Origin of the sequence: Pseudonocardia aurantiaca, from assembly GCF_039526725.1 — a bacterium.
GTDB classification, from domain to species: Bacteria; Actinomycetota; Actinomycetes; order Mycobacteriales; family Pseudonocardiaceae; genus Pseudonocardia; species Pseudonocardia aurantiaca.
Map to the genome: position 1 here is coordinate 209,105 of NZ_BAAAJG010000016.1, position 55,827 is coordinate 264,931.

Here is a 55,827-nt window from a genome sequence, read left to right on the forward strand (position 1 = left end):
CCCGAGTACGCCCGGTACGAGGGTGCGGGGGCGCCTTGCGAGGCGCCGTTCTGATCCCGCGATCACCCCGGCAACGTTCGTGGCCACCGCACCAGCGTGGCGGCGAGCAGGCTCGCCCCGACGGCGGCGGCGCCGGCGTCCGTCACGGGGAAGGCCGAGCGCAGGGTGGCCTGCGGGCCGGTGCGCTCCCACCTCGCGAGCTCGGCGGGCCGCCCGCCGAGGGCGGACCAGACTCCCGGCAGCAGCTCCGGCACACCCGCAGCGTGCCACTACCGTTGAGGAGGTGCGACTGACGTACTTCCGGGAGCTGATGGACGGCGAGTTCGGCCCGGCCAGGGCGGCCGCTGTGGCCCGCGACCACGTTTTCTCCGAGCTGGGCGGGCGCACCGTCGAGGAGGCGCTGGAGGCGGGGATCGACCCGCGCGATGTGTGGCGCGCGGTCTGCGAGGTCTACGACGTGCCGCCCAAGCGCAGGTAGGACGCAGGCCGAACGAGGCCTCTACCACGCGGGCGTGTCGCCTGCGCGCTCGAACAGGTGTTCGCTAGGCTCTTGTCCACACCGCGGGTCGGCCATCCACAGATCCGGCCGCCGCCCACGGACTGTCGGTGGTTCCCTCTACCGTCGACGGTGATCGAGAACATCCCGAGCACGAGGTGGAGAACCCGGCGATGACCGCACCCGACCGCGAGAAGGCGTTGCAGCTCGCCCTCGCCCAGATCGAGAAGAACCATGGCAAGGGCTCGGTGATGCGTCTCGGCGACGACACCCGCCCGCCCATCGGGGTGATTCCCACCGGGTCCATCGCGCTCGACGTCGCGCTCGGCGTCGGTGGCCTGCCCCGCGGCCGGGTCGTGGAGATCTACGGCCCGGAGTCCAGCGGTAAGACCACCGTTGCGCTCCACTCGGTGGCCAGCGCGCAGGCGGCCGGGGGTATCGCGGCGTTCATCGACGCGGAGCACGCGCTCGACCCGGAGTACGCCAAGGCGCTCGGCGTCGACACCGACGCGCTCCTGGTCTCCCAGCCCGACACCGGAGAGCAGGCGCTCGAGATCGCCGACATGCTCATCCGCTCCGGCGCCCTCGACATCATCGTCATCGACTCCGTGGCGGCTCTCGTGCCGCGCGCGGAGATCGAGGGCGAGATGGGCGACAGCCACGTCGGCCTCCAGGCCCGGCTGATGAGCCAGGCGCTGCGCAAGATCACCGGTGCGCTCAGCAACTCCGGCACCACCGCGGTCTTCATCAACCAGCTGCGCGAGAAGATCGGGGTGATGTTCGGATCCCCCGAGACCACCACGGGTGGCCGGGCGCTCAAGTTCTACTCGTCCGTCCGCCTCGACGTCCGCCGCATCGAGACGCTCAAGGACGGTTCCGACATGGTCGGCAACCGCACCCGCGTCAAGGTCGTCAAGAACAAGGTGGCACCGCCGTTCAAGCAGGCGGAGTTCGACATCATCTACGGCCACGGCATCAGCCGCGAGGGTTCGCTGGTCGACGTGGGCGTCGAGCAGGGCATCGTCCGCAAGTCCGGGGCCTGGTACACCTACGAGGGCGACCAGCTCGGGCAGGGCAAGGAGAACGCCCGGAAGTTCCTCCGCGAGAACCCCGACGTCGCCAACGAGATCGAGAAGCGGATCAAGGAGAAGCTCGGCATCGGTGCCCAGGTCGACGCCGAGGTCGCGCCGCTGCCCGCCCCGGTCGACTTCTGAGCGAGGTGAAGCGCCGGGAGGCCGCCGAGGCCCCGGCCGAGGCCGAGGTTGCGGTAGCGCGGCTCGACGGGCTCGATGGGCTCGGCGGCGAACGGACCGAGGCCCCCGTGGCCCGGTTCGGCGCCGCACTCCCCGACGCGCCGGCCCACACCTCCGCCGACCTCACCAACCTCGCCGGGGCCGAGCCGGAGGCCGGGCCGGCGCAGGTCGCCACGTTCGATACGGCTCCGGCCGGCGGCTCCGCTCCGGAGGCGGCGGTCGCGCTGTTCGACGCCGAGCAGCTCACAGCGCTCCGCCAAGACATCGGGGACCAGGACGTCCGGGTGGCCCAGCTGGAAGGCGGTGCGCGCCGCCGCGGCTCCCGCCGGGAGGCGGGGCAGCGAAGCGCTGCCGGCCCGGATAGCGAGGAGGCGCGGCGCGGCGCACGGACCCGGCGCCGCGGCGCTGTTGGGCGCGCCGCCGGCTCCCGCGCCGCTGAGCGGTCCGACGGCTCCCGCGCCGCTGAGCGGTCCGACGGCTCCCCTGCAGTCGAGCGGTCCGACGGCCACTCCGGCCCGGATGCCACCACGGTGGCGGCGGCGGCGGAGGAGGAGGGGCGCTCGCCCCGCGGGCGGTCCCGCCGGGGCCCGCAGGAGCTCGACCCCGACGCCGACCCGGTCGCCCTGGCCAAGGAGATCACCCTGCGGCTGCTCACCGACCGGGCCCGCACTCGCCAGGAGCTGGGGCAGGCGCTTCGCCGCAAGGGGATACCGGACGAGGCGGCGGGGGTGGTGCTGGAGAGGTTCGACGAGGTTGGGCTCATCGACGACGCCGCGTTCGCCGGCCAGTGGGTCCGTTCCCGCCACGCCTACCGGGGGTTGGCGCGGCGGGCCATCGCGATGGAGCTGCGGCGCAAGGGCGTGAGCGACGAGGACGCCGGGGAGGCGCTCGCGGAGGTCGACGCGGAGTCCGAGGAGCGGCGGGCGCGCGAGCTCGTCGACCGCAAGCTCCGCTCGCTCACGGTCGCCACCGCCGACCAGCGCACGGCCGCGGCGCGGCGGCTCGTGGGGATGCTCGCCCGCAAGGGCTATGGCGCGGGCGTGGCGTACCGGGTGGTGAAGGAGGCCCTCGCCGAGCACGGCGCCGAGGCCGACGAGTTCGGCGCGGAGCCCGTGGAGGACTGACGACGTCCGCGACGCCTGGCGGCTACTTCTTCAGCCTCCGGCTGCCGCCGTGCCAGTCCTCCATCGCGCCGCATGGTCCACCACTCGACGGTAACTCGCGCCCGCCGTCCCGGCCGTGCGTCTCAGCCGGCCGTCGGGCGAATCACCTGCACGTCGCCGGTGAACCCGTCGCCCGCCGACAGCACCCCCAGGAACGACAGCAGCGTGTCGGTGAAGGCGCGCATGGCGTGGGTCGGGGCCAGGTCGGCGCGCCGCGCGAGCGCCACCGTCCGGTACAGCGGTGGGGTGAGCACTGTGCGGCGCAGCCGCGGGCGCCCCGCGAACACGAGGTCCGGCACCACCGCCAACCCGGTGCCGGCCTCCACCAGCCGCAGCACCGCGTCCATCTCGCCGCCCTCCACGGCGAAGCGGGGCGTGACGCCGGCCTCGGTGAGCGCGCGCAGCGTGGTCTCGCGCACGTCGTAGCCCTTGCGCGGCATCACGAGGTGTCGTCTGCCCAGCTCGTGCAGGTTGAGCGACCCGCGCGACGGCGCCCGCTCCGACGTCGGTGACGCCACCGAGAGCCGTTCCCGCAGCAGGGGAGTGGCGTGCAGGGCCGGGTCGATGCCGCCCGGCGGCACGATCACGAGCGCGAGGTCCAGCTCCCCGCGCACGAGCGAGCGCACCAGCGGCTGCGAGCCGCTCTCCGACAGCTCCAGCGCGATGTCGGGGTACTGGTCGTGAAACACGCGCAGCGCGTCGGCCAGCACGCCGATGCACAGCGACGGGGTGGCGCCCACCCGGACTCGCCCGCTGCGCAGCCCGACGATCTCGGCCACGGCTGTGCGCGCGGTGTCGGCGTCGGCGAGCATCCGGCGGGCGAGCGGGAGCAGTGCCGCGCCCGCCGGGGTGAGCACGGGCCCGTCCCGGCCGCCGCGGTCGACGAGCGCCGCGCCCAGCTCCCGCTCCAGAGCCATCAGCTGACGAGACAAGGTGGGCTGGGCCACGCCGCAGGACTCCGCCGCACGAGTGAAGCTGCGCACGTCGGCCACGGCGACGAAGTACGCGAGCTGCTGGAACGTCACGGTTATAGCTTACGTACATCGCGTCCCCGGCCTCGATGCATTGGACGGCGAGCGGTTGCGCTAACAACGCTTGCGGCCATGGTGACCGTCGCGGAGCGGCCGGTGGCGCGGGCAAGGCCTGTGCGCAGCACGTCCATCAAGCTCAAAATCGTCATGGCCGTGTCCGGCGCGATCATGCTGCTCTACCTGGTAGCGCACATGATCGGGAACTTGAAGATCTTCCTCGGGGCCGACGCCATCGACACCTACGCCGCGTGGCTGCGCACGGTCGGGGAGCCCGCCCTGCCGGCGGAGACACTGCTCTGGATCGTGCGGCTGGGGCTGACGGTCTCGGTGGTCGCGCACATCGTGTCGGCCGCGATCCTCGCCCGCCGCGCGCGCCGGGCCCGGCCCGTGCGCTACGCGTACCGACCGCCCGTGCAGGCCAGCTACGCCGCCCGCACGATGCGCTGGGGCGGGGTGATCATCCTGCTGTTCGTGATCTACCACCTGCTCGACCTCACCACCGGCACGCTCAACCCCAACGGCGTGCCCGGCGCGGTCTACGGGAACGTCGTCGCGGACTTCGCGCCGCAGCGCTGGTACGTCACCGTCTTCTACGCGCTCGCGGTGATCGCCATGGGCTTCCACGTCCGGCACGGGCTGTGGAGCGGTCTTCAGACCCTCGGCCGGTCCAGCGCCGCCACCCAGAACGTCCTCAAGGGCGTCGCCATGGGTGTCGCGATCGTGCTGGTCGCCGGCTTCCTGTCCGTCCCGTTCGCCGTCATGACCGGATTGGTGGGCTGACGATGAGCCTGTCCGAGACCTACTCCGACTTCACCATCGGCACCCCGGTGGTGGACACCGCGGCGCCCGACGGGCCGATCGAGACCCGCTGGGAGCGGCGCCGCTTCGGCGTCAAACTGGTCAACCCGGCCAACAAGCGCCGGATGAAGGTCATCGTCGTCGGCACCGGCCTCGCGGGCGGCTCCGCGGCGGCGTCGCTGGCCGAGCTGGGCTACCAGGTCAGCTCCTTCTGCTACCAGGACAGCCCTCGTCGGGCGCACTCGATCGCCGCGCAGGGTGGCATCAACGCCGCCAAGAACTACCGCAACGACGGCGACAGCGTGCACCGGTTGTTCTACGACACCGTCAAGGGCGGCGACTTCCGCTCGCGTGAGTCGAAACGTGCACCGCCTCGCGGAGATCAGCCTGCAGATCATCGACCAGTGTGTGGCGCAGGGCGTGCCGTTCGCTCGCGAGTACGGCGGGCTGCTCGACACCCGCTCGTTCGGCGGCGCCCAGGTCTCCCGCACGTTCTACGCGCGCGGGCAGACCGGCCAGCAGTTGCTGCTCGGCGCGTACCAGGCGCTGGAGCGCCAGGTCGATGCCGGCGGCGTCACGATGTACCCGCGCCACGAGATGCTCGAGCTGATCGTGGTCGACGGGCGCGCCCGCGGCATCGTCGCGCGTGACCTCGTCACCGGGGAGACGCGCAGCCACCTCGCCGACGCCGTGGTCCTCGCGTCCGGCGGCTACAGCAACGTCTTCTACCTCTCGACCAACGCCAAGGGTTGCAACGTCACGGCGAGCTGGCGGGCGCACCGCAAGGGCGCGCTGTTCGCCAACCCCTGCTACACGCAGATCCACCCGACGTGCATCCCCGTGAGCGGCGACCACCAGTCGAAGCTCACGCTCATGAGCGAGTCGCTGCGCAACGACGGCCGCGTCTGGGTGCCGAATCGCAAAGGCGACGACCGCGCGCCGGGCGCGATCCCCGAGGACGAGCGGGACTACTACCTGGAGCGGAAGTACCCGGCGTTCGGCAACCTCGTGCCGCGCGACATCGCCTCCCGGGCCGCGAAGGACGTCTGTGACGAGGGCCGCGGCGTCGGGCCGACGGGCCTGGGTGTGTACCTCGACTTCGCCGACGCCATCTCCCGGCTGGGCCGGGCGGCCGTCGCGGCCAAGTACGGGAACCTCTTCGAGATGTACCAGCGCATCACCGGTGAGGACCCCTACACCGTGCCGATGCGGATCTTCCCGGCCGTGCACTACACGATGGGCGGGCTGTGGGTCGACTACGACCTGCAGAGCAGCATCCCCGGGCTCTTCGTGATCGGCGAGGCCAACTTCTCCGACCACGGCGCCAACCGGCTCGGCGCGTCCGCGCTGATGCAGGGCCTCGCCGACGGCTACTTCGTGCTGCCCACGACCATCGGCGACTACCTGGCCCGCGGCGGGGTCGAACCGGTGGCCGCTGACGCCCCCGAGGTGCTCGACGCCGAGCGCATCGTCGCCGACCGCGTCGAGACGCTGCTCTCGATCGACGGTGACCGCACGGTCGACTCGTTCCACCGCGAGCTGGGCCACATCATGTGGGACCAGTGCGGGATGGAGCGCTCCGACGAGGGCCTGCGCAAGGCGCTCGACCGCATCCCCGAGCTGCGCCGCGAGTTCTGGAGCAGCGTCAAGGTGCCGGGCTCTGCCGCCACGCTCAACCAGTCGCTGGAGAAGGCCGGCCGGGTGGCCGACTTCCTGGAGCTGGGCGAGCTGATGTGCCTCGACGCGCTCCACCGCACGGAGAGCGCCGGTGGGCACTTCCGCGCCGAGAGCCAGACCGAGGACGGCGAGGCCGCCCGCAACGACCAGGACTTCGCCTACGTCGCGGCCTGGGAGTTCACCGGCCAGGGCCGCGCCCCGGTCCTCCACAAGGAGGACCTGACCTTCGACTACGTCACCCCCAGCCAGCGGAGCTACAAGTGAAGTTGAACCTGCGCGTCTGGTGCCAGGACGGGCCCGCCGACAAGGGTCGGCTGGTCGCGTACCTGGTCGAGGACGCCGACGAGGACATGTCGTTCCTCGAGCTGATGGACGTGCTCAACGAGAAGCTGATCCTCGACGGCGCTGAGCCGGTCGCGTTCGACCACGACTGCCGCGAGGGCATCTGCGGTGCCTGCAGCATGGTCATCAACGGCCAGCCGCACGGCCCTCAGAAGGCCACCACCACCTGCCAGCTGCACCTGCGCCACTTCCGCGACGGCGAGACGATCACCGTCGAGCCGTTCCGCGCGGCGGCGTTCCCGGTGGTGAAGGACCTCGTGGTGGACCGCGGGGCGTTCGACCGCATCATCGCCTCCGGTGGGTACATCTCCGCGCCGACCGGGTCCGCCCCCGAGGCGCACGCCACGCCCGTCCCGAAGCCGAACGCCGAGCGCGCCTTTACGGCGGCCGCGTGCATCGGTTGCGGAGCGTGTGTGGCGGCGTGCCCGAACGGGAGCGCGTCGCTGTTCCTCGGGGCCAAGATCACGCACCTCGGGGAGCTGCCGCAGGGCCAGCCGGAGCGCGCCGACCGCGTCGTCCGGATGGTGGAGCGCCACGACGCCGAGGGCTTCGGCGGCTGCACCAACACCGGCGAGTGCGCGGTCGCCTGCCCCAAGGAGATCCCGCTCGACGTCATCTCACAGCTCAACCGCGACTACCTCACCGCGACGACAGGAGGGCGGCACTCGTCCTGACAGCCCCTCGGCGCGGGTTGCGCCGAGGACCGTGGAACCACGCTCCCGCCCCGCACGGCAGGAGCGTGGTTTCCGCATGTCCGCAGCTCAGAGGCCATGCGTGAATCACATCACGATCGGGAACAGACTGGGATGGTCGGCCGCGCGAGGCGCGCGGGGCGTCGTAGGCTCCCGCCGATCAGATGTCCCGACGCCGCGGCTTCTGCGGGCGGCGTCGGCACCGCAGAAGATGATGGGAACCTCTGACGTGTCATCCACCACAGACGCGTCCGCCGGCCGGGCGCAGATCCCGGCGCGGACGCTCCGAACGGACCGGTGGTGGTTGCCACCCCTGGCCACCTTCGCCGGGCTCGCCGCGTGGGTCGCCTACGCGACCGTGCGGGCCTTCATGCAGGAGTGGTACTTCGTTGAGCCGTACAACTACCTGACGCCGTTCTACTCACCGTGCGTATCGCTTGGGTGCGTCCCTGAGGCCGCACACTTCGGCCGTTTCCTGCCGGACGTCTGGTGGCTGCCCTACGCGGCGCTGACTCTGCCGTTCCTGCTGCTGTTCCGGCTCACCTGCTACTACTACCGCAAGGCCTACTATCGGGCCTTCTGGCTGTCGCCGCCCGCGTGCGCGGTGGCCGAGCCGCACCGGAAGTACACGGGTGAGACCCGCTTCCCGCTGCTGGGCCAGAACCTGCACCGGTACTTCTTCTACGCCGCGGCGATCATCTCGGTCATCAACACCTACGACGCGATCCTCGCGTTCCGCACGGCGGACGGCGAGTTCGGCCTGGGCCTGGGCAACCTGATCCTGCTCGGCAACGTGATCGCCCTCTGGGCGTACACGATCTCCTGCCACTCCTGCCGCAGCATCATCGGCGGCAGGCTGAACCACTTCTCGAAGCACCCGCTTCGCTACAAGCTCTGGCTGCAGGTCTCGAAGCTCAACGGCAAGCACATGCAACTGGCGTGGCTCACACTGGCCACGTTGGCGGTCACCGACTTCTACATCATGGCTGTGTCGGCGGGCTGGATCCCCGACCTGCGGATCATCAACTGAGGCGATGGCAATGACTGAAATCGAACGGCACGAGTACGACGTGGTCGTGATCGGCGCCGGGGGCGCCGGACTCAGGGCCGCGATCGAGGCCCGCTCCCAGGGCAAGCGCACGGCCATCATCTCGAAGTCGCTTTTCGGCAAGGCGCACACGGTGATGGCGGAGGGCGGCTGCGCCGCGTCGATGGGGAACGTCAACCCGAACGACAACTGGATGGTCCATTACCGCGACACCATGCGCGGCGGGAAGTTCCTCAACAACTGGCGCATGGCCGAGCTGCACGCCAAGGAGGCCCCGGACCGGGTCTGGGAGCTGGAGACCTACGGCGCGCTCTTCGACCGCACCGCCGACGGCAAGATCAGCCAGCGCAACTTCGGCGGCCACACCTACCCGCGCCTCGCGCACGTCGGCGACCGCACCGGGCTGGAGATGATCCGCACCCTCCAGCAGAAGGTCGTGTCGCTGCAGCAGGAGGACTACGCCGCCACCGGCGACTACGAGGCGAACATCCGGGTCTTCCACGAGACCACGATCACCGACCTCCTCAAGACTGGTGACAACGAAGCGCAGGTAGGCCGCATCGCCGGCTGCTTCGGCTACTACCGCAGCACCGGCAGCTTCGTCCGGTTCGACGCCCCCGCGATCGTGCTGGCCACGGGCGGGGTCGGGAAGAGCTACCAGGTGACGTCGAACTCCTGGGAGTACACCGGCGACGGGCACGCGCTCGCGCTGCGCGCGGGCGCGACGCTGATCAACATGGAGTTCCTGCAGTTCCACCCGACGGGCATGGTCTGGCCGCCGTCGGTGAAGGGGATCCTGGTCACGGAGTCGGTGCGCGGCGACGGCGGTGTGCTGCGCAACTCCGATGGCGAGCGGTTCATGTTCAACTACATCCCGGACGTCTTCAAGGACCAGTACGCCACGTCCGAGGAAGAGGCGGACCGCTGGTACACCGACGCCGACAACAACCGGCGTCCCCCGGAGCTGCTGCCCCGTGACGAGGTCGCGCGGGCGATCAACTCCGAGGTCAAGGCCGGGCGGGGCAGCCCCCACGGCGGCGTGTTCCTCGACATCGCCTCGCGGCTGTCGCCGGAGGAGATCAAGCGGCGGCTCCCGTCGATGCACCACCAGTTCAAGGAGCTGGCCGACGTCGACATCACGAAGGAGCCGATGGAGGTCGGACCCACCTGCCACTACGTGATGGGCGGCGTGGAGGTCGAGCCGGACACCACGATGTCGAAGGTGCCGGGCCTCTTCGCGGCGGGCGAGGTTGCGGGCGGCATGCACGGCTCCAACCGGCTCGGCGGCAACTCGCTGTCGGACCTGCTGGTGTTCGGCCGTCGGGCCGGGCGCGGCGCGGCCGAGTACATCGACGGGCTCGGCAGCGAGCGGCCCGCGGTGCGCGCCGCCGACGTCGAGGCCGCCGAGGAGCGCGCGCTGCTGCCGTTCTCGTCGGCCACGGAGGGCGGGGAGAACCCGTTCGTCGTGCAGCTCGAGCTGCAGAAGACGATGCACGAGCTCGTCGGCATCATCCGCAAGGCCGACGAGATGGAGACGGCGCTCAAGAAGCTCCAGGAGATCGCCACGCGCACGCGCACGGTGGGCGTCGTGGGGCACCGCGAGTTCAACCCGGGCTGGCACCTGGCGCTGGACCTGCGCAACATGCTGCTGGTCTCGCTGTGCGTCGCGAAGGCGGCGCTGGAGCGGCAGGAGAGCCGCGGCGGGCACACCCGCGACGACTACCCGGTGATGGACTCCGACTGGCGGCACGTGCTGCTGGTGCTGTCGGCGCTGGGCGAGGACAACGTCGAGCTGGTTCGCCAGGAGCAGGTGTCGATGCGGCCGGAGCTGCTGGACCTGTTCGAGCTGGACGAGCTGAAGAAGTACTACACCGGCGAAGAGCTGGGCGGACACCGCGCGGACTCCGCTGCAGACTCTGGGGGAGAGAAGGCATGACCTACGACGCGCACTTCCGCGTCTGGCGGGGCGATTCCGAGAAGGGTGAGCTCGTCGACTACCCGGTGGAGGTGAACGAGGGCGAGGTCGTCCTCGACATCATCCACCGGCTGCAACAGACCGAGGCCCAGGACCTCGCCGTCCGCTGGAACTGCAAGGCCGGCAAGTGCGGCTCGTGCAGCGTGGAGATCAACGGCAGGCCGCGGTTGGCGTGCATGACCCGGATGTCCACGTTCGAGGAGACCGAGGTCATCACCGTCACGCCGCTGCGGACGTTCCCGGTGATCCGCGACCTCGTCACCGACGTGTCCTTCAACTACACGAAGGCGCGCGAGGTGCCGAGCTTCGCGCCGCCGCCCGACCTGGAGCCGGGCGAGTACCGGATGCAGCAGGTCGACGTCGAGCGGAGCCAGGAGTTCCGCAAGTGCATCGAGTGCTACCTGTGCCAGAACACCTGCCACGTGGTGCGTGACCACGAGGAGAACAAGGAGAACTTCGCCGGCCCGCGCTACCTGATGCGGATCGCGGAGCTCGACATGCACCCCCTCGACGTTGCCGACCGCAAGGAGGCGGCGCAGGAGGAGCACGGCCTGGGCTACTGCAACATCACCAAGTGCTGCACCGAGGTCTGCCCGGAACACATCAAGATCACCGACAACGCCCTCATCCCGCTGAAGGAGCGCGTGGTCGACCGCAGGTACGACCCGGTGGTCTGGCTGGGCAAGAAGATCTTCAAGCGCGCCGGCGCCTGACCCGAACCCGCGTCAGTTGCCCATGCTGCGGCGGATCTCATCCAGCTTCGCCTTCGCTTTCGCGGCCCGCTCGGCCTCCTGCTCCTCCACCGAGCGGGCCGCCGCGGTGCCCTCGGCCAGCTCCGCCGCGCCGATCGAGGTGGCGTAGCGGCCCTCGATCTTGTCGCGGACGTAGTCCAGACTCGGTACGCCGCGCTCGTCGTACCCGGTCGCGGGTGGGGCCGGGGCCGGCGTGGGGTCGGGCACGATCTCGGCGTCGACCGGTTCCGGGGTTCGGGGCCCTGTCGGCTCGGGCATCTGAGCTCCTCTCACGCGGACGGTCGTCGACGGCCACGCTACGCGGGCCGGGTCACCCCCGCCGCAGCCTCGCTGCCCGCACCACGGCGGCGCCGAGGCGCTGGTTCTCCGGGCCGGGGAAGCCCATCCGCCGCCGCACGTACCCGTACCCGACGCCCACCTCGGGATCGGCCCAGCCCAGCGAACCTGCCGCGCCCGCGTGTCCGAACGCGCGCGCGGACAGGAACGGGTAGTCATGCGCCACCGTCTCGAAGCCGATGCCGAAATGGTCGGTCTCCCCGGTCACCATGTCCGGGCCGAGCGAGTAGGGCGTGGCGAAGGTGGTGATCGTCGCGGGGTCGAGCGTCCGCAGGGCCTCCGCGTACAGCTGTGCCACGCCGCGGGCGTTGCCGATCCCGCCCGCCGACGCCTGCCCGAGCGCGCGCACGTTGCGGTCGTTCGCGAAGTCCACCAGGTCGACCGACGTGTTGAACGCGACCGCCATCAGCGACGCCGGGTCCCGCAGCGGCTCCGCGTCCGTCGCGGGCAGCACCGGGCGAAAGCGCGGCTCTTCGTCCTCCGGCAGACCGAGGAACAGGTCCCGGCCGCCCAGCCGCTTGGCGAACAGCTTCTGCACCGACAGGCCGGTTACCTGCCGTAACTCCGCGCCGACGAGCGCGCCGATCACCAGCGCGTGGTACCCGTACGCGGACCGGGGTGTCCAGAACGGGCGCTGCGCGCGCAACCGCTCCGCGAGCATCTCGTCGTCGGCCAGTTCGGCGAGTGTGAACCCGCCGTCCACGCCGATCAGGCCGGACCGGTGCCCGAGCAGCTCGCGCAGCGTCAGCGGGAACGGCAGCGTCGCAACGGGCGCGTCCAGCTCCAGCACCCCTTCCTGCACGAGCTGCGCCACCACGATGTGGGTTGCGCCCTTCGTGACCGAGAAGATCCCCGTCAGCGTGTCGGCGGTGATGTCGTCGCCCCCGTACAGGTCGACGACCCGCCGGCCGTCCACGTACGCCACGAGCTGCGACCCGGGATCGTCGGGCTCCTCGGCGAGACACGCGGCGAACTCCTCCCGCACGTCCTCGAAGCCGTCATCCACCCGTCCCCGTACCTCGATCATTCCGATCGCCCCTTCCCGCGCGCCGCGTCCGCGCCGCATCGCGGACAACGCCGGGTCGTCCGGGGTATCTGCCCTCGAGCCACCTCGTTGTGCGGGAGCACACGCGATGGGGGGATGGATGTCGTGAACCGGGGCACACCGGACAGTCCCCCGGACGGCCGCGACGACCACGCTCCGCAGTCACCAGATCACTCGTTCGCATAGTTCCCGCTGCCCACCCGGGCTCGTTGACCCGCAGGGATGCCGCCCGGCGACCCGATACGCAGGTGGAGGACGAAGATGACGGCTGCCGCCGTGACGGCAGGCCCAGCGCAGGCACCCGGATGGGCGGCGGTGACGCGGATCGCTCCCACCGGGCACCCGGTCGAGCTCACCCTCCCGGCCGCGTTCGGCGAGCACCACTGGTACGCGACCACCCGCTTCACCGGGCCCCGGCTGGCCCGGCAGTTCTTCTTCGCGCCCGCCGGCGAACACCGGGCCGTGCCGACTCACGTGCTCCCGGACGCGCGGCGGCGGCGGGTGCCGGTGCGCGGGTTCGACGCCCTCGTCTTCGAGGCTCCCGACCGCAGCGACTCTGCGCTCGTGCTCGCGGGCCCGCACCACGAGGCCACGACCTGGTTCGCCGGTCCGGCCCCGGACGCCGGGCTCGCCGAACTGCTGTCGGCGTTCCGGTTCACCGATTCGCCGGCAGGCGCCGCCCTCGTCCCGGTTTCGGACCTGCTGGTGGCGCAGTCCGACGTCACCGTGATCGGCCGCAGCCCACGGTCGACACTGCTCGTGCGCCGGGTGGCCGAGGCGCTCCCGTCCCTGCCGGACTGGGCCGGGATGAGCCTCCCGGGTGGGGAGCTCTGGCGGGCCGAGCGGCTCCTCGCGCCCCGCGAGGCCGCGCTCGTCGCCGGCACCGCGCACGAGTGGCGCTACCTGCTCGCAGGCGACAGCGTCGCGATGGACGTGGTGCTGCACGGCCCCGAGTCCGGGCAGCCGCCGCTGGACCTTCCCGCCGACGGCCTCGTCGACGCGCTGTCCGGGCTCACCGGCCGCTGGGTGGGGTGAGCCGTGTCCATCGCTGTCTCGGTTGCCCTGCTGGCGCTGCTCGTCGCCCTGTTCGCGCTCGTGGCACTCGTCGCGGTGTATGCGCGGGTGCGGGCGCTGGAGGCCGGTCGCGCCGCCGGGCTCTCCGGGTACGCCGCACTCGTGGGCCGTCCGGCGCCCGCTGTCGTCAGGCCCGGGCCCGGGCAGCGCCGCACCCTCGTGGCGGTCCTCGACGCCGACTGCGGGCTGTGCCACGAGGTGGTCGCGGCGCTCGCCGACGTGGCCGACACAGCCGTGCGGGTGGTCGCGCTCGTCGACCGCGCCGACGGTTTCGCGCCGGCCGGCGGGGTCGTGCTGCTCGTCGACCCGGCTGCCCGCGCCGACCTCTACGAGGGCTACGCGCCGACCGTGCTCGCCGTCGACCCGGCCGGCGCCGTGCGCGACCGGAGCTTCGTCTACCCCGACACCGACCTGCCGGCGCTCGCCGGCGCCCTGGCACGCGAGACCGAGGGGGCCAGGGCGTGACCCGCTTCGACGACATCCCGAGCGCCGCCACCCCACCGCCGGGGGCCCGGCCGAGCCCCGCGGTGGCACGGATCCGGGCGCTGCGGCCGTCGCGACGGACGGTGCTGCGCGCGCTGGTGATCGGCGCGGCCGCGGCGGCGCTGGTGCCGCTCGACTGGTACCTGAGCCGCGGCGCCTCGGCCGCACCGGACCGCAACCCCGAGGACAGCAGCGAGCACAGGCAGTGCACCCCGCGTCACTACGACGAGGAGGCCAACAACTGGCCCGCCACCGGGCCCGCGGTCTGCTACGGGGGCTGGCGCCGCGGCAACAACCCGTGCGAGAACGGCTACCACATCGAGGGCCGCTACCAGCTGGACGACGAGGACGTGGAGTCCACGCGCCTGACCACCAACTGCCACGGCAAGAACGCCTGGCGCTGGAACGGCTACCGCTGCTCCGACGCGATCACCGACGTCACGTTCTCCGACGGGACGACCTACCACGGCCTGACGATCGCCGCGTGCCGCCTGCCCGCGGACGAGGGCATGGGCGACCGCGGGCGCGGCCTGCTCCGACGCTGACCTGCGATGACGCCATCGCCATCGCCATCGCCATCGGCCCGCTTCCGCTGGGTCCTGCACCCGGCCGCACCGGCCTTCGCGCTGGTGCTCGCCGGCGCGCAGGCGTGGTGGGCGGGCTCCGTCCTGCTGCTCGTGGCGGTGGCCGGCGCGGCGGCGGGCTTCGCCAACTCGGGCAGCACTTGAAGCCACAACTCGGCGTTCCTGCTGAGCGCGTCGGTCTGGCGCGACGAGCCCGTGGTGCGGTTCTTCGGCACCGGTCTGCTGTTCGGGGCGGTCCTCGTGGCCTCCGTCGCGGGTGTGGCCGGGGCGCTGCCGCAGGTGCTGGTGCCGGCCCCGGCCCGCGAGATCCTGTTCGGCCTGCTGGCCGTGCCCGTGCTGCTGCGGGAGTGCGGGCTCCTGCGGTTCCGGGTGCCGGAGAACGGCCGGCTCGTGCCCGAGGACGTGCGGCACCTGCGCCGGTGGGGCGCGCTGCAGTTCGGGTTCGAGATGGGCACGGGGATGCGCACCTTTTCGCCGTCGGCGCTGCCGCACCTCGCGCTGGCCGCTGCCGTGCTCGTGATCCCGTTACCGGCGGTGTTCATGCTGGCCGCGGGGTTCGCGGCGGGCCGGCTCGCAATGCCGCTGCTGTCGAACGCGTGGAGCGACGACGGCTCCTGGACGCGCGTGTGGGCGCGCGCCGAGCCGCTCGTGCGCCCCGTCCTCGCCCTCACCTGCACGGCGGCACTGGTCGCTGGCATGCTCGCGGCGTGAGGACCACCGCGGTTGTCGTCGTCTACGACGTCGGCTGCCCCAAGTGCTCGCGGATCGCGCGCGAGCTGCCCGATCTCCTGCGCGTGCCGGTCACCGTGCGGTCGTGCCGGGACCCGCGGCTCGGCCTGGTGTACCCGACGCTCACGGCCGCCGTTCGGGCCTGCGCCACCCCCGCGCTCGGCACGGCCGGCGGCGACGGGTCGATCCGCTGGTGGCCGGGGCTGACCGGAGCGCTGGCCGTGCTGCCCGTCGTCCGGATGCGGGCGCTCGGCGAGGCCGTCGCACTGCTCTGGACGGCGCTGCGCCCGCGGCGCTGACGGTCATCGGGCGGCCCGCGCCGCCCGCCGGTACCAGCCGTTACCCGCCTTCGTGCTGCGGAACACCCGCCTGCGGGTCTCGCGCTCGTCCGGGGTCTCCGGTCCGATCGACGCCGGCAGCTCGGTACTCGCCCGGCGGAACAGGATCACCTGCGCGAGCGGTCGCCCCTTCGGCAGGACGTGCAGGCCGTCCGGGCCGGTGGCGACGAACGGCAGGTGCACCGGCGCGGTGTAGGTGTCGGTGTCGACGACGCCGCTGAAGATCTCCACGATGTCGTCCGGCCGGTTCAGCGGCGGTACGAACAGGCAGCTCCAGCCCGGCGGCGTGCGGATCGTCCAGTGGTTGTGGAACTTCATCGGCGGCCGCGGCTCGTAGGGGTTGCCGGCGACCTGGAACGGCGCGTGGGTGCTCACCATCTCGCGGTCGAAGTCCCAGCCCGCGTTCACCGTTCGGCCCCCGTCGGTGATCTCCAGCCGCACTGTGGCGGCCAGCGGGAGGATCCAGCCGGTGCTCAGCGCGTCGAGGAAGGGCATGCAGCGCTTGACCGTGATGGCGTCGTTGGTGGGGCTCACGCGTTCGGTGTCGACGCCGGGGAGGCGGCGCAGCCACGCGGGCAGCACGGTTCGCGCCGGCTGCGGCTCCGCGATCACCCCGTGGTCCTCGGCCCGGCAGCGGAACACGATCGTCTCCTCGCGGCGCTTCACCCGCACTCCTTCCGGACGGCCCGCGGCGGCCCCCGTCGCCGGATGGCCGCCGCAGGAGGTCGTCAGCTCGAGTTGGAGCTGGAGTTGCTGGACGAGTTCGAGCTGGAGTTCGAGCTCGCTACCGGCACCACCTCCGCCGACGCCGGAGCGGCGGTGGCGGCGGCGGATGGTCCGGCACCGACCACCGCGGCGGCGATCCCGGCGGCACCGATGCCTGCGGCGGTGGCCTTCCACGTCCAGGGCTTGGGTCTGGGCACGGTCTGCTCCGTTGGTCGGGTCCCGCGGCTCGGGACGACGCAACCCAGACTCGGCGGCGGTCGTGAAGGTCCGATGAGACTGCCATGACAGCGATCTCATCCCGTGACGCTCTGCTCACGTGCAGCGGGACTAGCGTGGAGCCGTGACGTTCGCGGAGCAGCCTCACGGATCTTGGCCCACGCCCATCACGTCCGAGGTTGTCGTCGCTGCCGCGGTGCGGCTCGCCGAGCTGTGCGTCGACGGTGCCGACGTCGTGTGGAGCGAGGGGCGGCCCGCGGAGGGCGGGCGCACGCAGCTCGTGCGCCGCGCGCCCGACGGCACGACCGTCGAGCTGCTCCCCGAGGACCGGAACTGCCGCACCGCCGTCCACGAGTACGGCGGCGCGGGGTGGTGGGTGCGCGACGGCGTCACCTGGTTCGCCGACTGGGCCGACCAGCGCCTCTACCGTCTCGCGCCCGGGGGCGAGCCCGAGCCGATCACACCGGAGCCCGCGACGCCGCGCGCGGACCGCTACGCCGACGGCGACGTCGCCCCGGACGGCGCGACGATCGTCTGCGTCCGGGAGCGGCACACCGGCTCGGCCAGCACGGATGTGCAGAACGAGATCGTCCGGCTCGCCGCGCACGCACCCTCCGAGCCCGAGGTGCTCGTCAGCGGCCCGGACTTCGTCGCGGCACCCCGGCTGAGCCCGGACGGCGGCACGCTCGCGTGGCTGCAGTGGAACCACCCGTCGATGCCGTGGGACGCGACGCAGCTGGTGGTCCGCGACCTCACCACCGGCGAGGAGACCGTGGTGGCGGGCGGGCCGGGGGAGTCGGTGCTGGAGCCGCGCTGGGAGGCAGACGGTTCGCTGCTCTTCCTCAGCGACCGCACTGACTGGTGGAACGTCTACCGCTTCACTCCCGGCGCCGACATCGAATCCGTCGTCCGCATCAATGCCGAGATCGGCGTGCCGTCGTGGGTGTTCGGCACCTCCCGCTACGCGGTGCTCGGCGAGGGACAGGTGGTGTTCGCCCGCTCCCGCGCGGGGTACGACGCGCTGGTCGTGCGCGGGCTCGACGGCTCGTTGACCGAGCTCGACCTGCCGTTCTCGGCGATCCGCACGGTGCGTGCCGCCGGACCGGGCACCGTCGCCGTGGTGGCCGGGAGCCCCACGTCCGAGCCGGGTGTCTACACGGTCGACGTCGTCACCTCGGAGTACGAGACGTTGCGTGCCCCGCGCGACCTCGGCATCGACCCGGCGTTCCTGTCGGTGCCCGAGCCGATCACGTTCCCCTCCGTGGACGCGTCAGGCGCGCGCAGGCAGGCGCACGCGCTGTTCTACCCACCGACCCACCCGGAGCGGCGCGGACCGCAGGGTGAGCTGCCGCCGATGCTCGTCGAGATCCACGGCGGCCCGACCTCAGCGGCCTCCACCGTGCTGAGCCTCGACGTCCAGTACTGGACGAGCCGCGGGTTCGCCGTCGTGGACGTCGACTACGGCGGCTCCACGGGCTACGGGCGCGCCTACCGCGAGGAGCTGCTGGGGGAGTGGGGCGTGATCGACGTGGCCGACTGCCTCGCCGCCGCCGCGTACCTCGCCGCCGCCGGTCGCGTGGACGGCGCCCGGATGTGCATCCGCGGCGGCTCCGCGGGCGGATACACCACGCTGGCGGCGCTGGCCCGGGAGGACACCCCGTTCGCGGCGGGCGCCGACCTCTACGGCGTGGCCGACCTCGAGGCCCTCGCCGCCGACACCCACAAGTTCGAGAGCCGCTACCTCGACCGGCTCGTCGGGCCGTACCCCGAGGCTCGCGAGGTGTACGTGGACCGCTCGCCGATCCACCACGTCGACCTGCTCAGCAGCCCGCTGATCGTGCTGCAGGGCGCGGAGGACGCGATCGTCCCGCCGAGCCAGAGCGAGAAGATCGTCGACGCCCTCCGCTCCCGCCGCGTGCCGGTGGCGTACCTGCTGTTCGAGGGTGAGCAGCACGGCTTCCGGCGCTCGGAGAACATCCGCCGCGCGCTGGACGCCGAGCTGAGCTTCTACGGGCAGGTGCTCGGGTTCGAGCTGCCGGCGGAGGAGGGGATCGAGCCGGTGGTGGTGGAGAACCTGTAGATGAGTCCTACTGGTCAGCTTTGACTCGTGATGCGGACTCACGCCCCGCCCGCGGCTCCACCGGCCCCTGCGCCTGCAGTGGCCAGCTCGGGGGGAGCCGCGGAGCGCCGGGCCCGGCCCAGGCGCCGCTCCGTGTATTCGGCGAGTTTGCCCAGTCCGTAGTTGACGAGGATGAACACGAGGGCGACCGCGATGTACATCTGCAGCGTGAGGTTGATGCCCAACTGCCCGATGAAGAACTGGATCACGGTGTTCGCGGCGCGCACGAACTCGGAGAAGCCGAAGATCACGAAGCCGAGCGAGGTGTCCTTGACGATCACCACGAGCTGGCTGATCAGGGCCGGGAGCATGATCCGGAACGCCTGCGGGAGCAGGATCAGCCGCAGCACCTGGGATCGGGTGAGGCCGACGGCGTAGGCGGCCTCCGACTGGCCGCGGGGAAGCGCCGCGACGCCTGCCCGGATGATCTCGGCGATGATCACGCAGTTGTAGGCGGTGAGGCCGATGACCAGGTACCACAGCGGCGGGAGCGCGATCCCGACCTCCGGCAGCACGCGCGCGGCGAAGTAGATCGTGATGACGACGGGCAGCCCGCGCAACAGCTCGATCACACCGACCACCAGCCAGCGGTACGCGCGAGTGCTGCTGATCCGCGCCATCGCCAGCAGAGTGCCGATGGTCAGGGCGAAGACGAGCGTCAGGACAGCGCCGAGGACGGTGTTGACGAGGCCGTCGGCCAGCGCCCCCCAGGTCGCGACGAAGTACCGGTTCGCCGGGTTGAACAGCGGTCCCCACTTCTCGGGGTCCAACTGGTCGTTGGCAGCGAGCTGGATGACCGCGAGCACGACGAGGCCGAGCAGGACCACCAGCGCGACCGCCGTGCCGACCGCGGTGTTGCGCCGGGTGCGGGGGCCGGGCGCGTCGTAGAGGACGGAAGTCACCGCTTCACCTCGATCTTGCGTTCGAGCATCCCGAGCGCGATACCGGCCGGGATGGTGATCACCAGGTAGCAGATCGCCACGCCGGTGAGGATGGAGAGTGCCGAGTACCTGCTGGTCGCCTGGAGCGCGGAGTCCACGGAGAACAGGTCGCCTGCCACGCCGAACGCTCCGACGATCGCCGAGTTCTTGATCATCGCGATGATCACGCTGCCGAGCGGCGGCACAACGGAGCGAAGAGCCTGCGGCAGAACGATGGTGCCCAGCGTCTGCTGGAACGTCAGGCCGACTGCGCGTGCGGCCTCGGCCTGGCCGGGAGGCACCGAGTTGATGCCCGCGCGAACGGCTTCGCAGACGAACGCCGCGGTGTAGGCGGTGAGACCCGCAACGCCCGGCCAGAAGAACGCGTTGCCCGCGAACGTGGGGAACCGCACACCCACCAGCGGGAGTGCGAACGCGCACAGGAACAGCACGACGACGAGCGGCGAGTTGCGGAACACGGTGACCCACGCCAGGCCCACGAATCGCAGCGGCGGTAGCGGCGAGACCCGGAACGCGGCGAGGATCGTGCCGAGAACCAGCGAACCCACGGCGGCGAACAGGCAGAGCCGCAGCGTTCCGACGAAGCCTGCGGCGAACAGCGGGAACTCCGCTATCAGGGCATCCAACTCATATCTCCTGCTGGTCGTCAGAACGCCACGGGCCGACCGGACGGGGTGCTAAAGCCCGCCCGGTCGGCCCGTCGCGGTGGGTCAGCTGCAGGCGTCGGCCGGCGGCAGGGTCGGAGCCTCGGGCTGGACCTTGCCGGCAGTGGCCGCCCAGGCCGCCTGGTAGCTGCCGTCGGCGGCCGCCTCCTGGAGCGTCTGGTTGATGAACTGGCAGAAGGCCACGTCGCCCTTGGCGATGCCGACGCCGTAGGGCTCCTCGGTGAACTGCTGCCCGACGAGCTTGAACGCGCCCTGGCTCGAGTCCACCAGGCCGAGCAGGATCACGTTGTCGGTGGTGACCGCCTCGACCTGCCCGTTGCGCAGCGCATCGGCGCACTTCGAGTACACGTCGAACAGCACGATGTTGGCGGGGTCGACGTACTTCTCGATGTTCTTCGCGGGCGTGGAGCCGCTCACCGAGCACACGCGGGCGTTTGCCGCACGCAGCGAGTCCGGCCCGGTGATCGTCGTGTTGCCCGACGCCACCATCAGGTCCTGGCCCGCCACGTAGTACGGCCCTGCGAAGGAGACGCGCTCCTTCCGGGCGGCGTTGATCGTGTAGGTGGCCACGACCACGTCCACCTGGTTGTTCGCGATGGTGTCCTCGCGGATGCGGGTGGGCGTCTCTGTGTAGGTGACGCCGTCGGCCGGGATGCCCAGCTTGCCGGCGATGATCTTGGCGATCTCGACGTCGAAGCCGACGGGGTTGCCGTCGAGCCCGCGGAGGCCGAACAGCGGCTGGTCGAACTTCGTGCCGACCCGCAGGGTGCCTGCCTCGTTGAGTCGGGCCATGGTGGTGCCGGCGGGGAACGAGACGCCCTGGGCGACCGACGGAGCCGGGGCCGCCGAGGACCCCAGGTTGGCTTGCTCGCCGCACGCGGTGGCGGTGAGCACCATGGCCGCCGCGACTGCGGCGATCCTGGCGATGTGGGACAGGCGCATGGTGGTGCTGGTCCTTCCGTAGGGGAACGGCCGTCAGTGCGTCAGGATCTTGCCGAGAAAGTCCTTGGCGCGGTCGGATGTCGGCTTGGAGAAAAATGTGTCGGGCGCGGCGTCCTCGACGATCTCGCCGTCGGACATGAACACCACCCGGTTGGCGGCGCGCCGGGCGAAGCCCATCTCGTGGGTCACCACGAGCATCGTCATGCCCTCGCCGGCCAGCGTGGTCATCACGTCGAGCACCTCCTGCACCATCTCGGGGTCGAGGGCGGAGGTGGGCTCGTCGAAGAGCATGACCTTGGGCTTCATCGCGAGAGCGCGGGCGATGGCGGCGCGCTGCTGCTGCCCGCCGGAGAGCTGGGCGGGGTACTTGTCCTTCTGGTTCGCGATTCCCACCCGTTCCAGGAGCGCGAGCCCGTGCTTCTCGGCTTCGGCCTTGCCCATCTTGCGGACCTTGATGGGCGCGAGGGTGACGTTCTCGAGGATCGTCTTGTGCGCGAACAGGTTGAAGCTCTGGAACACCATGCCGACGTCGGCGCGCAGCCCGGCGAGCGCCTTGCCCTCTTCGGGGAGCTTCTTTCCGTCGACCTCGATCACACCGCTGTCGATGGGTTCGAGGCGGTTGATCGTGCGGCACAGGGTGGACTTGCCCGAGCCGGAAGGGCCGAGTACGACGACGACCTGCCCGCTGTCGACCTCGAGGTTGATGTCTCGGAGGACGTGCAGGTCGCCGAAGTGCTTGTCGACGGACGTCATCCGGATCATGGGGGTCGTGGTCATCGTGAGCCTCCGAGCATGGCGAGACGCTAGGGCGATCCGGACACCCCAGTCCAGCACCTTGAGCAACCCATAGGGTTTCGCTCCGATAACGCAATCCGGGGGAGAGGCTGGGGAATCGTGCACATCCTGCTGGTCGAGGACGACGATCGCATCGCGGCAGCGCTGCGCCCCGCCCTGCACCGGCACGGCATCACCACCACCCGGCTGTCGGAGGGCCGGGGCGTCGTCGACAACCTGGGCGGGGTCGACGTCGTGCTGCTCGACCTCGGCCTCCCCGACATCGACGGCGTCGACGTCTGCCGGGCAATCCGGCAGGTGAGCGACGTGCCGGTGATCGTGGTGTCGGCCCGCGGTGAGGTCGACGACCGGATCCTCGGCCTGCACTCCGGCGCCGACGACTACCTGGTGAAGCCCTACGTCATCGGTGAGTTGCTGGCCAGGGTGCACGCGGTGCACCGGCGGCACCGGGCCACCACCACGGCGGGGCCGGAGGACGTCATATCCGTCGGCGACGTGGTGGCCGACCTGCATCGACACAGCGTCGCGGTGGCCGGGCGGCAGGTCGCTCTCACGCGCAAGGAGTTCCAGGTGCTCGCGATGCTGGCGCGGGCGGGCGGTGCGGTCTGCACGCGCAACCAGATCGTCGCGGAGGTGTGGGGGCGGACCTGGCCGGGCGCCAACCGCACACTCGACGTCCACGTCGCGACGCTGCGCACGAAGCTCGGACGGCCCGAGCTGGTGCAGACCGTCCGCGGCGTCGGCTACCGGATGGGGGTGCCCGACGCCGGCGCCTCCGGCGGGGAGTGATTAGTGCCCCGTCCAGAAAGGTCCGGCACAGAACTCGGCGGCCCAGGCGCCCGTCGGCCGCGTTGCCGCACGGCCCGAGTACGTCCGGTACGAGGACCGCGCGGCGCCTTGCCGACGAACACCTGCATCCAACGATTTCCGCACCGACCTTCCTGGACGGGGCACTGATGCGCGCCAGGCTCCTGGTGATCGTGCTGTTCCTGGTAGGTCTGCTCGCGGCGGGGCTCGGCGTGCCGCTGGCGCTGGCCGACGCCTCGTCGCGGCAACTGCGGTTCTTCACCGAGCAGCTCACCGACACCATCTTCTACGCATCCCTCGCCGAACGGCCGATCACCGACGCCGACACCACGGGGCTGCAGGCCGAGCTCGCCCGCTACGACTCGGTGTACCGCGTGGCGGTGCTGGTGCTCGACCGCGACGGGCAGCAGGTCGCCTCCTCCCGCAACCCGCCTCCGGAGCTGGACGCGGCCGCGTTGGAGCGCGTGCAGCGGGCGCTGGCCAACCGGCCTTCCGAGGGGTACCCGCTTTTCCTGCCCTGGGACGACCGGCCGCTCGTGCTCGCGGAACCGGTGCTGGTGGACACCGAGATCCGCGGTGTCACGATCACCGTGTCGCCCACCGACGCGCTACGGGCGGCAGAGCTGGGGGTGTGGTCGATCGTCGCGGCGGCCGTCCTGCTCGCGCTCGTGCTCGGGGTGCTGGTCGCGCTGCCGATCGTCCGGTGGATCCTGCGGCCGGTGCGCAGGCTCGACGAGGGCACGGGGCGCGTCGCGGCCGCCGTGCTTGCCGGTGCCGAGCCGGAGCCGGTCGCTGACGGCTCCGGGCCGCCCGAGCTGCGCAGGCTCTCGGTGTCGTTCGACCGGATGGCCGCGACGGTGACGCAGGCCTACGGGGCGCAGCGCGCGTTCGTGGCCGACGCGAGCCACCAGCTGCGCAACCCGCTCACCGCGTTGCGGCTGCGGCTGTCCAACCTGGACGGGCACGTCGACGAGGCTGCCGCGGAGGACCACGCCGCGGCGCTGGAGGAGGCCGAACGGCTCTCGACGCTGCTCGACGGCCTGCTGGCACTGGCTCGCGCGGAGCGGACGGCGCCGCCTGTGGTGGGGGACGTCGATCCAGCGGTCACCGACCGCCTCGACGCGTGGCGCCCGCTCGCCGAGCACATGGACCTGAACCTGGTCCACGGCGGCGTGCGCGGGCTGCGGGTGCTGGCGCCGGCCGGTGCGATCGAGACCGTACTCGACGCCGTGCTGGACAACGCGATCAAGTTCTCCCCGCCGGGCGGCAGCATCACCGTCCGCACCGGGATCACCCCCACGCACGTCGAGCTGGCGGTGCGCGACACCGGCCCCGGGATGTCGCCGGAGGAGCTCGAGCGGGCCACCGGGCGGTTCTGGCGCAGCCCAGCCCAGAGCAACGTCGAGGGGTCGGGCCTCGGTCTCGCGATCGCCGCCCGCACCCTGGAGGTGGCGGGCGGCGAGCTGGAGCTCGAGCTTCCCGCGGGCGGCGGGTTGCGGGTGGTGGCGCGGCTCCCGCGGCTCGACCCGGAGGAACCGGCCGAGGACGCCGCCGAGGCGGTTCGCTGACACGGCGGCAGGATCGTCGCGCTCAGCCCAGACCCATCGGGAAGATGACCAGTCCGGTCGGCAGCATCCGGCGGGTGGCGAGCCTGAAGAGGGCCGGCTGGGCCACCGCGGTAGCGGACATTTCGCCCGGCCGTTCGGGGCATGCCGCCGAGAACCCACATGGCGATCGGAGAATGTCGTTCATCTCCCGACGAGATGAATTGCGCGCCGCGCTCAGGCCGGCTGGGCCGCCGGGCGCCTGGCGGGCAGCACCGCTCGCAACACCAGGTACCCGAGCAGCCCCAGCGGCGCGAGCAGGATCGTGAGCACCAGCACCGGCGCCATCACGAGCGGGTGCACGCCGCGCTCCCGCGCGTCCAGGTACATCCAACGGCCGATGAACAGGTCGAACGCGATGAAGTGCGCCCATCCCGCCGCGGCGCCGACCGGGGTGCCGAGCAGCGTCATGACGCCCGGCAGGTCGGGTGAGCTGACCCCGGCGAGGAACGAACCGATCTGCGGGAGCACCAGTGCGGCGTAGACGAGCATCGGCGGCACGGCCACCAGCGGCGAGGCCATGACCTTCTGTGTGAACGACCATCCCGGCGCCAGGATCATCAGCGCCCAGAACGGCGCCGCCAACGGGAACGTGAGCGAGAAGAGGAGCTGCGGGTCCATCGGTGCCCTCCGGGTTCAGACGCTGACGGGGGTGTCGGGGTGGGTGCCGCTCCGGGCGGGGGGACGACGGCGGGCGGCCGCCCGCAGCACCGCGGCCAGCGTCGCGCCGCAACCGGCCAGGACGACGGCGAGCGCCGCGAGCGTGAGCGCGTCCGGCGCGAGCAGTGGCTGTGCGCGCAGGACCGCGCTGGTCGTCGACGGCACAACGCCCTCGCGACAGCGGTGCGGGAGGCCGTCGATGCCTCGCGCACGCGCAGCGTCTCTTCGCAGCGACGAACGCCTACCGGACGTGGGCGCTCGCGAACCGTCCGACGTTCCTGCTGGTCTACGGCACGCCCGTGCCGGGCTACGAGCTCCCCGACGGACCCATCGGGGACGCGGCGTTCGGCCTGGCAGCGCCGTTCCTCGAGGTCGTCTTCGAAGGCTGGAGCCCGGAGCAGATCGCCGCGCTGCCGCTGCACCCCGGCGCGGAGCGCCTGGCCGAGGCCGGCCTGGACGACACGCCCCTGCCCATAGGCGCCCTCGCCTTGTTCTACGAGCTGCGCGCCCGGATGCACGGACTCGTGATGCTCGAACTGCTCGGCCACCTCGCCCCGCTGACCGGCTACGGGGAGGAGCTCTTCCGCAACTCGATGAGCCGGCTGGCCGACGAGCTCGCCGTGCTGCGCGACGCCCTGCCGGGGTCGGTCTCTAGATCGGCTTCACGGCCTGGAAGAACCGCTCCGCACCCGGGTGCAGCGGCACCGGCTGGGTGCCGATCGCCGAGCGCGGGTCGATCGTGAGCGCGGCCGGGATCACCGCTGTCAGCTTCTCCTGCGCGTCGAACAGCGACTCGACGAGGGCGTAGGCCAGGTCGTCGGGCATGTCCGCCCGCACGAGCAGGAAGTTGCGCACGAGCAGCGTGACGATGGCCTCGGGGATCCCGTAGCTGCCCGCGGTCACGGTGCCCGGGGCGTACACCGGGTACTCCGCGCGAACCGGGCTGATCAGGTCCTCCAGGTCGAGCAGCCGGATCGGCCGGAGCTCGGCCAGCCGGCTCACGCCTTCGGTGGGCAGGCCGCCGACCCAGAAGAACGCGTCGATCTCGTTGCGCTCCATCGCGGCCACGGAGTCGTTGATCCCCAACTGGACGGTCTGAAAGTCGGTGTCGGGGGAGAGCCCGGCCACGGCGAGCAGCCGCCGGGCGATCACGGCGACCCCGGATTCGGGCGCCCCGACCGACACCCGGGCCCCGCGCAGCCCGCCGAGCGACCTGGCGGGCGAGGAGGCCGGGACCACCACGTGCACGACGTCGTCGTAGATGCGGGCGAGTGCGCGCAGCTGCCGCTGGTCGTCCGCGGGCACGCTTTCGAGCTTGTCGGCGGCGGCGTCGACCTGGCTGATCGCCACATTTGCCGCGCCGGACGTGAGCAGCTGCAGGTTGTCGACCGAGCCTGCAGTGGAGAGCACTTCCGGCCGGGTATCGAGGTCGAGCCGCGACTGCCAGACGTCGGCCAGCGCGTTGCCGAGCTGGAAGTAGACGCCTTGGGTGCCGCCCGTCGCGAGTGTGAGCCGCGTGCCGGTGAACGGTGAGGAGCACGCCGGGACGGCGGCGAGTAGCCCGAGCGCACCGGCGGCTCGCAGGACCGTACGTCGATCCACTCGGTGGCCCCCGCCGCGCATGCGGGCATCCTGCCCTGCCCGGCCGGTGGGGTCGACGGGGCGCCGACGGCCTACCCTCGGACCGTGCCTCGCAGCTACACCATCCGCACCTACGGGTGCCAGATGAACGTGCACGACTCCGAGCGGATGGCCGGGTTGCTGGAGGCCGCCGGGTATACCCGGTCGGAGTCGGACGACGCCGATGTCGTCGTGTTCAACACGTGCGCCGTGCGGGAGAACGCCGACAACCGGCTCTACGGCAACCTCGGGCACCTGCGCCCGGTCAAGGACGCCCGCCCCGGCATGCAGATCGCCGTCGGCGGCTGCCTCGCCCAGAAGGACCGCGAGACGATCGTGCGCCGGGCGCCGTGGGTGGACGTCGTGTTCGGCACGCACAACGTGCACGCACTGCCCGTGCTGCTGGAGCGCGCCCGGCACAACGCCGCAGCCCAGGTGGAGATCGCCGAGTCGCTCGAGGTCTTCCCGTCCACGCTCCCCGCGCGTCGCGAGTCGGCCTACGCGGGCTGGGTGTCGGTCTCCGTGGGCTGCAACAACACGTGCACCTTCTGCATCGTCCCGTCGCTGCGCGGCAAGGAGAAGGACCGCCGCCCCGGCGAGGTGCTCGCCGAGGTGCAGGCGCTTGCCGCCGACGGCGTGCTGGAGGTGACGCTGCTCGGGCAGAACGTCAACTCCTACGGCGCCGAGTTCGGCGACCGCGGCGCCTTCGCGAAGCTGCTGCGGGCCTGCGGCGACGTCGAGGGCCTGGAGCGCGTCCGGTTCACCTCGCCGCACCCGCGCGACTTCACCGCCGACGTGATCGCCGCGATGGCCGAGACGCCGAACGTGTGCCCCCAGCTGCACATGCCGCTGCAGTCCGGCTCCGACGACGTGCTCCGCCGGATGCGCCGCTCCTACCGCTCGTCCCGGTACCTCGCGATCCTCGACGAGGTGCGCGCCTCGCTGCCGCACGCCGCGATCTCCACCGACATTATCGTCGGCTTCCCGGGCGAGACCGAGGCCGACTTCCAGGCCACCCTCGACGTCGTCGCGCAGGCCCGGTTCGCGCAGGCGTTCACGTTCCAGTACTCGCGGCGCCCCGGCACCCCGGCCGCCGAGCTGCCCGACCAGCTGCCGAAGTCCGTCGTCCAGGAGCGGTACGAGCGGCTCGTCGCGCTGCAGGAGGAGATCTCCTGGGAGCAGAACCGCGCGCTGGAGGGTTCGGTCGTCGAGGTCCTCGTGTCCACCGGGGAGGGGCGCAAGGACGGTGCGACCCGCCGGATGAGCGGCCGGGCCCGCGACGGGCGGCTCGTGCACTTCGCGCCGGGCGAGCTCGCGGTGCGGCCGGGTGACGTCGTCGAGGTCGAGATCGGCTACGGCGCGCCGCACCACCTGGTGTCCGACGGACCGGTGCGCACCCACCGGCGCACCCGCGCGGGGGACGTCCACGAAACGGGTACCCGTCCTGGTGGAGCCCCCACCGGGCTCGGCCTCCCGGCCTTCGGGGTCCCGAAAGCGCCCGTCGCAGCCGAGCACGGCTGCGGGGCGAGCGTCTGATGGACAGGAGAACGGTGGACGAGTCGAAGGTGCCCGACGAGTTCGCAGCCCTCGACGAGGAGCTGACGAGGCCGGCGCGCCGCAGCGAACGCCGGATCGACCCCGGGCCGACGGCGATGGTCGTCGCGATCGCGATGCTCGTGCTGATCGTGAGCGTGATCCTGCCGTGGACCGGCCCCACGGCCGGCTGGCAGGTGCTCGCGCGGCTCGCGCCGCTCGGGCTGCTCCCGCCGCTCTTCGCGTTCACCTCGCTGGGCTTCGGGCTGGTGGTCTCCGCGTTCGCACTCGCCACCCGGTGGTGGGGGCTCGCGTGGCTCGCCGCGGTCGGCTGCGGGATCTCCGTGGTGACGGGGCTGTGGGCGATCTGGTCGCGGCAGGTCGGGGTGCCGTACGGCCTGACAGCTCCCGGCCCGGGCATGATCCTCGCCGTGCTGGCCGTGATCACACTCGCGACCAGCTGGGTGCGCATAGCCGGCCGCCGCTGACCCCCCGCGCCCCCTTGGCCGCGTATATGTGTGCAGAGCAGCTCTGCACACATATACGCGCGCGCGCCCGGCCTTGATCGCAGGAAATGGTGTCAGGGCGACAGATCTGTCGTCCTGACACCATTTCTGACGATCAAGAGGCCGGTCAGCGCTGCTGCACCGCCTGCTCCGCGGTCGCGAGCCACTCCCGCCACTGGTCGGCCTGGCTCTCGGCCTGCTCCGCCCGCCGGGTGTCGCCCGCCGCGCGCGCCTTCTCCGCCTGTGCCTCGAACTGCGCCACGCGCTCGCGGAACTGCGCCACCCGCGCCTCGGCCTCGGGATCCGTGCGGCGCCACTGCCGGTCGGCGGCGTCGCGCACCTTCTCCTCGACGGCCCGCAGCCGCGCCTCCAGCGGCCGGATGTCGTCGCGCGGGACCTTGCCGATCGCCTCCCAGCGCTCCTGGATGCTGCGCAGGGCCGCCCTGGCGGCGTTCGGATCCGAGGTCTCGATCTTCTCGGCCTCGGTGAGCAGCGCCTTCTTCGCCTCGGCGTTGGCGGCGAACTCCGCGTCGCGCTCCGCGAACGAGCCGGACCGGCGGGCGAAGAACGCGTCCTGGGCGGTGCGGAAGCGCTGCCAGAGCGCGTCGTCGGTGTCCTTCTGCGCGCGCCCCGCGGCCTTCCACTCCGCCATCAGCTCGCGGAACCGGACCGCCGTCGGCCCCCAGTCGTCGGAATCGCTGAGCTTCTCCGCCTCGAGGATCAGCTCCTCCTTGCGGGTCTTCGCCGAGGCGCGCTGCCGGTCGAGGTCGGCGAAGTGCGAGCCCCGCCTGCGGTTGAACGCCTCACGGGCCTTGGCGAACCGCTTCCACAGCTGCTCGTCGGTCTTGCGGTCGATCCCGCGGATCGTGCGCCACTCGTCGAGGATCGTCTTGAACCGGTCGCCCGCCTGCTTCCACTGGGTCGCCTCGGTGGCGAGGGCCTCCGCCTCGGCGGCGAGGGCCTCCTTGCGGGCGACGGAGGCGGCGCGCTGCGCGTCGCGGGCCGCGCGGGCGGCCCCGACGGCCGCGTCGGCCTGGGTCAGCAGGTCGTCGAGCCGGGCGCGCAGGCCGGCCAGGTCACCGACGACGGTGGCCTCGTCGAGCCCGTCGCGGAGGGTCTTCGCGCTGCTCAGGGCGTGCTTGGGGTCGCCCCCGCCCGCCGCGAGCCGGTTGGCGATCAGCTCGACCTCGGTGAGCATGTCGTCGAACCGCCTTGCGAAGTGGGCGAGGCCCTCCTCCGGCGCACCGGCCTGCCACGACCCGACGATCCGCTCGCCCTCGGCCGTGCGGACGTAGATCGTGCCCTCGGCGTCCACGCGGCCCCAGCGGCCCGGGTCCGCGCTCGCGGCGGGGACCGGCGAGGGGTGACCGAGCACCGGCTCCATGTGCGCGTGCGGCGCCGGAGCCGGGGCGGGTGCCGTCTCCGAGGCGGGAGCGGGTGCGGCGGGCGGCGGCCCGGGCACCGGTGGCGTCGGCGCGGGAGGGGGTGTCGGCACGGGCGGTGTCGGTGACGGCGGGGGCGTCGGCACAGGCGGCGTCGGCACGGGCGGCGTCGGCGAGGGAGGCGGCGTCGGCGAGGGAGGCGGCGTCGGCGAGGGAGGCGGCGTCGGCACAGGCGGGATCGGCGAGGGAGGCGGCGTCGGCACGGGCGGGATCGGCGAGGGAGGCGGCGTCGGCACCGGTGGTGTCGCTACGGCTGGCGTCGACGGTTGCGCGGGCGCGGGCGGGGGTGCCGGCACGGGCCTCGCCTCGACCGGGTGCACGGGCGAGTCCGGGGCGAACGCCGGGGCCGTGGCGTCCGCCTCGACGTCCGAGCCGGGCTCCGCGCCGGCCCCCGATCCGAGGCCCGGCCTGGGGTGCTGCCGCGGGGCGTGCGTGTGGTGCACCGCCTCCTGCCCCGGCGCTACGTCCTGCGGCGCCGCGTCCTGCTGCGCTGCCTCATGTACCTCTGCCTGCCCTGCCGTCGGTTCGTCCGCGGTGGTCGCGTTGTCCGGTACTCCGGTCCTCTGCTGCTCCGACACCGTCGTCCTCCTTGCTCCGGCCCGCCGCAGACGGCGGGCGCCCCGCCCGGGGGCGGAGCCGTGCACATCAACCCGCACCGGCCTGCTGACCGAACGGCCGTCCGATTCAAACAGCTCTGGGGGCCGACCGGAACAGCCCGGACGGGCGCAGCGCAGCGGACGGGCCGTCCCGGTCGCCGAGCCGACGCGCTCCTACGCTGCTCATCGTGCTCTCGATGGCCGTCGTCCTGCCCGAACCGCCGCTCCTGGTCCCCGAACTCGCGACGGGCGCGGCGGCGGAGACGGCCGCGCTGCGAGCGGCTTGCATGGCCGCGGCGGACCGGCTGGCCGGTGCTGCTCGGCGCTGGATCGCGGTCGGTGCCGACGCCGGGGGCCGGCGCACGGTGGGCCCGGACACCCGCGGGAGCTTCGGCGGATTCGGCGCGGAGGTCGAGGTGGCGCTCGCCCCCGATGCATCGGCGCCCGTGGACCGGGAGCTCCCGCTCCCGCTGCTCGTGGCCGGTTGGGTGGCGGGTGCCGCGGGTGCGGCGGTGCGCATTCGCGGGGAGCTGGTGGCCCCGGACGAACCGACGCCTGCCTGCCTCACGCTCGGGGCCGCGCTCGCGGCGGAGTGCGCCGCCGACCCGGAGCCGGTCGGCCTGCTCGTCGTCGGCGACGGCGCCGCGACCCACACCGAGAGGGCCCCCGGCTACCTCGACGAGCGCGCAGGCCCCTTCGACGTGGCGGTCGCCGCCGCATTGCGGGACGCCGACACCGGCGCCCTCGCGGCTCTCGACGCCGGGCTCGCCACCTCGCTCATGGCTGCCGGACGGGCGCCCTGGCAGGTGCTCGCAGGCGCCGCCGCCGCGAACGGCCGGTGGCGTGGCGAGCTGCTGCACTCGTCCGTCCCGTACGGGGTGGCCTACCACGTCGCGGTCTGGACGCCGGAACCGTGAGCGCGCCTCCGCTCGTCGCGGTGGTCGGCCCGACGGCCACCGGCAAGTCCGACCTGGGCATCGCGCTGGCCCGCGCGCTGGGCGGCGAGGTCGTCAACGCCGACGCGATGCAGCTCTACCGCGGCATGGACATCGGCACCGCGAAGCTCGGGCCAGCCGAGCGCGCAGGTGTGCCGCACCACCTCCTCGACGTCCTCGATGTCACCGAGACCGCGTCGGTGGCCGCGTACCAGCGCGACGCCCGCGCCGTCGTGGAACGGCTGCGGGCCGCGGGCCGGACGCCGGTGCTGGTGGGCGGATCCGGGCTGTACGTGCAGGCGGTGGTGGACGAGCTCGACTTCCCCGGCACCGATCCCACGCTGCGCGCCGAGCTGGAGGCCGAGCTCGCCGAACGCGGGGCGGAGGCGATGCACGCCCGGCTCGCGGCGGTGGACCCGGCCGCTGCCGAGGTGGTGCTGCCGACCAACGGGCGCCGCATCGTCCGCGCGCTCGAGGTGATCGCCCTGACCGGCCGCCCGTTCCCTGCCCGCCTGCCCACCGCGGGCCCACCGCGGTACGACGCCGTCCTGCTCGGCGTCGACCGGCCGGTGGCGGAGCTGGACGATCGGGTGGCGCGGCGGGTCGCGCGGATGTTCGCCGCCGGCCTCGTGGAGGAGACGCGCACGCTCCTCGCCGCGGGCCTGCGCGACGGCCTGACGGCGTCGCGGGCGCTGGGGTACCAGCAGGTGGTGGCCGCGCTCGACGGGGACGGGGACCTCCTGGTCGCCGCCGAGGAGACCGTGCGGGCGACCCGGCGGTTCGTCCGGCGGCAGCGGTCGTGGTTCCGTCGCGACCGGCGAGTCCACTGGCTCGACGGCGCGGCCACCGACCTCGCGGAGGGCGCCATGGCCCACGTCGCCGCGCGCGTAAGCTCCTGACGTGCAGTTCAGCAAGGGCCACGGCACCGAGAACGACTTCGTCGTGCTCCCAGACCCCGACGGCGCTCTCGACCTGACCCCCGCTCGCGTCGCCGCGCTGTGCGACCGCAGGCGTGGCCTCGGCGCCGACGGGGTGCTCCGGGTCGTGCGCTGGGCGGCGCTGGATCCCGGCGGCCCGGCTCCGCAGCCGGGCGTCGAGTGGTTCATGGACTACCGCAACGCCGACGGCAGCATCGCCGAGATGTGCGGCAACGGAGTGCGGGTGTTCGCCCGCTACCTGGAGCACGCCGGCTGGCTCCCCAACGGGGAGACGCCGGTCGGCACCCGGGCGGGTGTGCGCACGGTCCGCGTGGCGGGTGACGAGATCTCCGTCGACATGGGCCCGGCCGCCGTCGGCGAGCCGAGCACCGCGAGCATCGACGGCGACGCGTTCGCCGGCGTCGCCGTGGACCTCGGGAACCCGCACCTGGCCTGCGTCACGGAAGCCGCCATCGACGGGCTCGACCTCACCCGCCCGCCCGGCCACGACCCCGCGCTGTTCCCGCACGGCGTGAACGTCGAGTTCGTCTCGCCGGTCGACGCCCACGGCGAGGTCGTGATGCGCGTGCACGAACGTGGTGTGGGGGAGACGCGGTCGTGCGGCACCGGCACCGTGGCCGCCGCGGTGGCCGCGCTGCGGCACGCCGGGCGCGTGACCGGCGCGGTGGCCGTCCACACGGCCGGCGGGCGGTTGCGCGTCACCGTCGACGAGCAGACCACGATCCTGCACGGGCCCGCGGTGCTCGTCGCGCACGGCGAGCTGACCCACGAGTGGTGGGCCAGTGCCCGCCGCGAACCCGCGCGGCTCGGGACGTCAGGGCTCCCGGAACCGTGGCGCGCCGGAATCAAGGAGGACGGCGGAGCGTTGACGTGGGAGCATGACTTCCACGATGACTGAACCCGCCCTGTCCACCCCCACCGACGACCGGCTCCGCTCCGACGACCAGGTCCGCCCCACGAGGGGCGACTTCGAGCTCGAAGAGCGCACGTCGCTGCGCCGTGTAGCGGGACTCTCCACCGAGCTCACCGACGTCACCGAGGTCGAGTACCGGCAGTTGCGCCTCGAGCGCGTGGTGCTCGTCGGGGTCTGGACGGAGGGCAGCTCCGAGCAGGCCCGCGCGTCGCTCACCGAGCTGGCCCGGCTGGCCGAGACCGCGGGCTCCCAGGTGCTCGAGGGCCTGATGCAGCGCCGCCCGCGACCCGACCCCGCCACTTACATCGGCGCCGGGAAGGTCGAGGAACTGCGCACCGCCGTTCTCGACGCCGGTGCCGACACCGTGATCTGCGACGGCGAGCTCTCGCCCGGCCAGCTGCGCCAGCTGGAGGAGAAGCTCAAGGTCAAGGTCATCGACCGCACCGCGCTGATCCTCGACATCTTTGCCCAGCACGCCCGCTCCAAGGACGGCAAGGCGCAGGTCGAGCTCGCGCAGCTGTCCTACCTGCTCCCGCGCCTGCGCGGGTGGGGTGAGGCGCTGTCGCGCCAGGTCGGCGGTCGCGCCGCAGGCGGCGTGGGCATCGGTGGCCGCGGTCCCGGTGAGACGAAGATCGAGCTCGACCGGCGCCGCATCCGCAACCGGATGTCCAAGCTGCGCCGCGAGATCTCCGGCATGAAGCAGGTGCGCGAGACCCAGCGCGGGTCCCGCAAGCGGGGCGGCGTGCCATCGGTCGCAATCGTCGGCTACACCAACGCCGGCAAGTCGAGCCTGCTCAACGCGCTCACCGGCGCCGGTGTGCTCGTCGAGGACGCGCTGTTCGCCACCCTCGACCCCACCACGCGCCGCACCTCCACCAACGACGGGCGCACCTACACGCTGACCGACACGGTCGGGTTCGTGCGGCACCTGCCGCACCAGCTCGTTGAGGCGTTCCGGTCCACGCTGGAGGAGACGGCGGGCGCCGACCTGCTCGTGCACGTGGTCGACGCGTCCGACCCGCTGCCGGAGGACCAGATCAAGGCCGTCCGGCAGGTGCTGGTCGAGATCGGCGAGGAGCACGGCTCGATGCCGCGCGAGTTGCTGGTGGTCAACAAGACCGACGCGGCAGGCGACCTGCAGCTCGCCCGGCTGCGCCACCTCCTGCCCGAGGCCGTGTTTGTCTCCGCGCACACAGGCGACGGTGTGGCGAAGCTCCGGGAGCGCCTCGCTGAGCTGCTGCCGCGCCCGGAGGTCGACGTCGAGCTGCTTCTGCCCTACACACAGGGCTCGCTCGTCGCCAGGGTGCACTCCGAGGGCGACGTGCTCGCCGAGGAGCACACCCCGCACGGCACGCGCCTGCACGCCAGGGTCGGCGCCGAGTTGGCCACTGCGGTGCTCCCGTACACGCATGCCGGCGCGGCCGTCGAGGACGGCGTCACCCACTGATCCCACTGCTCGTTGCCGGTGCGCTCATGCTGACGATGACGTCGGCGGGCGCGCTCGCGGCCGTGCCTGCCCCGCAGGTCCGCTGCACGGTCGACGACCCGCGGCTCGGCGAGCTGTCCGGGCTCGTCGTCCGCGACGGCGAGGTCTGGGCGATGAGCGACGGCGGCAGGCGCGTCGAGCTGCTCCGGCTGGACCTCGACAACTGCTCGGTCACCGGCACCCGCACCGCCGACGTCAACCCATACGACGCCGAGGATCTTGCGCTCGGCCCGGATGGCGCGTTCTGGGTGGCCGACACCGGTGACAACGACCGCGACCGCACCACCGTCACGGTCATCGTTGCTCCTGACCGCGGGGAGGCGCGGCTGCACCGGCTGACCTACCCCGACGGTCCGCACGACGCCGAGGCGCTCCTGGTCGACGCGAGCGGGCGGCCGGTCGTGATCACGAAGGAGATCGGCCGCGCCGGCGTGTACCGCACCGCGGAGCCGCCGGAGGGCACAGGGCCCACACCGATGGTGCGGATCGGCGAGCTCTCGCTCCCCGCGTCGAGCACGACAGGCGGGCCGGTCGGGGGCATCGGCAGCCGCGTGGTGACCGGTGCCGCCACGAACGCCGACGGGTCCGTGGTGGCCCTGCGCAGCTACACCGACGCTTGGCTGTACCCAATGCAGGACGGCGACCTCGTCGCAGCGCTGCAGCGCACACCGGTGCAGGTGCCGCTGCCGGACGAACCCCAGGGCGAGGCGATCGCCTTCCAGCCCGACGGCACGCTGCTCTCCGGGTCGGAGACCCGGGGCGGAGTGCCGGGGCAGGTGCGGGCGGTGGCCGGGGCGGCCTCGCTGGCGCCTGGCGGCACACCTCAGGCTCCCCGGACCCCGGACGGGCCCGCCACGCCGGTGGACGCGCCGCCCGCTGCCGATGCCCCGGCCCCCGAGTGGCTGCCCGCGGCGATCGGCGCGGGTGTGGCCGCCGGCCTGCTGCTGCTCGTGACCGCGGTGCTCGGGCTGCGCGGGATGCTGCGCGGGCGCTGAGGCCGGAACCGGCGGACCGCAAGGCTAGGAGCGCCCTGACCAACTCGGCCCGACTGCGCGGGCGGAGTTGTTCAGGACCCTCCCAGCCGACGGTCTCTGACTCAGAGGCGCCGGAGTACCGCCACCACCCGACCGAGCACCGTGGCGTCGTCGCCGGGAATCGGCTCATAGGCCGGGTTGGCCGGCATCAGCCAGTTGTGCCCGTCGCGGAGCTTGAGCGTCTTGACCGTGGCCTCGCCGTCGATCATCGCCGCGACGATCTCGCCGTTCTCCGCCACCGGCTGCTGCCGGACCACGACCCAGTCGCCGTCGGTGATGGCGGCCTCGATCATCGAGTCACCGCGCACGTTCAGCAGGAACAGCGTGCCTTCGCCGACGATCTCGCGGGGGAGCGGGAAGACGCTCTCGATGGCCTGCTCGGCGAGGATCGGGCCACCGGCGGCGATGTTGCCGATCAGCGGCACGAACGCCGGCGCCGGGCTCAGGTCGGCCGCGGCGGACTCCTCCGCGGGCGACGCGGTGGTCTCCTCGGCGTCGTCCGGCCCCCGGACGTCGACCGCTCGCGTGCGGTTCGGATCGCGGCGCAGGTACCCCTTCCGCTCCAGGGTGCGCAGCTGGTGGTGCACCGACGACGTGGAGGTGAGACCGACGGCGTCGCCGATCTCCCGGACGCTCGGGGGGTAGCCGAACCGCTCGACCCAGTCGCGGATCACCTCGAGCACCTTGCGCTGGCGGGGCGTCAACCCGGCCGGCTCCCTGGGCGGGTCCGGGAAGGTGCTGACCTGGGCCGTGGCGCCGGGCCGCAGTTCCGCGCGCCCGTCGGTGTCGGGGCCGTCGGACGAGTCCGGGCCGGCCTCGCGACCGGCTCTGGTGCCGGGGTCGTCCCGTGCCATCTCTTCGCGCCTCCTCGTCGGCCACGTGCTGCGGCGGCCGGTGTAGTTCTCGTGCTGGTCGTGGTGCCGTTCGTTCGGATGGCCGTCCCGGGCCACCGCCGTTGGCACGACGGTAGCCCCGATCGCGGCCTCCGCCAAACACATGTTCGAACGACACGCCTCCCTTTTCTCGATTCTGTCGGTGCTCGGTGGTAGACATCGCACATACGTTCGTTCGAACAACTGTTCACACGGCCACGAGCGGGAGAAGCGGAGGCGGCGGCGATGCACGAGCACGAGGTGAGCGGGCGGCCGATCGAGGGCAGGCGCGGTGCGGGAGCGGCCGGCGGCTTCTCCGGCAGGGGAGTGCCTGTCCGGGTGCCACCGCGGCGCCGGGCCCGTGGGCCGCGCCCGGTCCGGCCCGGCGTGGTGGCAGTGGCGGTGCGGCCGGCCGAGGCCGAGCGGCCGCAGCTCGTGCGGCGGGCCCGGCGGGCCGAGCCGCTGCGCAGCGGCCCGCGTGTGCTGGTCCGCCGGCCCGTGGCCGAGCCGATCTCGGGGCGCGGAGTGCGTGTCGTCGCCGGGCTGGCCGCCATGGCGGCCACCGCGGCGGTCGTCATGGGCCTGGGCCTGCTCGCCGGAGCGGCCTCCGAGGGGCGTGGCGGCTCCGGCGCGCCTGCGCGCCCGGTCGCCACCGTCACGGTCGAGGCGGAGAGCACGGTGTGGGAGGTTGCCGAGCGCGTGGCGCCCGCGTCGTCGGGTCCCGAACTCGCCGCGGTAGCGGAGCGCATCGTCACCGACAACTCCCTCACAACGGTGCGGCTGCGCCCCGGGCAGGTGCTGCGGGTGACCGGCGGCTGACGCTGCGCGGCCGACGCGCCGCCCGCCGGGCCCCGATCGGCCCGGTTCGGACGACACGCCGCCCACGGTAGGGGTGTCCGACTTCCCTCACCCCTACATGTTGTGGTTACACTCGTGTTGTTCGTCCACAGGTAGGGTTTGGCCTGCCGGTGGAGCTGCTGCCCGGTGAGGGGGATCGTCCGATGCGTTGCCCGTTCTGCCGCCACTCGGACTGCCGCGTCATCGACTCGCGAGAGGTCGACGACGGCCAGGCCACCCGCCGCAGGCGCTCGTGCGCCTCGTGCGGCAGGCGGTTCACCACCGTCGAGGAGGCCGTGCTCGCGGTCGTCAAGCGCAGCGGGGTCACCGAGCCGTTCAGCCGCGAGAAGGTCGTCAGCGGCGTCCGCAGGGCATGCCAGGGGCGGCCCGTCGACGAGGACGCGCTCCAGCAGCTCGCCCACCGCGTGGAAGAGGCGGTCCGCGCCGGAGGCACCGCCGAGATCCCCAGCCACGAGGTCGGCCTCGCGATCCTCGGCCCGCTCCGCGAGCTCGACGAGGTGGCCTACCTCAGGTTCGCGAGCGTCTACCGCTCGTTCTCCTCCATCGAGGACTTCGAGAAGGAGATCGCCGACCTCCGCGGAGCATCAGCGGGTGGCACGACCGTCGGCGGCGACCCGCCCGGCTGAGCCGGCGCCTGCGCCGTCCTACAGCGCTGACCGCGCCACTTGCATCACCTATGCCGTCCGCATCGCCGAACAGACCAGAACGCATCGCTCGAGACGTAGCACCTGCGGACCCCAGCCGCCCGTGCGCCAGGAAGAGGGAAGAGCATGACCGAGACCGTCGGCACCGCGTCAGGACGCGGCAGGAAGAGCGCCAAGTCCGGGAAGGGGGCCGGGCTCGCCGTCGAGCGGATCTTCACCCAGCCCGGCGTGCATCCCTACGACGAGGTCTCATGGGAGCGGCGCGACGTCGTCATGACCAACTGGCGCGACGGCACGGTCAACTTCGAGCAGCGCGGCGTGGAGTTCCCCGACTTCTGGTCGATCAACGCCACCAACATCGTCACCAGCAAGTACTTCCGCGGCGCCGTCGGCTCCTCGCAGCGCGAGTCGAGCCTGCGCCAGCTCATCGACCGCGTCGTCGGCGCGTACCACCGCACCGGCGTCGAGCAGGGCTACTTCGCCACCGAGGCCGACGGCGAGATCTTCGCCCACGAGCTCACCTGGATGCTGCTGCACCAGGTGTTCAGCTTCAACTCGCCGGTATGGTTCAACGTGGGCACCGCGAGCCCGCAGCAGGTCAGCGCATGTTTGGCTTACGACGCTCTGGTCAGCACCCCGGCCGGGCTCGTCCCCATCGGCGAGCTGGTCGAGAGCGACGCCGTCGGCACGAAGGTGTTCGACGCGCACGGCCTCACGCGCATCGTCGCCACCAAGGCGAACGGCGTGCGAGAGGTCATCCGGCTGCACACGAAGGCAGGCCACCAGCTCGACGTCACACCCGACCACGTGGTCTGGAAGAGCACCGACGCCGGCACGGGCCGCTGGGTCGAGGCGGGCACGTTGCGTCCCGGCGACCAGCTGGAGTGGCACCGCACCCATTCGTACGGCGAGTCGGTCATCAAGGTCGCCGACCTGGCCGAGGCCTCGCTCGCCGGCTGGCTGCAGGCGGACGGGTTCGTGGGTCGGTACGAGACGGGCACGAACCGATCGCTCACGATCGAGGCGATGACGGTCACCGACGCCGAGCGTGACTGGGTCACGGTGGCGTTGGACGCGGTGTTCCCCGGCGTGCACCGGCACGAGCGCACCGTCACCACGCAGAACCCTGCCCTCGACTGCCGCCGCACCCGCCTCTACGGCGCCGAGCTGGCCGACTTCGTGGAGCGTTGGGGGCTGCGGACCCGTGGCGTCGACATGACGGTGCCGGCACACCTGTTCACCGCACCGCTGCCCGTGGTGGCCTGCTACCTCCGCAGCGTCTTCCAGGCCGATGGGTACGTGTCGCGGCGCGAGCGTTCCACGCTCGTCGGGGTAGACATGATCAGCGAGGGGCTGATCCGCGGCGTCCAGGCGCTGCTCGGCCGCTTCGGGATCTTCGCGCGGGTGTCACGCAAGGCCGACCCGCGTCCCGACCGCAACGACCTGTGGTGCGTCAGCATCCAGAACGCCGGCGACCGCCGGACCTTCGCCGACGAGATCGGTTTCGTCGACCCGGTGAAGGCGGCGAAGCTCGAGGCGTCGTTCGACCTGCCGGGCCGCCCGGCGCGCGACGTGAAGCGCCTGGAGATCGCCCGGGTCGAGGAGCTCGGCGCACAGGAGGTCTACGACATCCAGACAGAGTCCGGGGAGTTCCTCGCCGCGGGCCTCCGGGTGCACAACTGCTTCATCCTCGCCGTCGACGACACCATGGAGTCGATCCTCAACTGGTACCGCGAGGAGGGGCTGATCTTCAAGGGCGGCTCCGGCGCCGGGCTCAACCTCTCCCGCATCCGCTCCTCCAAGGAGCTGCTGTCCTCCGGCGGCACCGCCTCCGGTCCGGTCTCCTTCATGCGCGGCGCCGACGCGAGCGCGGGCACCATCAAGTCCGGCGGTGCCACCCGCCGCGCGGCGAAGATGGTCGTGCTCGACGTCGACCACCCCGACATCGAGGAGTTCGTCGAGACCAAGGCCAGGGAGGAGGCCAAGATCCGGGTGCTGCGCGACGCCGGGTTCGACATGGACCTCGGCGGCTCCGACATCGCCTCGGTGCAGTACCAGAACGCCAACAACTCCGTCCGCGTCACCGACGAGTTCATGCGCGCCGTCGAGGCCGACACCGAGTTCGGCCTGCGCGCCCGGATGACCGGCGAGGTCATCGACCGCGTCCCGGCGAAGAAGCTCTTCCGCACGATCGCGCAGGCCGCGTGGGCGTGCGCCGACCCCGGCATCCAGTACGACGGCATGATCAACGACTGGCACACCTGCCCCGAGTCGGGCCGGATCTCGGCGTCCAACCCGTGCTCGGAGTACATGCACCTCGACAACTCCAGCTGCAACCTCGCGTCGCTGAACCTCATGAAGTTCCTCGGCGACGACGACCAGTTCGACGGGGTCCGGTTCCAGAAGGCCGTCGAGATGATCATCACAGCGATGGACATCTCCATCTGCTTCGCCGACTTCCCGACCGAGCCGATCAGCGAGGTCACGCGCACCTTCCGCCAGCTGGGCATCGGCTACGCCAACCTCGGCGCGATGCTGATGGCCACCGGCCACGCATACGACTCCGAGGGCGGTCAGGCGCTCGCCGCGGCCATCACCTCGCTGATGACGGGCGCGGCCTACAAGCGCTCCGCAGAGCTCGCCGGTGTCGTCGGCCCGTACGACGGCTACGCCCGCAACGCCGAGGCCCACCAGCGCGTCATGCGCAAGCACACCGCGGCCAACGACGACGTGCGCACGTTCCCGGCGAGCAGCCCCATCCACAAGCTGGCGACGATCGCGTGGAAGGACTGCCTCGCGGTCGGCGAGCGCAACGGCTGGCGCAACGCGCAGGCCTCGCTGCTCGCCCCCACCGGCACCATCGGCCTGATGATGGACTGCGACACCACCGGCATCGAGCCCGACCTGGCCCTGGTCAAGTTCAAGAAGCTGGTCGGCGGCGGGTCCATGCAGATCGTCAACCAGACTGTGCCGCGGGCCCTTGCCAAGCTCGGCTACCAGCCGGAGCAGGTCGAGGCCATCGTCGAGTACGTGGGCGAGCACGGCCACGTGATCGACGCCCCCGGCCTGCGCCAGGACCACTACGAGGTGTTCGACTGCGCCATGGGTGCGCGGTCCATCGCCCCGATGGGCCACGTCCGCATGATGGCGGCGGTGCAGCCGTTCCTGTCCGGCGCCATCTCCAAGACGGTCAACATGCCGGAGACGGCCACCGTCGAGGACGTCGAGAAGATCTACATGGAGGGCTGGAAGCTCGGCCTCAAGGCCCTCGCGATCTACCGCGACAACTGCAAGGTCGGCCAGCCGCTGTCGGCCGGCAAGTCCGCCAAGGCCACCGAGAAGGCCGAGGCGGCGGCGCCCGTCGAGCAGCGGCCCATCCGGCGCCGGCTGCCCAAGAAGCGCCCGAGTGAGACGGTCTCGTTCACCGTCGGCGGCGCGGAGGGCTACCTCACCGCCGGTTCCTACCCCGACAACGGCCTCGGCGAGATCTTCGTGAAGCTCGGCAAGCAGGGCTCCACGCTCGCCGGTGTGATGGACGCGTTCTCGATGTCGATCTCCGTGGGCCTGCAGTACGGCATCCCGCTGGAGTTCTACGTCTCGAAGTTCTCCAACCTGCGCTTCGAGCCGGCGGGTATGACCGACGACCCGGACGTCCGCATCGCCACGAGCGTGCTCGACTACCTGTTCCGCAGGCTCGCGCTCGACCACCTCCCGTACGAGAAGCGCGCCCAGCTCGGCATCTTCTCCGCGTCCGAGCGCACGGCGCAGGTCGCCGAGGGATACGGCGAGGTCGACGTCGAGGGGCTGCGCTCCTCGGTGGACGCCGCACCGGTGGCCGAGAAGGCGGAGACGCCGGCCGGGGCACACCCGGCCCCGGTTGAGGTCGGCAGCTCCACCGAGCTGCTCGAACTGCACCTGGGCAAGGCTGCTGACGCTCCGCTGTGCATGACCTGCGGCACGAAGATGCGCCCGGCAGGCTCCTGCTACGTCTGCGAGGGCTGCGGCTCCACCAGCGGCTGCAGCTGATCTTCGGGCGCGGTTCGGGATGGTCAGGGCTGGGAGCCGACGGCAGTCTGCTCCCAGCCCTTCCGTCTACGTGCCGTGATCTTGTCTTGCAACGTCAGGTCAGCGGGTGCACGCCGTCTAGGGCGAGTGTGAGCAGCCGGTCGGCCTCGGCGGCACCGTTCGGCTCACGCTCGGTGGCCATCGCAATGGCGTTGGCGAGTGTGAGCAGATCGCCGATGGCGACGCCGGGGCGGATCGCGCCGGCCTGGCCGGCGCGCTCGAGCAACTCGACGCCGCTGCTCGTGATCATCGAGTGGCAGGTGGCCCCGAATGTGGGATCGCCGTCATGCGCTCCGCGCATCAGTGCGGCGGCCAGACCGCGGTTGGATGCGGCGTGCTCGACAACGGCGCGCAGCCAGGTGACGAGCGCATTTCCGGGATCGGGGTCGGTAGTCACATCGCGCGCTCTGTGGCAGAGCGCCTCCACCTTGGCGCGGAACACCACCTCCAGCAGCGCTTGGCGGGACGGAAAGTGCCGGTGCAGCGTTGCCGAGCCGACGCCGGCGCGCCGAGCAATCTCCTCCAACGAGGCATCGGCACCGTCGCGGGCGATAGCGGCTTCCGCAGCGGCGAGGATCCGATCGTAGTTGCGTTGAGCGTCTGCGCGCATGGGCCGGCTCGCCGGCGCGGTGTTGCCGTCAACCACGGGCTTCTCCATCAGGCTTGCGAACCGGGGTAGGCCCCCATATCGTACCTGACGTAAATGGAGGACCACCCCGTTTGATTCTGCGTGGTGATCTCCGCATCCATGACAGGGGAGCCCGTGCAGGTAGCAGGGAAGACGATCGTGGTGGTGGGCTCGACGGGACAGCAGGGCCGCGCGGTGACGGCGCACCTGCTCGCCGACGGTTGGCAGGTGCGGGCGCTGACCCGTGATCCGGAGGGCGCGGGGGCCACGGCCTTGGCCACGGCCGGAGCCCTGCCCGTGCACGCGGACATGGACGACATCGGTTCGCTGGTGGACGCGGTCGAGGGGGCATACGGCATGTTCAGCGTCCAACCCACCGTCGGCTCGCCTGGCACCGCGCCGGATTTCAGCGCGGACGACGAAGTCCGTTGGGGGACCAACGTCGCGGACGCCGCCCAAACGGCGGGCATCACGCATATCGTGTACACGTCGGTCGCGGGCGCCGGCCGCCACGATGACGAGGTCCTGCCGCTGAATCTGGTGAGCAAGTGGCGGATCGAGCAGCACATGGCCAAGCTCGGGCTGCCGGCAACCATCTTGCGCCCCGCCTCCTTCATGGAGAACTTCACCGGCGGGTACTACCTGCGGGAGGGCGCCATGGTCACGGCTCTCGAGCCGAACGTCCCGCAGCAGGTCATCGCGGTCGACGACGTGGGCGCCATCGCTGCGTTGGCGTTCGGTCGGCCGCAGGAGTGGATCGGCCGCGTCGTCGATCTGGCCGGTGACGAGCTGACTCCGGTACAGATCTCAGCGGCGATCGCCGCTGCCATCGGGCGCCCGCTGCCGTACGTGCAGATCCCCATCGACACGATCCGGCAGGTCAGCGAGGACATCGCCGTCGCCAACACGTGGCTGAACGAGCGCGGCTACCGGGTCGACATCCCTGCCACGCGCCGGATCCATCCCGGCGTGATGGACTTTCGCACCTGGCTCGACACCACGGGAGCAGCCCGGATCACGGCGTTCCTCGACACCCAGCGCGCGGGGGAGAAGGGCGCGTGACCGAACCGCGGACGAGCCTCGGGCGGATCGGAGTCTGGGCAGCCGGCTTCGACACCCTGCCGATCGCCGCTGTCCGGCAGGCTGCGGCGGCGATCGAGGATCTCGGCTACGGAACGCTCTGGCTGCATGAGACGGCCGGCCGGGAAGCCATGGCACAAGCCGGAATCCTGTTGTCGGACACGCGGCAGATGGTGGTGGCCACGGGCGGCGCGGACATCTACGCGCGGGACGCGGTGGCCACCTCCGCCGCGCAGCGCACGCTTGACGAGGCATTCCCCGGCCGCTTCCTGCTCGGCCTGTGGGAGAGCCACCCGAGCCTCGCCGAAGATGTCCGCGGCCACCGATTCGGGCCGCCGCTGGCCACCATGCGCGATTACCTGGATGCGCTGGACGGCGCGCCGTTCCGGCCGGCGCCAGGACCGGGAGCGGCGCGCCGGGTGATCATGGCAATGGATCGTGGGATGCTCGAGCTCGCGGGAGAGCGGACCTCGGGCGCGCAGCTCTTGGGCATGCCGGTTGAGTACACGCGGATCGCACGGGCTGTGCTCGGGCCGAGCGCACTGCTTGCCGTCACCCAGTTCGCGATCCTCGACGAGGACGGCTCGCGCGCCACCGAACTGGCGCGCTCAACCGCTGCCGCAGCCCTGCCCAACCGGCGCGCGCTACTGGAGGATCTCGGCTACGAGGAGGTCGACTCTCTCGGTGACCGGGTGGTGGACGCGCTCGTGGCCTACGGAAGCACCGAGGACGTAGCGAACCGCGTCGCTCGCCATTTCGACGCCGGAGCCGACCACGTCAGCCTGCACGTCGTGCACACCACGCCGGGGACAGCGCCCGTGCTCCAGTGGCAGCGGCTCGCCGAGCAGCTCATTCCGTAACTCGGGCTACGGGGCGCCGTGATGCACGGCCTCCACGTTGTTGCCGTCCAGGTCGCGGAGGAACACCCCGTAGTACCGGGGGTGGTACTCGGGCCAGACCCGCGGGGCGTGCAGGATCTCGGCGCCCGCGGCCACGGCGGCGACGTGCACCTCGTCCACGGCATCCCTGCTGGGCGCGATGAACGCGATGTGCAGCTCCCGCCCCGCAGGGCTCGGCGCGGCGCCGAGCCAGAAGCGCGGCACACCGTCCGGGCCGGACAGCCCCACCACGGGCCCGGTACCCAGGTCGTGGCGCATCGCCTCGCGGATCCGCAATGGCGCGAAGACGCGCAGGTAGAACGTGGTGGCGGCGTTGACGTCGGTCACCTGCACCGCGATGTGGTCGAGCACGGGGCCTCCAGAGAGACGGTCGGTTGGGGCCGCCGGACCGTAGCGCCGGTGGACGACAGTTCAGGCACACATCACCAGGTACACATCACCAGGCACACACATCACTTGGTGACGGCACGGACGCCGCGGGGACACGGTCACCGTGGTGCCCCACACCGGCCCTTGCACAGGGGAACGCGCTGACGACCGGACCGAGGACAGGCCCGTGCTCAGGTCAGCTCGACGTCCCCCCCGCCGTCGTCGTGGGGCAGGTCGTCCACCACAGCCAGCACCGTCACGCTCGTCAGGTTCGCCAGGCCGCCGTGCACCGAGAGGAACGCGGTGTCCGAGGCGTCCCGGCCGGTGGCGATCCGCAGCATCGACGGCCGGGATGCGAGTCCGGTGGCATCCAGCAGGCGCCACCCGCCGTCCACGTACGCCTCCACTACGGCGTGGAAGTCCATGGGGTCCAGCCCGGGCGCGTACACCGCGGCCAGCCGGGCCGGCACGTCCTGCGCCCGCAGCAGCGCCACGACGAGGTGGGCGTAGTCGCGGCACACGCCCTGGCCGAGCAGCAGGGTGTCGATCGCGTCGTCGGTGGGCCCGCTGGAGCCGCTGACGTAGGACAGCCGTCGTGCGACCCAGTCCCGTACCGCGGTCACGATCTCGGCGGGTCCGGGGATGCCCCCGAACTCGGCCGACGCGGTGGCGAGCAGCTTGTCCGACGGGCAGTAGCGGCTCGGGCGCATGTAGAGCAGCCGGTCGTGCTCGCCGCCGTCGGGCACGGGGACCTCGCCCTCGACCGTGGCCGAGTAGTCGATCACGAGCTGGCTCACCGGAGCGTCGACCACGTGCACGCGGCCGCGGTGCGGCGCGCCGACCTCCCGTACGGGCAGCAGCTCGCTCCCGGCGCAGACGGTCAGGCGCTCCTGGGCGGGCCGGGTGGCGACGGCCACCTGGAGCCCGAGCAGCGCCGGTGCGGTGACGTCGAGCTGGAGGTACGCGGAGACCTGGCGGCGCATGTGTCGATCGTGACAGGGCGGTGCAAGTGCGGCCGGTATGCCGTGTGGACCCGGTCACCCTGCGGCTCCGGGCGGCGCGGCCCGCCCTTCCCGTCGTTATGGTGACTTTCCGGTAACTGCGGTGTGGAGCGGGCGGCGGCGACGCCTCCCCGGGGGAGGTGCGGTGCGGCCAGAGCTCGAGGAGTACCTGAGGCCTGGCCGGTTCGTCGACTCGGACGCACCGGCCGTCAGGGCGTTCGCCCGGGAGGCGGTGGCGTCCGCGACCGACCCGGTCGAGCAGGCCGCCCTGCTCTTCGCAGCCGTGCGCGACCGCATCTGGTACGACCCATTCGTCGTCTCCGACGACCCCGAGCAGTACCGGGCGAGCGCCGTCGCCGCCGCTGCGACGAGCTGGTGCGTGCCGAAGGCCGTGCTGCTGGCGGGTGGCGCCCGCGCGCTGGGCATCCCTGCCCGGCTCGGGTTCGCCGACGTGCGCAACCACCTGCAGACCCCCCGGCTGCGCGAGCACATGGGCGGGGTGGACGTGTTCATCTACCACGGGTACGCCGACCTGCACCTGGACGGCCGCTGGGTGAAGGCGACACCCGCGTTCAACGCGGAGCTGTGCGCGCGGTTCGGCGTGGCGCCGATCGAGTTCGACGGGCGTTCGGACGCGCTGCTGCACCAGTTCTCGGCCGACGGATCGCGGTACATGGAGTACGGCACGAACCGCGGCGTGTTCGCCGACCTTCCGCTGGCGCAGATTCTCGACGCGTTCCGGGACAACTACGGAGAAAAGATGATCATGAGCGCCGGGGACACCGGGACCGATGCCTTCACCGCGCCGGCGGTGGCCTCGTGATCGCCCGCGACGACCCGGACGGCGACTGGACCGCCCCCGGCGTGTTCGAATGCGCTCCCGGCGTCCACCGGATCCCCCTGCCGCTGCCGAACGACGGCCTGCGCGCCGTGAACGTCTACGCGGTGGCCGACGGCGACGGGTGGACGCTCGTGGACTCCGGCTGGGCGCTCGCAGAAGCACGGGACGCGCTCGGGGCCGCGCTTGCCGAGCTGGGCGCCGGGTTCGGCGACGTACGCCGCTTCCTCGTCACGCACGTGCACCGCGACCACTACACGCAGGCCGTTGCGCTACGCCGGGAGTTCGGGATGCGGGTGGCCCTCGGCGCGGGGGAGGGCCCGAGCCTCGAGGTGCTCAACAAGCCGCGTCCGGCGCACCGGCAACACGACCGGCTGCTGCGGGCGGGCGCCCACGAGATCGTGCGCGAGCTGGAGCGGCAGCCCCAGCCGCCGTCCGACCCGGCCGAGTGGGCCTTCCCGGACGAGTGGATCGAGGACGGCGCCGAGATCGTCGTGGACGGGGGTGCACCGGGCGCGCGGGTGCTGCAGGCGGTGGCGACGCCGGGGCACACGAGGGGCCACGTGGTATTCGCCGATGCCGCCGCCGGGCTGCTCTTCTCCGGTGACCACGTGCTGCCGCGGATCACGCCGTCGCTCGGGCTGGAACCCGCGCCGCCTGCGAGCCCGCTCGCCGACTTCCTGACCTCGCTGGAGTTGATCAGGACCCGGCCCGACGCCGCGATGCTGCCCGCGCACGGCGCCGTCGGGATGCGCGTGCACCAGCGCGTCGACGAGCTGATCGCCCACCACGGGAAGCGGCTGGACGCCACGCTGACCGCGGTGCAGGCGGGCCACAGTACCGCCCACGAGGTGGCGGCGGTGCTGCCGTGGACGCGCCGGGACAAGCGGCTCGCCGACCTGGACCTGTTCAACGCGATGCTGGCCACGATGGAGACCGCCGCGCACCTGGATGTGTTGGTCGAGCGGGGCCTGGTGACGACGAGCGAGCAGGACGGCATCGTTCACTACATATCGTGAGCACCATTCACTCTTCGTAGTACCCCGCCGACCGCAGCTCTGCCCACCGGTCGTACTCTCTGCCCCATGGAGGGGTCCAGCGGGGGGCGGCGGTTCGCCGCGCGCGCCGCGCTGGCGCTCGCGGCCGTCGTGCTGGCCGTCGCCGGGGTCGTGGTGGCAACCGACGGCGTCACGTTCCCCAGCGGGCCGACCGGTAGCGGCCCGACCGTCACCCTCGCACCCGCCGCCGCCGCGCTCGACTGCACGGCCGCTGGACCTTACGAGGCCCCGGAACGCGGCAGCGTAGGTGTTCCCGCCGGGCTCCGGCTGTGCCCGAGCGAGCCGCTCACGATCGTCGTCCGCGGCGCGGTGCTGGACGGGTGGGACGTGCAGGGCGGGATCCTCGTCGACGCCGCCGACGTGGTGGTGCGGCGCAGCCGGGTGGTCGGCGACGGCTCCATGGCGTACGGGATCAGCACTACGGCCGCCGGCTCCGTCCGCATCGAGGACGTGACGCTGACCGGCGGGTTCCGGGAGGCCGCGGTGGGCGGCAACCGGTGGAGCGCAGAGCGGGTCGAGATCACCCGCGTGAACTGTGACGGCGCCCACGTCGGCGACGGTTCGCGGTTGCGCAACAGCACCGTGCACGACTTCGCGGCGGCGCCGGGGCAGGAGGTGGACGCGCTCGTGCTCCAAGGCACCGGACGCGACGTCGTGGTCGAGGACAACCGGGTGGAGTTGGGTCGCGGACCGGGCAGCGCCGTTCTCGTCGCGCCCGAACGGGCGGGGGAGCGTGCGGATGGCCCCGTCGAGATCCGGGGCAACCTGCTCGGTGGCGGCGTCTACACCGTCCGGCAGGACAGCCCGGCGGCGTCGCTGACCGACCTGCGGATCACCGGTAACCGGTTCAGGCGCGACGCCGAGGAGGCGCCATTGCGGGTGGCCCAGCGGGCGGTGCTCGAGGACAACTCCTACCTCGACGGCGGTCGGCTGCCCGACCGCTGACCGACGAGGCGCGACCGTGTGACACGCCCGGTGCACCGCGGTTCTGGCGTGTCGGGTGCCGGAACGGGCAGACTGATCAACACAATCCCGAGACAGACCTGGATCCAGATCCAGGACAAAACCTAGAAGTAGACCGGCCACGGCCCGAGGACGTAGGGGAAGACGTTCCTCGTCGACGTTGGAGGTCTGCAGTGAACGCACGCGGCGTGGTCTTCGTCCACTCGTCGCCGACTGCGGTCTGCCCGCATGTCGAATGGGCGATTTCCGGCGTGCTCGGCGCGAAGGTCTCGCTGCAGTGGACGCCACAGCCTGCCGTCCCGGGACAGATGCGCGCGGAGTGCAGCTGGACCGGTCCGGCCGGGAGCGGCGGCGCGCTGGCAGCCGCGCTTCGGGCCTGGTCGATGCTCCGGTTCGAGGTGACCGAGGAGCCGAGCCCCGGCGTGGACGGCGAGCGGTTCTGCCACGTCCCCACGCTAGGGCTGTGGAGCGGCCGCACCAGCGCCAACGGCGACATCGTGCTGGGGGAGGACCGCCTGCGGTCCCTGCTCGCCGAGGTGCCTGCGGCCAAGCTGGCTAGCCGGGTGCATGATCTGCTGGGATCGGCGTGGGACGATGCGCTGGAGCCGTTCCGGCTCGCCGGCGACGGCGCCCCCGTCACCTGGCTGCACCAGGTGGGTTGACCGGCGCGGGACGAGCACGAGAGAGGATCTGCGGGTGCGGCGGTGGACCTTGCCTCTCGTGGCGATCGCGCTTGGCGTGCTGCTGGTGGTGGGCGGTGGCGTCGCGGTGGCGAGCCGTTCGGCCACCGGCTTCGCGCCTTACGCCGCGCCGCGACAGGTGCCGGCCACGGGCGCGGGCTCGGGTGAGGTCGAGCTGAGCGCCGACGCCGCAGCCCACCCGGCGGCCGACGCCGTGCGCGAGCAGTTGCAGCGGCATTTCGACGCGATCAACACCCGCGACTACGAGAGCTGGCGCGGCACCGTCGTGCAGCAGCGGGCCGACGGGCTGCCCGAGCCGGAATGGCAGCAGGCCTACGCCTCCACCCGCGACGGCACCATCCGGATCGACCGGATCGACCGGATCGACGCGGCGCCGGACTCCGGGCTGTTCGTGCGGGTGCGGTTCGTCAGCACCCAGGACGTCGCCCACGCTCCGCCCGATCTTCAGGTCCCGCGCATCTGCTGGCGCACCACTCTCCCGTTGCGCGGGCTGCCACCCCTGATCGACATGACCGGGGGCGGCAGCTCCGCACGCGAGGCCTGCTAGGAGGGTCCTGGCCAGGGCGCTCCTAGCGCCAGGGCGGCCTGTGCCGGGCCCTGGTTGGCCCGTCAGACCTTCGTGAACGCCACGGCGGCGTTGTGCCCACCGAACCCGAACGAGTCGCACACAGCGGCCGTCAGGTCCATCTTGCGCGGCTCTCCCGCCACCACGTCCAGCTCCACACCCGGGTCGAGCTTCTCCAGGTTGAGCGTGGCCGGGATGATGCCCTCCTTGATCGAGAGCAGCGTGATGATGCTCTCGACGGCGCCGGCCGCCCCGACCATGTGACCGAGCGCCGACTTCGGCGCGGTCAGCACCGGATGGTCTCCGAGCGCCTTGCGGACGGCCCGCGTCTCGCCGACGTCGCCAGCCACAGTGGAGGTGGCGTGGCAGTTCACGTGGCCCACGTCCGAGGGCTCCAGCCCGGCGTCGCGCACTGCGGCCGCGATTGCGCGGGACTGCCCGTGGCCCTCCGGCTCGGGGCCGGTGATGTGGTACGCGTCCGAGGTGAGACCGGCGCCCGACAGCCTGCCGTGCACGGTGGCGCCCCGGGCGGCCGCGAAGTCCGCCCGCTCCAGCACCATGATCCCGGCGCCCTCGCCGAGCACGAACCCGTCGCGCTCGACGTCGAACGGGCGGGAGGCCCGCTCCGGCTCGTCGTTGCGCTGAGACAGCGTGCGAGCCTGCACGAACCCGGCCACCGTGATGCCGGTGATGCACGCCTCGGCCCCACCGGCGAGGACCACGTCGACCTCGCCGCTGCGCAGCATCTTGAGCGCCCACGCGAGCGACTCCGCCCCCGACGCGCACGCCGAGACCGGAGCGTGCACGCCGGCGCGTGCGCCGAACTCGATGCCGACCCAGGCGGCGGGACCGTTGGGCATCAGCATCGGGACCGTGAGCGGCGAGACCTTGCGCAGGCCGCTGCCCTCCAGGAGGTCGTCCTGGTCCAGCAGGGTGATCGCGCCGCCGATGCCGGTCCCGATGACCACGCCGAGCCGCTCGGGGTCCACCGTGCCGTCGCCGGGCTCGCCGAGCCCGGCGTGGGCCCAAGCCTCCTTCGCGGCGATCAGGGCGACCTGCTCGCAGCGGTCCAGACGGCGGGCCTGCACGCGCGGCAGCACCTCCGTGGGAGCCACCGCCAGCGGCGCAGCGATCTTCACGGGCAGCTGGTGGCGGTTCACCCACTCGTGCTCGTCGTCGTCGATCCGCCGGACGCCGGAGCGCCCGGCGAGCATGCCCTCCCAGGTCGACGCGACGTCGCCACCGAGCGGGGTCGTCGCGCCGAGCCCGGTGACGACGACCTCGACCTGTGGGGTCACTGGTTCTTGGAGATGTAGTCGACGGCGTCGCCGACCGTCTTCAGCTCGGCGAGCTGGTCGTCGGGGATCTTGACGCCGAACTTGTCCTCGGCCTGGACGGCGATCTCGACCATCGACAGCGAGTCGATGTCCAGGTCGTCGACGAAGGACTTCTCGGTGGTCACCTCGGCGGTGTCGATGCCGGCGACCTCCTCGACGATCTCGGCGAGTCCGCTGAGGATCTCGGTGTTGTCGGCCACGGTCTTTCTCCTTCTTGTGGGGGTCTGAGCTCTCGGGCGTGCGGTTCGGTGCGCGCCGATCCTAGGGACAGACGACTACCTGGCCCGCGTAGGACAGGCCCGCCCCGAAGCCTACGAGCAGCGCGGTGTCGCCGGAGCGCAACCGCCCGTCGGCGCGCATGTGGTCGAGGGCGAGGGGGATGGACGCGGACGAGGTGTTGCCCGAGTGGCGGATGTCGTCGGCCACCACCATGTCCTCGCGGGCGCCCTCCTTGCGCAGCCGCTTCGCCACGGCGTCGACGATGCGCAGGTTGGCCTGGTGCGGCACGAAGACGTCGATGTCGGCGGGTGTGAGGCCGGCGAGCTCGACGGCCCGCAGCGCGACCGGGGCGATCTTCGTGGTGGCCCAGCGGAACACCGCCTGGCCCTCCTGGGCGAGCGCGTTGTTGTCGGGCTTGATGCGGATCGTCTGCGCCATGTCGCCCGCGCTGCCCCAGGCGAGCGGGCCGACGCCGACCGCCGCCTCGTCCCTCGCGGGCCCGAGGACGGCGGCGCCCGCGCCGTCGGCAAAGATGATCGCGGTGGAGCGGTCGGTCCAGTCCAGCCAGTCCGACAGCTTCTCCGCGCCGATGACCAGCACATTCTTCGCACTGCCGCCGCGCACGAGGTCGGCCGCGGTGCCCATGCCGAAGCAGAAGCCCGCGCAGGCGGCGTTGACGTCGAACGCGCCCGGCGCGGAGATCCCGATCCGCTCCGCGGTCTGCGCTGCGGCGTTCGGGATCGGGGTGGGCATCGTGCAGGTGGCCACGATCACCGTGTCGATGTCGGCCGGGGTGAGTCCGGAGTCCTTCACCGCCAGGGCCCCGGCCTCGGCGGCCATGTCGACCAGGAGCGTGCCCTCCTCGGCGATGCGACGGCTCTCTATGCCCACCCGGTCGCGGATCCACGCGTCGTTGGTGTCCATCCGCTGCGCGAGGTCGTCGTTGGTGACGACGTTCTCGGGCTGGGCGCTGCCCAGGCCGAGGATGCGCGCGCCCGGTACGGAGGGTGCGAGTCTCAGCTGTGTCACTTTTCTGCCCCTGCGTGCTCGGTGATCATGTCGACGGCCTTGCCGAGCTGGTCCGGCGTCTTCAGCGCGAGGGTGGCGGTGCCCTTGAGCTCGCGCTTGACCAGCCCGACGAGCGTGCCCGCCGGCGGCAGCTCGATCACGGCGGTGATGCCGAGCTCGCGCAGCCCGGCCATGCAGGAGTCCCACCGGACTGGGCGCGTCACCTGGGCGACGAGCCTGCGCAGTGCCTCGGCGCCGTCGGTGACGACGGCCCCGTCCGCGTTGGACAGCAGCGGGCGCACCGGGTCGGTGACGGACACCGTCTCGGCGTGGCTGCGCATCGCCTCCTCGGCGGGCGCCATGAACCTGGTGTGGAACGCCCCGGCGACCGGGAGCGCGATCACGCGGGTGCCCTCGGGAGGCGCCTCGCCGAGCGCGGAGAGGGCCGGGAGCGGCCCGGCCGCCACGATCTGGCCGGCCCCGTTGCGGTTGGCCGGGTCGAGGCCCAGCCCCGTGAGCGCCGCGACCACATCGTCGGGCTTCCCGCCCAGCACCGCGCTCATGCCCGTCGGCTCGAGCGCGCACGCTGCGGCCATCTCGCGGCCCCGGACTGCGGCGAGCGCGACGGCGGCGTCGGGCGGCAGGACACCCGCCACGGCGGCCGCCGCGAGCTCGCCGACGGAATGGCCCGCGACAGGCGCGGCAGCCGGTAGGTCGAGCAGCGCCGCCAGCCGCTCGGCCGCGAGCAGCGCGCTGGCAACGACCAGCGGCTGCGTGACCGCTGTGTCCTTGATCTCGTCGGCGCCGGCCGTGGTGCCGAGGCGGCGCAGGTCGAGGCCGATTGCGTCGGACCAGCGGGCGATGGTCTCCTCCGCAACCGGGTCCTCGAGCCACGGGGCGAGCATGCCCGGGGTCTGGGCCCCCTGGCCGGGGGCGAGCAGCGCGATCACGACGTCATCACGCCGATAAGGCAACACGGGTCGGTGCGGTCCGCGGGATGTCGACACGCACGAAGCCCGCGGGTGCGCTTTGGAGGTTTCCGACAAAGCGCTGCGGCCGATGCCTCGTGCAGTCCACGTCACAGCCCCTGTTGCTTGTAGGTTTTCCCGCAGCTCACGGCGTGTCGGCCGGGCCGCGATCGATACCCAGTCTGGCGGCAACGAGAGCCGTTCGCAGCACAAGGGCGTCGCGAGGGTCGGCCGGGTTGCGGCCCGTGAGGTCGCTCACGCGGCGCAGGCGGTAGCGCACCGTGTTCGGGTGCACGAAGAGCGCGCGGGCGCACGCCTCCAGCGCGCCGCCACCCTCCAGATAGGTCGCGAGGGTGTGCAGAAGCCCGCCACCCGCGGCGTCGAGCGGCACGGCGACCGACTCGACGAGCTTGCGGTGCGCCACGCCGTCGCCGGCGAGCGCGCGTTCGGGGAGTAGGTCGTCTGCTGCGACGGGACGCGGGGCCGCCGGCCAGCCGGGCGCTGCCCGCAGCCCGGCGAGGGCGTCCCGGGCGCTGCTGTGCGCCGCCGTGAGGTCAGCGGCTACCGGGCCGATCACCACCGGCCCCGGGCCGAAGCCGTCCACGAGCTTGCCGATCTCGGCCCTGCCGACATCTCCGGGGCTCGACTGCTTCGGGTCCCGTTCGGGGGGTTCCGAGAGCAGCAGGATGAGCCGGTTGCCCTGCACGCCGATGAGCACGGATCGGCCGGCGTGGGCGACCTCCCTGCGCAGCTCGCCGAGCAGTTCGGCGGGGGCGCCGGGGGCCGGGGTGCCGACGATCGCGCGCACCGCGGAGCCCGGGTCCCAGCCCAGGGCGGCCGCCCGGGAGACCAGCGCGTCCTCGGTGCCGCCGTCGACGTGCGGGCCGCGCACCACCGCGTCCACGACGAGCGCTTCGAGTCGCGCGTCCCAGGCGCCGCGGGTCTCCGCCGCACCGGCGTACACGGTGGCGGCGGCGAACGCGATCTCCCGGCCGAACCGCAGTACGGCCTCGACCAGCGCGTGGCGCTCCGCCTCGTCGGCGGCGAGCGGGGGGAGGTGCCGCTCGAAGACGTCGGTCGCGATCCGCACGAGGTCCACCGTCTGGCGCAGGCTCAGTCGGCGCGCGAGATCGCGGGGGGCGATACGGAACGCCTCGGCCGTGAGCCGGATCGACGCACCGCGCTCGCCGAGCCACGCGACGAAGTTGGCCACGCCGGTCTGTGTGACGAGGAGGACGCCGGCCCGCTGGTCGGCAGGAAGCCGCGCGAACCACGGCTGGTGCTCCTCCATGGCCACGAGGCAGGCCGCGGCCAGGTCGCCCGCCGCCAGTTCGAGCTTGCGTAGGGTCGCGGGGGAGACGGTGACCGGACCCGTGCCCGTCACCGTGCTCGCTCCACCGTCACGCGCGGCAGCATGGCACGCCGGTGGGAACCCCGGTGTTCGGCCGCTCCCTGCAACA

At 72.3% G+C, this 55,827-nt stretch carries 58 protein-coding genes and 1 pseudogene; 36 read left to right on the forward strand and 23 right to left on the reverse strand.

The window, feature by feature from the left end; all coding sequences use genetic code 11:
- Positions 1 to 62: 62 nt before the first annotated feature.
- Positions 63 to 254 (reverse strand): hypothetical protein, encoded by a 192-nt coding sequence (locus ABD143_RS25505; protein ID WP_343983420.1) that lies wholly within the window; start codon positions 252 to 254, stop codon positions 63 to 65.
- 29 nt (positions 255 to 283) lie between these two features.
- Between ABD143_RS25505 and ABD143_RS25510 the strand changes: the two genes are divergently transcribed.
- From ABD143_RS25510 to ABD143_RS25520, 3 genes are all read left to right on the forward strand, one after another.
- Entirely contained in the window at positions 284 to 478 is a 195-nt protein-coding gene (locus tag ABD143_RS25510; RefSeq protein WP_343983423.1) for a DUF3046 domain-containing protein, read from the forward strand.
- A gap of 191 nt (positions 479 to 669) precedes the next feature.
- Positions 670 to 1,710, forward strand: a complete 1,041-nt coding sequence (gene recA / locus ABD143_RS25515; protein WP_343983425.1) for a recombinase RecA — start codon at positions 670 to 672, stop codon at positions 1,708 to 1,710.
- Positions 1,711 to 2,279: 569 nt separating this feature from the next.
- The gene (locus ABD143_RS25520) at positions 2,280 to 2,873 is read left to right on the forward strand and encodes a regulatory protein RecX (protein WP_379659949.1); all 594 of its coding nucleotides are present in this window, start codon (positions 2,280 to 2,282) and stop codon (positions 2,871 to 2,873) included.
- 122 nt (positions 2,874 to 2,995) lie between these two features.
- On the opposite strand, the gene ABD143_RS25525 is transcribed toward ABD143_RS25520, so the two are convergent.
- Positions 2,996 to 3,937, reverse strand: coding sequence for a LysR family transcriptional regulator (locus ABD143_RS25525; RefSeq protein ID WP_343983427.1), 942 nt, complete (start codon positions 3,935 to 3,937; stop codon positions 2,996 to 2,998).
- Between the two features lie 78 nt (positions 3,938 to 4,015).
- Between ABD143_RS25525 and ABD143_RS25530 the strand changes: the two genes are divergently transcribed.
- From ABD143_RS25530 to ABD143_RS25555, 6 genes and pseudogenes are all read left to right on the forward strand, one after another.
- Complete coding sequence (locus ABD143_RS25530) at positions 4,016 to 4,723, forward strand: succinate dehydrogenase cytochrome b subunit (RefSeq protein WP_343983430.1); 708 nt, start codon at positions 4,016 to 4,018, stop codon at positions 4,721 to 4,723.
- A gap of 2 nt (positions 4,724 to 4,725) precedes the next feature.
- Positions 4,726 to 6,682: pseudogene (locus tag ABD143_RS25535) on the forward strand (fumarate reductase/succinate dehydrogenase flavoprotein subunit).
- The gene (locus ABD143_RS25540; RefSeq protein ID WP_343983432.1) at positions 6,679 to 7,434 is read left to right on the forward strand and encodes a succinate dehydrogenase/fumarate reductase iron-sulfur subunit; all 756 of its coding nucleotides are present in this window, start codon (positions 6,679 to 6,681) and stop codon (positions 7,432 to 7,434) included. Before ABD143_RS25535 ends, ABD143_RS25540 begins: the two are co-directional and overlap by 4 nt.
- Positions 7,435 to 7,666: 232 nt before the next feature.
- On the forward strand, positions 7,667 to 8,482 hold the full coding sequence (locus tag ABD143_RS25545; protein WP_379659942.1) for a hypothetical protein: 816 nt from the start codon (positions 7,667 to 7,669) through the stop codon (positions 8,480 to 8,482).
- Positions 8,483 to 8,492: 10 nt separating this feature from the next.
- Positions 8,493 to 10,436 carry a fumarate reductase/succinate dehydrogenase flavoprotein subunit gene (locus tag ABD143_RS25550; protein WP_343983438.1) on the forward strand — a complete coding sequence of 648 codons (1,944 nt, stop codon included), beginning with the start codon at positions 8,493 to 8,495 and terminating at the stop codon, positions 10,434 to 10,436.
- A complete protein-coding gene (locus ABD143_RS25555) occupies positions 10,433 to 11,188 on the forward strand; it encodes a succinate dehydrogenase/fumarate reductase iron-sulfur subunit (RefSeq protein WP_343983441.1) in 756 nt (251 codons plus the stop codon). The genes ABD143_RS25550 and ABD143_RS25555 overlap by 4 nt, the downstream gene beginning before the upstream one ends.
- Before the next feature lie 12 nt (positions 11,189 to 11,200).
- Here ABD143_RS25555 and ABD143_RS25560 read toward each other — a convergent pair whose 3' ends face one another.
- Both ABD143_RS25560 and ABD143_RS25565 read right to left on the reverse strand, forming a co-directional pair.
- Complete coding sequence (locus ABD143_RS25560; RefSeq protein ID WP_343983444.1) at positions 11,201 to 11,485, reverse strand: hypothetical protein; 285 nt, start codon at positions 11,483 to 11,485, stop codon at positions 11,201 to 11,203.
- A gap of 52 nt (positions 11,486 to 11,537) precedes the next feature.
- Entirely contained in the window at positions 11,538 to 12,590 is a 1,053-nt protein-coding gene (locus ABD143_RS25565) for a serine hydrolase domain-containing protein (RefSeq protein ID WP_343983447.1), read from the reverse strand.
- A 279-nt stretch (positions 12,591 to 12,869) separates the two neighbouring features.
- Here ABD143_RS25565 and ABD143_RS25570 point away from each other — a divergent pair, with 279 nt between their 5' ends.
- The 6 genes from ABD143_RS25570 to ABD143_RS25595 are packed head-to-tail and all read left to right on the forward strand — an operon-like array spanning position 12,870 to position 15,777.
- Positions 12,870 to 13,643, forward strand: a complete 774-nt coding sequence (locus ABD143_RS25570) for a hypothetical protein (protein WP_343983450.1) — start codon at positions 12,870 to 12,872, stop codon at positions 13,641 to 13,643.
- Positions 13,644 to 13,646: 3 nt separating this feature from the next.
- Positions 13,647 to 14,147 (forward strand): hypothetical protein, encoded by a 501-nt coding sequence (locus ABD143_RS25575; RefSeq protein WP_343983452.1) that lies wholly within the window; start codon positions 13,647 to 13,649, stop codon positions 14,145 to 14,147.
- Positions 14,144 to 14,710: a hypothetical protein gene (locus tag ABD143_RS25580; RefSeq protein WP_343983455.1), complete on the forward strand. Its 567-nt coding sequence runs from the start codon at positions 14,144 to 14,146 to the stop codon at positions 14,708 to 14,710. The genes ABD143_RS25575 and ABD143_RS25580 overlap by 4 nt, the downstream gene beginning before the upstream one ends.
- Positions 14,711 to 14,716: 6 nt before the next feature.
- Positions 14,717 to 14,893 carry a hypothetical protein gene (locus ABD143_RS25585; protein ID WP_343983457.1) on the forward strand — a complete coding sequence of 59 codons (177 nt, stop codon included), beginning with the start codon at positions 14,717 to 14,719 and terminating at the stop codon, positions 14,891 to 14,893.
- A gap of 54 nt (positions 14,894 to 14,947) precedes the next feature.
- On the forward strand, positions 14,948 to 15,460 hold the full coding sequence (locus ABD143_RS25590) for a hypothetical protein (RefSeq protein ID WP_343983460.1): 513 nt from the start codon (positions 14,948 to 14,950) through the stop codon (positions 15,458 to 15,460).
- A complete protein-coding gene (locus tag ABD143_RS25595; protein ID WP_343983463.1) occupies positions 15,457 to 15,777 on the forward strand; it encodes a hypothetical protein in 321 nt (106 codons plus the stop codon). The genes ABD143_RS25590 and ABD143_RS25595 overlap by 4 nt, the downstream gene beginning before the upstream one ends.
- Positions 15,778 to 15,780: 3 nt before the next feature.
- On the opposite strand, the gene ABD143_RS25600 is transcribed toward ABD143_RS25595, so the two are convergent.
- Positions 15,781 to 16,482 (reverse strand): DUF6065 family protein, encoded by a 702-nt coding sequence (locus tag ABD143_RS25600; RefSeq protein ID WP_343983466.1) that lies wholly within the window; start codon positions 16,480 to 16,482, stop codon positions 15,781 to 15,783.
- A gap of 62 nt (positions 16,483 to 16,544) precedes the next feature.
- On the reverse strand, positions 16,545 to 16,739 hold the full coding sequence (locus ABD143_RS25605) for a hypothetical protein (RefSeq protein ID WP_343983470.1): 195 nt from the start codon (positions 16,737 to 16,739) through the stop codon (positions 16,545 to 16,547).
- A gap of 215 nt (positions 16,740 to 16,954) precedes the next feature.
- Between ABD143_RS25605 and ABD143_RS25610 the strand changes: the two genes are divergently transcribed.
- The gene (locus ABD143_RS25610; protein ID WP_343983473.1) at positions 16,955 to 18,838 is read left to right on the forward strand and encodes a S9 family peptidase; all 1,884 of its coding nucleotides are present in this window, start codon (positions 16,955 to 16,957) and stop codon (positions 18,836 to 18,838) included.
- A gap of 38 nt (positions 18,839 to 18,876) precedes the next feature.
- Here the strand turns inward: ABD143_RS25610 and ABD143_RS25615 are convergent, their stop codons facing one another.
- The 4 genes from ABD143_RS25615 to ABD143_RS25630 form a co-directional block, all read right to left on the reverse strand.
- Complete coding sequence (locus ABD143_RS25615) at positions 18,877 to 19,779, reverse strand: amino acid ABC transporter permease (RefSeq protein WP_343983477.1); 903 nt, start codon at positions 19,777 to 19,779, stop codon at positions 18,877 to 18,879.
- Positions 19,776 to 20,444, reverse strand: a complete 669-nt coding sequence (locus ABD143_RS25620; protein ID WP_343983480.1) for an amino acid ABC transporter permease — start codon at positions 20,442 to 20,444, stop codon at positions 19,776 to 19,778. The genes ABD143_RS25615 and ABD143_RS25620 overlap by 4 nt, the downstream gene beginning before the upstream one ends.
- An 84-nt stretch (positions 20,445 to 20,528) precedes the next feature.
- The gene (locus ABD143_RS25625; RefSeq protein WP_343983483.1) at positions 20,529 to 21,425 is read right to left on the reverse strand and encodes a glutamate ABC transporter substrate-binding protein; all 897 of its coding nucleotides are present in this window, start codon (positions 21,423 to 21,425) and stop codon (positions 20,529 to 20,531) included.
- Between the two features lie 33 nt (positions 21,426 to 21,458).
- A complete protein-coding gene (locus tag ABD143_RS25630; RefSeq protein WP_343983983.1) occupies positions 21,459 to 22,187 on the reverse strand; it encodes an amino acid ABC transporter ATP-binding protein in 729 nt (242 codons plus the stop codon).
- A gap of 132 nt (positions 22,188 to 22,319) precedes the next feature.
- Between ABD143_RS25630 and ABD143_RS25635 the strand changes: the two genes are divergently transcribed.
- Positions 22,320 to 23,009, forward strand: a complete 690-nt coding sequence (locus tag ABD143_RS25635; protein WP_343983487.1) for a response regulator transcription factor — start codon at positions 22,320 to 22,322, stop codon at positions 23,007 to 23,009.
- Positions 23,010 to 23,176: 167 nt separating this feature from the next.
- Entirely contained in the window at positions 23,177 to 24,595 is a 1,419-nt protein-coding gene (locus ABD143_RS25640; RefSeq protein WP_343983490.1) for a sensor histidine kinase, read from the forward strand.
- A 213-nt stretch (positions 24,596 to 24,808) separates the two neighbouring features.
- On the opposite strand, the gene ABD143_RS25645 is transcribed toward ABD143_RS25640, so the two are convergent.
- Both ABD143_RS25645 and ABD143_RS25650 read right to left on the reverse strand, forming a co-directional pair.
- Positions 24,809 to 25,252 (reverse strand): ABA4-like family protein, encoded by a 444-nt coding sequence (locus ABD143_RS25645; protein ID WP_343983492.1) that lies wholly within the window; start codon positions 25,250 to 25,252, stop codon positions 24,809 to 24,811.
- A 15-nt stretch (positions 25,253 to 25,267) separates the two neighbouring features.
- Complete coding sequence (locus ABD143_RS25650) at positions 25,268 to 25,456, reverse strand: hypothetical protein (RefSeq protein WP_343983495.1); 189 nt, start codon at positions 25,454 to 25,456, stop codon at positions 25,268 to 25,270.
- On the opposite strand from ABD143_RS25650, the gene ABD143_RS25655 reads away from it, so the two are divergent.
- Entirely contained in the window at positions 25,423 to 26,034 is a 612-nt protein-coding gene (locus tag ABD143_RS25655; RefSeq protein WP_343983498.1) for a TetR-like C-terminal domain-containing protein, read from the forward strand. The two genes, ABD143_RS25650 and ABD143_RS25655, sit on opposite strands and share 34 nt — an antisense overlap.
- Here ABD143_RS25655 and ABD143_RS25660 read toward each other — a convergent pair.
- Entirely contained in the window at positions 25,943 to 26,893 is a 951-nt protein-coding gene (locus ABD143_RS25660; protein WP_343983502.1) for a TAXI family TRAP transporter solute-binding subunit, read from the reverse strand. The genes ABD143_RS25655 and ABD143_RS25660 overlap by 92 nt on opposite strands.
- Before the next feature lie 84 nt (positions 26,894 to 26,977).
- On the opposite strand from ABD143_RS25660, the gene miaB reads away from it, so the two are divergent.
- Positions 26,978 to 28,447, forward strand: coding sequence for a tRNA (N6-isopentenyl adenosine(37)-C2)-methylthiotransferase MiaB (gene miaB, locus ABD143_RS25665; protein WP_343983505.1), 1,470 nt, complete (start codon positions 26,978 to 26,980; stop codon positions 28,445 to 28,447).
- A 14-nt stretch (positions 28,448 to 28,461) separates the two neighbouring features.
- Positions 28,462 to 28,932 (forward strand): Rv2732c family membrane protein, encoded by a 471-nt coding sequence (locus tag ABD143_RS25670; protein WP_343983508.1) that lies wholly within the window; start codon positions 28,462 to 28,464, stop codon positions 28,930 to 28,932.
- 145 nt (positions 28,933 to 29,077) lie between these two features.
- Here ABD143_RS25670 and ABD143_RS25675 read toward each other — a convergent pair whose 3' ends face one another.
- On the reverse strand, positions 29,078 to 30,334 hold the full coding sequence (locus tag ABD143_RS25675; protein WP_343983985.1) for a DUF349 domain-containing protein: 1,257 nt from the start codon (positions 30,332 to 30,334) through the stop codon (positions 29,078 to 29,080).
- An 851-nt stretch (positions 30,335 to 31,185) separates the two neighbouring features.
- Between ABD143_RS25675 and ABD143_RS25680 the strand changes: the two genes are divergently transcribed.
- Genes ABD143_RS25680 through ABD143_RS25700 form a run of 5 tightly spaced genes read left to right on the forward strand, consistent with a single transcriptional unit; the run spans position 31,186 to position 36,255 of the window.
- Positions 31,186 to 31,905, forward strand: a complete 720-nt coding sequence (locus ABD143_RS25680; RefSeq protein ID WP_343983987.1) for a class III extradiol ring-cleavage dioxygenase family protein — start codon at positions 31,186 to 31,188, stop codon at positions 31,903 to 31,905.
- Complete coding sequence (gene miaA, locus ABD143_RS25685; protein ID WP_343983511.1) at positions 31,902 to 32,822, forward strand: tRNA (adenosine(37)-N6)-dimethylallyltransferase MiaA; 921 nt, start codon at positions 31,902 to 31,904, stop codon at positions 32,820 to 32,822. Before ABD143_RS25680 ends, miaA begins: the two co-directional genes overlap by 4 nt.
- 1 nt (position 32,823) lies before the next feature.
- Positions 32,824 to 33,759, forward strand: a complete 936-nt coding sequence (dapF, locus tag ABD143_RS25690; protein ID WP_343983514.1) for a diaminopimelate epimerase — start codon at positions 32,824 to 32,826, stop codon at positions 33,757 to 33,759.
- Positions 33,752 to 35,221: a GTPase HflX gene (gene hflX / locus ABD143_RS25695; protein ID WP_343983516.1), complete on the forward strand. Its 1,470-nt coding sequence runs from the start codon at positions 33,752 to 33,754 to the stop codon at positions 35,219 to 35,221. The genes dapF and hflX overlap by 8 nt, the downstream gene beginning before the upstream one ends.
- Positions 35,222 to 35,247: 26 nt before the next feature.
- Positions 35,248 to 36,255 (forward strand): hypothetical protein, encoded by a 1,008-nt coding sequence (locus ABD143_RS25700; protein ID WP_343983519.1) that lies wholly within the window; start codon positions 35,248 to 35,250, stop codon positions 36,253 to 36,255.
- Positions 36,256 to 36,356: 101 nt separating this feature from the next.
- Here the strand turns inward: ABD143_RS25700 and lexA are convergent, their stop codons facing one another.
- Positions 36,357 to 37,148, reverse strand: coding sequence for a transcriptional repressor LexA (lexA, locus tag ABD143_RS25705; protein ID WP_343983522.1), 792 nt, complete (start codon positions 37,146 to 37,148; stop codon positions 36,357 to 36,359).
- Positions 37,149 to 37,412: 264 nt separating this feature from the next.
- Between lexA and ABD143_RS25710 the strand changes: the two genes are divergently transcribed.
- The 3 genes from ABD143_RS25710 (at position 37,413) to ABD143_RS25720 (ending at position 42,694) form a co-directional block, all read left to right on the forward strand.
- On the forward strand, positions 37,413 to 37,985 hold the full coding sequence (locus ABD143_RS25710) for a hypothetical protein (protein WP_343983525.1): 573 nt from the start codon (positions 37,413 to 37,415) through the stop codon (positions 37,983 to 37,985).
- A 182-nt stretch (positions 37,986 to 38,167) separates the two neighbouring features.
- Positions 38,168 to 38,650: a transcriptional regulator NrdR gene (nrdR, locus tag ABD143_RS25715; protein ID WP_343983528.1), complete on the forward strand. Its 483-nt coding sequence runs from the start codon at positions 38,168 to 38,170 to the stop codon at positions 38,648 to 38,650.
- 144 nt (positions 38,651 to 38,794) lie between these two features.
- Entirely contained in the window at positions 38,795 to 42,694 is a 3,900-nt protein-coding gene (locus tag ABD143_RS25720) for a vitamin B12-dependent ribonucleotide reductase (protein ID WP_343983531.1), read from the forward strand.
- A 94-nt stretch (positions 42,695 to 42,788) separates the two neighbouring features.
- Here the strand turns inward: ABD143_RS25720 and ABD143_RS25725 are convergent, their stop codons facing one another.
- Positions 42,789 to 43,379, reverse strand: coding sequence for a TetR/AcrR family transcriptional regulator (locus ABD143_RS25725; RefSeq protein WP_343983534.1), 591 nt, complete (start codon positions 43,377 to 43,379; stop codon positions 42,789 to 42,791).
- 102 nt (positions 43,380 to 43,481) lie between these two features.
- Here ABD143_RS25725 and ABD143_RS25730 point away from each other — a divergent pair, with 102 nt between their 5' ends.
- A complete protein-coding gene (locus tag ABD143_RS25730; RefSeq protein WP_343983536.1) occupies positions 43,482 to 44,423 on the forward strand; it encodes an NmrA/HSCARG family protein in 942 nt (313 codons plus the stop codon).
- On the forward strand, positions 44,420 to 45,301 hold the full coding sequence (locus ABD143_RS25735) for an LLM class flavin-dependent oxidoreductase (protein WP_343983538.1): 882 nt from the start codon (positions 44,420 to 44,422) through the stop codon (positions 45,299 to 45,301). Before ABD143_RS25730 ends, ABD143_RS25735 begins: the two co-directional genes overlap by 4 nt.
- A gap of 6 nt (positions 45,302 to 45,307) precedes the next feature.
- On the opposite strand, the gene ABD143_RS25740 is transcribed toward ABD143_RS25735, so the two are convergent.
- Positions 45,308 to 45,691 carry a VOC family protein gene (locus tag ABD143_RS25740; RefSeq protein WP_343983541.1) on the reverse strand — a complete coding sequence of 128 codons (384 nt, stop codon included), beginning with the start codon at positions 45,689 to 45,691 and terminating at the stop codon, positions 45,308 to 45,310.
- Between the two features lie 209 nt (positions 45,692 to 45,900).
- Positions 45,901 to 46,692 carry a transglutaminase-like domain-containing protein gene (locus ABD143_RS25745; RefSeq protein WP_343983544.1) on the reverse strand — a complete coding sequence of 264 codons (792 nt, stop codon included), beginning with the start codon at positions 46,690 to 46,692 and terminating at the stop codon, positions 45,901 to 45,903.
- 163 nt (positions 46,693 to 46,855) lie between these two features.
- On the opposite strand from ABD143_RS25745, the gene ABD143_RS25750 reads away from it, so the two are divergent.
- From ABD143_RS25750 to ABD143_RS25770, 5 genes are all read left to right on the forward strand, one after another.
- Positions 46,856 to 47,533: a transglutaminase-like domain-containing protein gene (locus ABD143_RS25750; protein ID WP_343983547.1), complete on the forward strand. Its 678-nt coding sequence runs from the start codon at positions 46,856 to 46,858 to the stop codon at positions 47,531 to 47,533.
- The gene (locus ABD143_RS25755; RefSeq protein WP_343983550.1) at positions 47,530 to 48,567 is read left to right on the forward strand and encodes an MBL fold metallo-hydrolase; all 1,038 of its coding nucleotides are present in this window, start codon (positions 47,530 to 47,532) and stop codon (positions 48,565 to 48,567) included. The genes ABD143_RS25750 and ABD143_RS25755 overlap by 4 nt, the downstream gene beginning before the upstream one ends.
- Before the next feature lie 66 nt (positions 48,568 to 48,633).
- The gene (locus ABD143_RS25760; protein WP_343983553.1) at positions 48,634 to 49,551 is read left to right on the forward strand and encodes a hypothetical protein; all 918 of its coding nucleotides are present in this window, start codon (positions 48,634 to 48,636) and stop codon (positions 49,549 to 49,551) included.
- Between the two features lie 191 nt (positions 49,552 to 49,742).
- The gene (locus ABD143_RS25765) at positions 49,743 to 50,231 is read left to right on the forward strand and encodes a DUF3145 domain-containing protein (protein ID WP_343983557.1); all 489 of its coding nucleotides are present in this window, start codon (positions 49,743 to 49,745) and stop codon (positions 50,229 to 50,231) included.
- A 58-nt stretch (positions 50,232 to 50,289) separates the two neighbouring features.
- Complete coding sequence (locus tag ABD143_RS25770) at positions 50,290 to 50,817, forward strand: hypothetical protein (protein ID WP_343983559.1); 528 nt, start codon at positions 50,290 to 50,292, stop codon at positions 50,815 to 50,817.
- A 62-nt stretch (positions 50,818 to 50,879) separates the two neighbouring features.
- Here ABD143_RS25770 and ABD143_RS25775 read toward each other — a convergent pair whose 3' ends face one another.
- The 5 genes from ABD143_RS25775 to ABD143_RS25795 all read right to left on the reverse strand — a co-directional run bounded on the left by ABD143_RS25775 (position 50,880) and on the right by ABD143_RS25795 (position 55,751).
- Positions 50,880 to 52,133, reverse strand: a complete 1,254-nt coding sequence (locus ABD143_RS25775; RefSeq protein WP_343983561.1) for a beta-ketoacyl-[acyl-carrier-protein] synthase family protein — start codon at positions 52,131 to 52,133, stop codon at positions 50,880 to 50,882.
- A complete protein-coding gene (locus ABD143_RS25780) occupies positions 52,130 to 52,372 on the reverse strand; it encodes an acyl carrier protein (protein ID WP_343983564.1) in 243 nt (80 codons plus the stop codon). Before ABD143_RS25780 ends, ABD143_RS25775 begins: the two co-directional genes overlap by 4 nt.
- Positions 52,373 to 52,433: 61 nt before the next feature.
- Complete coding sequence (locus tag ABD143_RS25785) at positions 52,434 to 53,420, reverse strand: beta-ketoacyl-ACP synthase III (RefSeq protein ID WP_343983566.1); 987 nt, start codon at positions 53,418 to 53,420, stop codon at positions 52,434 to 52,436.
- On the reverse strand, positions 53,417 to 54,349 hold the full coding sequence (locus ABD143_RS25790) for an ACP S-malonyltransferase (protein ID WP_343983569.1): 933 nt from the start codon (positions 54,347 to 54,349) through the stop codon (positions 53,417 to 53,419). Before ABD143_RS25790 ends, ABD143_RS25785 begins: the two co-directional genes overlap by 4 nt.
- Positions 54,350 to 54,512: 163 nt before the next feature.
- Complete coding sequence (locus ABD143_RS25795; protein WP_343983572.1) at positions 54,513 to 55,751, reverse strand: PucR family transcriptional regulator; 1,239 nt, start codon at positions 55,749 to 55,751, stop codon at positions 54,513 to 54,515.
- Positions 55,752 to 55,827: the final 76 nt, after the last annotated feature.

Excerpts from the sequence above, each read along its gene's own strand:
- recA (WP_343983425.1), top strand. The coding sequence starts at position 670 with ATGACCGCACCCGACCGCGAGAAGGCGTTGCAGCTCGCCCTCGCCCAG.
- ABD143_RS25530 (WP_343983430.1), top strand. The coding sequence starts at position 4,016 with ATGGTGACCGTCGCGGAGCGGCCGGTGGCGCGGGCAAGGCCTGTGCGC.
- ABD143_RS25545 (WP_379659942.1), top strand. The coding sequence starts at position 7,667 with ATGGGAACCTCTGACGTGTCATCCACCACAGACGCGTCCGCCGGCCGG.
- ABD143_RS25550 (WP_343983438.1), top strand. The coding sequence starts at position 8,493 with ATGACTGAAATCGAACGGCACGAGTACGACGTGGTCGTGATCGGCGCC.
- ABD143_RS25555 (WP_343983441.1), top strand. The coding sequence starts at position 10,433 with ATGACCTACGACGCGCACTTCCGCGTCTGGCGGGGCGATTCCGAGAAG.
- ABD143_RS25560 (WP_343983444.1), bottom strand. The coding sequence starts at position 11,485 with ATGCCCGAGCCGACAGGGCCCCGAACCCCGGAACCGGTCGACGCCGAG.
- ABD143_RS25565 (WP_343983447.1), bottom strand. The coding sequence starts at position 12,590 with ATGATCGAGGTACGGGGACGGGTGGATGACGGCTTCGAGGACGTGCGG.
- ABD143_RS25570 (WP_343983450.1), top strand. The coding sequence starts at position 12,870 with ATGACGGCTGCCGCCGTGACGGCAGGCCCAGCGCAGGCACCCGGATGG.
- ABD143_RS25585 (WP_343983457.1), top strand. The coding sequence starts at position 14,717 with ATGACGCCATCGCCATCGCCATCGCCATCGGCCCGCTTCCGCTGGGTC.
- ABD143_RS25625 (WP_343983483.1), bottom strand. The coding sequence starts at position 21,425 with ATGCGCCTGTCCCACATCGCCAGGATCGCCGCAGTCGCGGCGGCCATG.
- ABD143_RS25630 (WP_343983983.1), bottom strand. The coding sequence starts at position 22,187 with ATGATCCGGATGACGTCCGTCGACAAGCACTTCGGCGACCTGCACGTC.
- ABD143_RS25640 (WP_343983490.1), top strand. The coding sequence starts at position 23,177 with ATGCGCGCCAGGCTCCTGGTGATCGTGCTGTTCCTGGTAGGTCTGCTC.
- ABD143_RS25645 (WP_343983492.1), bottom strand. The coding sequence starts at position 25,252 with ATGGACCCGCAGCTCCTCTTCTCGCTCACGTTCCCGTTGGCGGCGCCG.
- ABD143_RS25675 (WP_343983985.1), bottom strand. The coding sequence starts at position 30,334 with ATGGAGCCGGTGCTCGGTCACCCCTCGCCGGTCCCCGCCGCGAGCGCG.
- ABD143_RS25680 (WP_343983987.1), top strand. The coding sequence starts at position 31,186 with ATGGCCGTCGTCCTGCCCGAACCGCCGCTCCTGGTCCCCGAACTCGCG.
- hflX (WP_343983516.1), top strand. The coding sequence starts at position 33,752 with ATGACTGAACCCGCCCTGTCCACCCCCACCGACGACCGGCTCCGCTCC.
- ABD143_RS25700 (WP_343983519.1), top strand. The coding sequence starts at position 35,248 with ATGCTGACGATGACGTCGGCGGGCGCGCTCGCGGCCGTGCCTGCCCCG.
- lexA (WP_343983522.1), bottom strand. The coding sequence starts at position 37,148 with ATGGCACGGGACGACCCCGGCACCAGAGCCGGTCGCGAGGCCGGCCCG.
- ABD143_RS25710 (WP_343983525.1), top strand. The coding sequence starts at position 37,413 with ATGCACGAGCACGAGGTGAGCGGGCGGCCGATCGAGGGCAGGCGCGGT.
- nrdR (WP_343983528.1), top strand. The coding sequence starts at position 38,168 with ATGCGTTGCCCGTTCTGCCGCCACTCGGACTGCCGCGTCATCGACTCG.
- ABD143_RS25720 (WP_343983531.1), top strand. The coding sequence starts at position 38,795 with ATGACCGAGACCGTCGGCACCGCGTCAGGACGCGGCAGGAAGAGCGCC.
- ABD143_RS25730 (WP_343983536.1), top strand. The coding sequence starts at position 43,482 with ATGACAGGGGAGCCCGTGCAGGTAGCAGGGAAGACGATCGTGGTGGTG.
- ABD143_RS25745 (WP_343983544.1), bottom strand. The coding sequence starts at position 46,692 with ATGCGCCGCCAGGTCTCCGCGTACCTCCAGCTCGACGTCACCGCACCG.
- ABD143_RS25760 (WP_343983553.1), top strand. The coding sequence starts at position 48,634 with ATGGAGGGGTCCAGCGGGGGGCGGCGGTTCGCCGCGCGCGCCGCGCTG.